This window comes from Pseudoalteromonas sp. SWN166 (genome assembly GCF_015864485.1).
GTDB lineage: Bacteria > Pseudomonadota > Gammaproteobacteria > Enterobacterales > Alteromonadaceae > Pseudoalteromonas.
This window is the reverse complement of record NZ_JADYXB010000026.1, coordinates 1-55182: the sequence shown is the minus strand read 5'-3', so window position 1 is coordinate 55182 and position 55182 is coordinate 1. Positions and strand designations below refer to the sequence as shown.

Sequence of the window (55182 nt, the reverse complement as noted above, 5' to 3'; positions counted from 1 at the left end):
GAGAACGAGTGAAACGTTATATTCTTCCAGAAAAAAGAAAACGGCCCAAAAGTAGGACCGTTCGAATTTCAAAAACTCGGTACACCATTAAGTCAAAACATGCTTAACTGAATGGTGTTAAGCTATAGGCTGGGTTTTTACGTTTAGCCATAAGGGCATTATGCTTTATCTCACGTTATTTATTAGCGCATTTATATCTGCCACATTACTGCCTAGCTCTTCTGAGGTGATAATGGTGGGGATGATTGCACAAGGTAAAGTTAATTTATGGCTTATGTGGTGCGTAGCAACGCTTGGAAATGTACTGGGAAGCTGTGTTAATTATTGGTTAGGTACACAAGTACTGCGTTTTAAAGATAAAAAATGGTTTCCGGTATCGCAAAAAGGGCTTGATAACGCACAAAAGCAATTTAATAAATACGGTGTGTATAGTTTGTTGTTTGCTTGGCTGCCAGTTGTGGGAGACCCATTAACGGTGATTGGAGGCATATTTAAAGTGCGATTTAGTACCTTTTTACTGTTAGTAACACTAGGCAAAGGCGCTCGCTATTTAGCGGTTATCGCCCTTGCCGTAGGATTCGAAAAGCTTTTTTAAATAAGTTTTTAAGACCTTATTTTGCCCAATCAAGCGTTAACGACACCGAGTCGGCAAAACGCAGTGCATGCGGTTTATCTACACGTGCTTTAGCGTAATGAACACTTGGGTGTGAGTGACAAACGGCAAGAATTTCAGCCACTAATTTTTCGAGCAATAAAAAGTGCCCTTGCTCTACTAAGCTAATTACTTCTTTAGTGATCACTTTGTAGTTAAGTGCTTGGTCTACTTCATCCGTTTTACAGGCGTCATCAGCAGGGTAATGAATTTCTAGATTGATCACTACATCTTGCTTTTTTTCACGCTCATCGGGGTTAAAGCCAATAAACGTACGCAGGCGTAAATTAGTAACGTTAATAATTGCATTAGCCATAGGTTAACCCTTAATAAGCTGCAAAAATTCGTTACGTGTTTTAGGGTCGCTTCTAAAATTACCTAACATTACTGATGTACGCATGCTTGAATTTTGTTTTTCTACACCACGCATCATCATACACATGTGTTTTGCTTCAACAATAACGCCCACACCTTTAGCGCCAGTAACTTCTTCAACCGCTTTAGCGATTTGATGCGTTAACTGTTCTTGAATTTGAAAGCGACGTGAAAACATATCAACAATACGTGCAAATTTAGATAAGCCTAATACTTTACCATTTGGAATATAAGCAATGTGGCAACGGCCAATAAATGGCAGCAAATGATGCTCACACATAGAGTAAAGCTCTATGTCTTGCACTAAAACCATATCGTCAGCATCAGACGTAAATACCGCTTTGTTGGTTATCTCATCAAGTGTTTGGCGATACCCTTGCGTTAAATATTCCATTGCTTTTGCGGCACGTTTTGGCGTATCAAGTAAACCTTCGCGGTTAGCATCTTCACCTACAGCAGTAATTATTTTTTGGTAACTTTCTTTTAATTCGTCATGCATAAGTTTCTCAGTCTAGTGTGTTCTACTTTAAATGGCGCCCGCCATCAACAGGCAAGGAGCGCCCTGTGATGTAGTGGCTCTGTAATAGTAAATCAATGCTATTGATAATTTCTTGGCATCCGGGTTCAATGCCCATTAATGATTTTTTAAGGGTTTTAGCTCGATATTGCTCATCGTCATGTTCATTAAAAATAATGAGCGACGGGGCAACCGAGTTTACCTTTATATTTGGTGCATATTTAGCGCTGAACGATTTAGTTAGGTTATCGAGTGCCGCTTTACTTGCTGCATAAGCTAAGTGTTTAGGGCTGCCTGTTTCAACTACATAATCGGTAAGATGAATTATATCAGCAGGTGCTTTGACACTTTGTTGATAGTTTAAAAGCAGCTCAGCGCACATTAAATTAATTAAATACGGTGTTTTAGCATGTATACGCATCATGTTATCAAACAGTGATGCAAAGTCAGGATTGTTAGCTTCGCAGTCCCAGCTTGATGCATTGTGAACAATAGCGCGCAGCGATGTTGTGTGCTCTTTAAGCGTATTTATAAATGCACTTATACCGTCGTCGGTACTAAAGTCGGCATAGATACACACAGCGCCTTGTTGCTCTAGTGTATCAACAGCGTTGTGGCGAGTACGATACGTAATAATAACAGCCTGCCCTTGAGCTATATAGTGCTGAGCAAGTGCTAAACCAATGCGTTGGCCTGCGCCGGTAATTAAAGTGGGCGATGTCATATAAGGCTGTGTTCTCTTTGGCGGGTCATTAATAAATATTAGCGTGTTAATTTAGTAAAATATACGCAGTTTATTAGTCTGTCGATCAAAAAAGCAATTAATCCTCAAAGGCGTTAATTGCTTTATTTTATTTACTAAACATTAATCGTAAATTGTCGGAATGGGTTGGCGCTTGTGTTGTGTACGCGTGTAAATGCTTACAAGCTTTTGTTCAACATCACTAGACACAGATTTACCTTCTAAAAAGTCATCAATTTGCTCATAGCTTAAACCAAGTGCTTCTTCATCCGTTAAGCCTGGGCGGTCACTTTCTAAATCAGCTGTGGGTGCTTTATCTACTAACAAAGCTGGGGCACCTAATGCAGTAGCAAGAGCACGAACTTGACGTTTTGATAAACCAAATAGCGGAGCTAAATCGCACGCGCCGTCACCAAATTTAGTATAAAAACCAGTAATATTTTCAGCACTATGATCGGTACCTACTACTAAGCCTTGGCAAAAACCTGCAATTTCGTATTGAGCAACCATACGTTGGCGTGCTTTAACATTACCTTTAATAAAGTCTATTTGAGCTTGCTCAGGCAGAGCCTCACCGCAGCCAACTACCGCAGCTATTGCTTGCTCATGTAATGCATCAGCGGCAGGTTGTACGTTAACGGTCATACGTTTACTTGGCTGAATAAAATCAACGGCCATTTGTGCTTCGTCTTCATCAGCTTGTACGCCATAAGGTAAGCGCACAGCAATAAATTGGTATTTGTCAGTATCGTGTTCTTTATTTAGTTCGTTTACGGCAAGTTGACATAAGCGGCCGCAAGTTGATGAGTCAACACCACCGCTAATACCCAATATTAGGGATCGCGAATGAGCTGCTACTAAACGTGCTTTAATAAAAGCAACCCGACGAGTTATCTCAGCATTTACATCAATCGTTGGCTGTACTTTCATTTCAGCCATAATTTCGGCGCGCATTGCCAGCTCCTTATAAAATTTAATATGTGATACGCAATAAACTTATTATGTGATTTAGTCTTAATTAATTAAAGTTTTAAATGAGCTTTTATTTTGCGAAGCTCTGCTTTTAATTCTTCTACTTCTGCTAATAAATCACTCAGCTCTTTATCTTTAATTACTTCGCTTGGTAGAGCAACAAAGGCATCGGCGGGATTATTTCGTTGTTCGCCAAATAAATGAATGTATCGGCTGTCGCGCTTACCTGCTTCTCGTTCTAATTTACGCGCGTACTCGCTTTCAATCAGTTTATTGAGCGCTGTTTCTACTTCATTTACGTTATTAAAATCAGCAAGCCTAGCACTGCGGGTTCTTAATTCACCTGGGGTTTGGGCGCCACGTAAAAGCAATAAACAGACAATGGCACGTTGCTGAGCAGAAAATTGCAGATTACTAAACTCAGTATTGCAAAAGCGGTGATCATATTTATTTACGCGACCAGAAAGGCCTTCATCTATGGTAACCAAACGCATTTCTATTAGTTCATCGAGTGCATTTTGCACGTCTTCATCTGTAAGGTTTAATACAGGATCGCGATTAGACTTTTGGTTACATGCATTCACTAACCCATTTAACGATAGCGGATAGTGCTCTGGGGTTGTGCTTTGTTTTTCTAATAAGCAACCAAGAATACGTTGTTGATTTGCTGATAACTGCATAAATAATCTCAAATTAGTAAGCGTATTTTATTAGCTTACACCTTTATTGAGTGCCAAGCCATTGTTGAAGCTTTGGTTGTAATGCCGCTAAATCGAGTGGCTTGCTTAAATAGTCGTTCATGCCTGCAGCTAGGCATTTTTCTTTATCACCCTGCATGGCATTGGCTGTAAGTGCAATAATAGTAATGTTTTCATTATCTTTGCCCGCATCACCTTCTCTAATGGCTTTAGTGGCTTGGTAGCCGTCCATTTCAGGCATTTGGCAATCCATTAAAATGAGCTTATATGGCTTACCTTGTTTTGCATTGAGTTTTACAATTGCCTCAAGCCCATTTTCAGCAATATCAAAAGTCACACCAGCTTGTTTTAATAGCGCCGAAGCAACCACTTGGTTTATTTTATTGTCTTCAACGAGCAGTAATTGTGGCTCTGATGAATCAAGTACCGGTGCTTTAGTTAGCTTGTTTTGCAGCTGTGCTTGTTGCTGCTGTTGCTCAATGTATTTATCGTTTGTGAGTGAGTCAAACAAGTCAGAAGGGGTCAGTGGTTTGAAAATCATACAGTCGACTTCCATACCTACTTTAGACTCCTCAGGTGAATAACTCATTGGAGCCATAATAACTAACTTGCAACTGTGCATATTTATAAAGTTTTTAAGCGCGTTCATGTCCGTTTGCGGCGCTTTTTCAAAAAAGTAGTAATCAACTAAAATAGCTTCAGGGTGGGTGGTTACATTATTTAAATAATCAGCAATCTCAAGATAGTCATGTATGCAATTAACCTTTGCACCCCATACAGTAAGTTGTTTTCTGGCTGTATTTGCATTTAATGAACACTCATCAATAATTAAAATATGTTTGTTTTTAATTAAATGACTCGGTAAATCTTGTTCTTTACTCAAGCGAGGTTGTATTTGTATTATGAACGAGAACGTACTTCCTTCACCTTGCATGCTGTTTACGCTTACTTCACCGTTCATCAGCTCACACAACTGTTTTACTATGGCAAGTCCAAGCCCTGTGCCACCAAATTGGCGTGTTGTTGAAGCATCGGCTTGTGTGAATGAGTCAAATAACGACGCTTGTTTTTTAGGGTCAATACCAATACCCGTATCAATAATCGAACATTGTAGGAACGAGCCATCCGTTGTTTCATCTACTCTGGCGGTAATAACTACTTCGCCATCAATAGTAAATTTAACCGCGTTGCCAATTAGGTTATTTAAAATTTGGCGCAAGCGGTTAGGGTCACTAATTATTTCGCTAACTGTAATTTGAGTGGCATCTAAAATAAGTTTTGTATTATTTTGCTCTACTTTTAAGGCAAACGATTCAACTACTTCTCCTAATAACCGAGGTAAGTTAAATTGCACGTTTTCAATATCGAGCTTACCAGCTTCAATTTTAGAAAAATCTAATATGTCGTTAATTATATTAAGTAAAGATTGAGCAGATGATTGAGCAAGTTCAATATGGTGCTTTTGCTGAAGATCTAATTGAGTTTGCTTAATTATATTAAGCATACCGAGAACCCCGTTCATTGGGGTACGAATTTCATGACTCATACTTGCCAAAAATTCACTTTTAGCTTCAACAGCTTGCTCTGCTGCTTCTTTAGCGGTAACGAGTTGTTGCTCGGTTTCAATACGTTTTTGGCTTGAGTACAAACTGCCAATAAGTGCTGCGACGGCAATTAAAAAGCTCTCTTCGTTACGAGACCAATTTCTAGGTGACTGACATTGCTCTGCGCATACAACACCCAAAGCTCCACTACCGGCTGGGATAACCACGCATAACATGGCTTGAATTTCTAAAGGGTTTAAATAGTGTGCTTTTAGAGGCGTTAAAACCGGGTGATTTAGTGCATCTGGAGCATTAAATACAGCTTGGTGATCAATGGTATTAAAAAAGTCTTTAGCATTTCTTCTTAGCCAAATAGGGTCTACGGTGTCGCTTGATAATTGATTGCTGTGAACTGCAAACGGATTTAGTTGACTCTTATCTTCATTAAAAAACCAAATGCTGGCACGTTTAACGTCAAATGCTTGGCAAATCGATTGTGTGATTACGTCTTTAGATTGGCTTAGTTGTCCGTTTAATATGAGTTTATTAACGGTTAGCGATGCGAGTATTTCATTGTGCAGTGCAACTTTATTGCTTTCTAATTCAATTTTTTTACGGGTATCAATATTTTGCAATGATCCAAAGATACGAATGCTACGGCCATTCTTTCGCTCCACTTCGCCATGCGCGAGTACCCATATAGTTTTATTTTCAGCGTTAATAACTTCAAGTTCAACTTCATAACTTTCACCAAACTTTATAGCTCGTTCAATTAACCCGGCTATTTTTTTTCGGCTTTCACCTTCTTTAAAATAGCCTAAATCACTTGGCCATTCAGGTTGTGTATCTAGTGAGTATTTAAATATTTTTTTGGTCATATCAGACCAATATATTTGCTTGTTTTCTAGATTAAATGACCAAGCCCCAATTTGAGCTAAGTCACTCATTGCTTCAAGCATTTTTTCGTTTTGCTGTTGGCGATCAAGCATTTTTAAAAAGAATAAAAAGGCCCAAATTAATAACCCGCAAATAATAATAATCGATAAACGAAGTTGCCATATAGCTGAGTTAGGAGGGCTCCAACCTATTTTAGGTGCAACATAAAGCTGCCAATTCCCACCTTGAAAATTTAAGGTGAATTCTAGTGGGTCTTGATCTGTTATGTTTTGATCACCATAAAAAAACTCCCCTTTTTTGCCTAGCCCATGTCTGCCTTGTAAAGCGACGTTGTATTCTTTTTCGAGCTCATAAATACCTGAATTTTTATAGACTTTATCAATATTAAGAACAACTGAGAGTAATCCCCAAAAGCGATTATCTGGCGGTACGTAAACAGGCACTCGGGCAATAAGTGCAATGTCACCTTGGATTAATTTTAATGGGCCAGCCATTACAATGGTATTTGTATCGCGTGCTCTAATTGCATCAAGGCGTTGGTTTTTTTCTTCTAAAAAGTTTAAACCGAGCGATTTTTCGTTACCTTTTAAAGGGTAAGTCATGCGAATTACCATATCGGGAGCGCCACCAATATTACGTAGCTCATTTGAGGTTTTAAATAGTGGCTTTGCAATTTGTTCGAATTGGGTTTGTTGTAAATCAGGCTGTGCTGCAACGGCAACACCTAAACCTCGAACCAATTGAATATTAGACACTAAAATAGATTCTAATTGAGCACGATAGGTACTTACTTCAGAGAGTATTTGTAAGCGGTGAGCATCTTTTACACGATTATAGTTAATACGATCAAGAACAACACCAACTAGTACCGTTAGCGTAAGCGATAACCAAAAGGTTAGCTTAAAGTTATGAACATTCGTTTTGTTGTTATTAGACGGTGGCATTAGCTACATCGTGGCGTTAATTAAGGCAAATTAACTATAGCTAATTTATTGCAAAAATGAAAATGGCGCGTTAAAAATGCGCCATTTATTTTTTATAATTAGTAGTTTAGCTATCGCTAACTTCTCGCGCCCAATGATTTTGCTTTGCTACGTGTAGCTTGCGGTAGCCATCTAGTAGCGCCGCATGCTTTTTAAAGCCTTCAAGCGATAAACCTGGGAAAGTTAAACCGTTAAACTGCTTTTTACCTTCGGCAATTTCAATAGCCAGTGCTACGTTATCAGCACCAAACATTAAGCCTAAGGCATCTTGGTAATCAGCGTATTCGCGCTCGTCATCGTATTTAATTTCTAAAATAGCTTTTAAACAGCGGAAGTGGCGCATTGCATCTTCGTTTACTTGGCCTGTATGAAGTATCCAGTCAACCCAATCAATGGCTTCTTCGCTGCCTGCGGCTAAACATAGATGCGCTTTAAGCTCACCTATACGCAGAGTGTGCCATGGTGTGTCGGCATCAGTTGCTAAACCAATAAATTCTGCGGCGCGGATAATATCGCTATGACCTGCTTCTTCTAGGCTGTCGTAAATTTCCATCCATTGCTCTGCATCGTACTGATCAAGCGATAGGAATGCTTCGCGAAATTTAGCGCCTTCGTTGTTGTTGCGCCAAATAAGCTCATCAACAGGGTAAATGTCTGACATGCCAGGTACTAAAATACGACACGCGTATACGTTTAGGTGCGTGTAATCCATGATGTAGATATCGTGATCCATGCTGTGGATTAGGTCTGTACAGAAGTTATATTCTTGCTCTGTTGTGCCGCTAAAGTCCCAATGTACAAATTCAAAGTCAGGTTTTGCACGGAAAAAATCATGCGAAATTAAACCGCTTGAATCAATAAAGTGCAGTTCAATGTTCTCTGGTGTTGCTACTTCGTTGTTATCAAAGGTTGCTGGTTGAAATACATCAAGCTGATCAAGGCGACGACCTTGTAGTAACTCGGTAACGGTACGCTCAAGCGCTACTTCAAATGAAGGATGAGCACCAAAAGAGGCAAATACAGAGCCATCAGTTGGGTTAATAAGCGTTACGCTCATTACTGGGTATTTGCCACCAAGTGATGCATCGGCAATACGTAGATGAAAACCATGGCTGCGAAGTTCTTCACAGGCTTCGTGAATTTGAGGGTATTGCTTAACAACGTCTTCAGGCACGATTGGTAAACAAATACCTTCGGCAATTATGCGGTTTTTAATAGCGCGTTCAAATACTTCTGATAAACCTTGTACGCGCGCTTCAAATTTAGTGTTACCTGCGCTCATACCGTTAGATACAAAAATATTACCAATAACGTTTACCGGAATGTATACGTCTTGGTTATCGCGTTGGCGCGTGTATGGCAGGGTACAAATACCACGGTCATCGTTACCTGAGTTAAAATCAAAAAGATGTGATGCGTTAAGTTCGCGCTCTGGGTCAAAGTAATCCCATAAACTCTCGTCCATAATGCCTTGTGGTACTTCATCGCCTTCAACTTTAAACCATTTTTCGGTTGGGTAATGAGTAAACTCGCCATTGGCAAATTCTTCACCTAGGTAAAAGTCGGCAAAAAAGTAGTTACAGCTTAAGCGTTCAAAGTATTCACCGAGTGCTGAGGCAATAGATGCTTTGTCGGTTGCGCCTTTACCATTGGTAAACATAACACCGCAGTCGCTGTCTTTTATATGAACCGAATAACAGTTAGCTACAGGGTTAAGCCAAAGCGCTTCTTCAACATTAATGTTTAGGGCTTTAAGCTTGTTTTGCATGGTAGAGATTGACGATTCTAGGTCGCGGTCTTTACCTTTGATAAATGTTTTTTCAGTCATATTGATCTCAACTAGTTCTGCACGATGTGTGGAGCCGACATTATCGTGGATTTTGATGTTTATTTCACCCTTTGCGAGCAAGAACATTATTATTTAATAAAACTGTGGTTATTATATGCCCTTAACGCTTGGTCAAAAACGTGCAAAGGAAAGGTTGATGTTTAAAGTAATCAAACGCTTGTTGTTATTAATTGTGATTTTAGGGCTAGCAAGTACCGCCGTTGTTTATGGTGTACTTACTTTAAGTTTGCCCACTCTTGATGGAAACGGACGCAGTAACGCGGTAGTAGAGCCTGTAAAAATTTCGCGCGATGCACTCGGGCAAGCAGTGATAAACGCCAATAGCCGAAACGACGCCGCCTACGGTTTAGGTTATGCGCATGGGCAAGACCGATTTTTTCAAATGGATTTACTAAGACGTAATGCCGCAGGCGAGTTAAGTGAATTATTTGGCGAAGCCGCGTTGGGGCTCGATAAAAAGATGCGTTTTCATCAATTACGTAAACGCAGCCAAATTATTTTACAAACGCTGCCTGAGACCGATAAGCAATTACTTAAAAGTTACGCTCAAGGTGTAAACGAAGGTTTAGCGCAAGTAGGGTATTCAAGCTTTGAATATTTACTAACCGGTGCAACACAAAAGCCATGGCAAAGCGAAGACAGCTTACTTGTGATATTTAGTATGTACCTTGATTTACAAAGCGCGACCTTTGAGCGCGACCAAGCACTGATACAACTTGAGCAAGCGTACGGTAAGCAAATGGTTGATTTTTTAACGCAACCGAGCAAATACCAAGCCGCACTTGATGGTAGTAAATTAACGCCTTATAACGGCGCAATACCTGCGTTGCCAACTCAAATCCAGCACACAGTTAAAAATATTGAAGCAAACCAAGAGCGCGGCAGTAATAACTGGGCAGTTACGGGAACGCTGACTAAAACAGGTGCTGGTATGGTGTCGGATGATATGCATTTATCGATGGCAGTACCTGTAATTTGGTACAGGGCACAATTAAATTACATGCACAGTGGTGAGCAGACTCAGGTGACCGGTGTATCGCTGCCCGGAGCACCTGCCATTGTTGTTGGCACTAACAACAATGTTGCATGGGGATTTACTAACGGTTATTTAGATACAGCCGATTGGATTGCATTAAACGATGATAGTAAAACATGGCAAGTTGATGAACCTATTGCATTACCCGACGGGGGAGTCGAAAACTATTCATTAATACTCAGCGAATATGGCCCTGTAAAATACATTAACGAAAAACCTTATGCATTGAGCTGGGCTGCACATCAGCCTTACGCCGTTAATATGCAACTCTTAAAGTTAGAGCAAGCCAAAACAGTAGATGATGCACTTGCCGTAGCAAGCGATGTAGGAATACCTGTGCAAAACCTAATGGTGGTAGATAGGCAAGGTAGCGCCGCGTGGAAAAACATGGGCGGCATACCTGCTCGTAAAACACCAAGTGAGTTAAGTGTAGATACAAGCGAATATTCAGCCCTTTGGCAGCAAAACGAGGTTTTACGCCCGTTTATTAAAAACCCACAAAACGGCCGCTTATGGACAGGGAACTCACGTGTTGTATCGGCTGAAGATAACGCCCGCTTTGGCAATGGTGGTTATGCACTGGGCGCGCGCTCAAGCCAAATACGCGATAGGTTATTCGAAAAACAAACATTTGCAGAGAGTGACTTTTACGCATTACAGCTTGATAACCAAGCTCGCTTTTTAATGCCTTGGCATGCTTTGCTATTAAAGCAATTAAAAGTCGATAAAACTAAAAATAAGCAATATATAGCAGCGCTTGAGAACTGGCAGCAATGTGCGTGTTCAACCTCCGTAGGGTATACCTTAGTTAAGCGTTACCGCGATGAAGTGATTAATATTTTATTTAGTCATATTGAAAACCAACTAAATAAACAACAAGGCACGCTTAAATACGTAAAACGAGATTTAGAGCCCGCAGTATGGCAGCTTATTAATAACAAACCCGATACGTGGATAAACCCGCAATTTAAAAGCTGGGATGCACAATTACACGGTGCATTTAGCCAAACTATTACTAAGCTTACTGAGCAATTTGGTAATAACGTACAAGGTTGGCAGTGGGGCAAGGTAAACGAGCTAGTAATAGAGCACCCGTTTGCAAAGCAAATCCCCTTACTTGCTAAGTTTTTAAATATGCCTACAGCACAAGGTTTTGGCGATAGTTACATGCCCGCCGTACAAGGACGTAGTTTTGGCGCATCTCAGCGTTTTATTGCTCAACCTGGTCATTTAGAACATGCGATTTTAGCTATTCCTGGTGGGCAATCGGGGCATCCGTTATCTGAATTTTATAGAGCGGGTTTTAGTGATTATATAGAGGGCAAACATACGCCTTTATTACCGCAAGAATTAATACATCAAATAGTAATAGAACCTACGCGATGAACTAAAGTATAGCTAAACACGTTCTATATAATCACTAATAAAATAACAGAGAACTAAAATGAAAAAAATAATACCCGCATTAATAACAGGTTTATTACTAAGCACTACAGCGCAAGCAGATGATGGCCCGGTAACAGCACAAAAACTAAGTGAGCATGTATACGTATTATTTGGGCAAGGCGGGAATATTGCGGCAAGCGTTGGCGATGATGGCATTTATATTATTGATGATCAGTTTGCCAAGTTATCAGACGATATTAAAAAAACCATTAGCGATTTAAAACCAGGTAGTGCAGAGTTTGTTATTAACACGCATCATCATGGCGATCACACTGGCGGCAACGAAAACTTTGCTAAAGCGGGTGCGCACGTTATAGCGCACGACAACGTACATAAACGTTTAGAGGAGCAGCATGGGGAAGGGTCAGACTTTTTACCGCGCATAAGTTTTGGTCACGATTTAAAGCTGCATTTTAACAACGAACACGCGCATGTAGTACATTACGAACATGCACATACCGATGGCGACTCGGTTGTCTTTTTTAGTAACGACAACATAGTGCACATGGGCGACATTTATTTTAATTTTGGCAGCTTACCGTTTGTTGATGTAGATAGCGGTGGCAGCGTTGATGGTATTTTAGCGGCAGTAGACGATGTAATTAAACAAATTGACGACAACACTCAAGTAATACCAGGGCACGGTAAGGTAAGTAACCGTTCAGGACTCATAGCGTATGGTAAACTTGTTCAAAACGCGAAAGACGTGATGCTAAAAGCCATGCAAAATAATGCCAGCCTAGAGCAAGTGCTTAAAGCCGATCCACTGGCTGAGCTTGGTCTTGAATACGCTGGCTGGTTACCAAAAGAGAAAGTAACCACACTCTTTTATCGCAGCTTAAAGTAGTACATCTAAAGTAAAAAACATGATACAAAGCTGAGTGTATTCTTGATTTAATCGAGCGTACATTCGGCTTTTATTTTCTTATGCCTAAAGGAGTTGTGTATGTCGGCAGAAAAAACCCATCTTGAAATTTGTAACTTAACCAGAGAGCAATATCCGCAAATTAAAACCTTGATGGATCAAGCGTATCCCGACTTAGGTGGTGCGTGGCCAAGTCATACCATTTTTAGATTAATAGACCAATTTCCTGAAGGGCAAATAGGTATTGTAGATGACGGCGTGCTGGTGGGCTTAGCGTTAAGCGTTCAAGTTGATTACACACGTTTTTCAAATCCGCATACCTACGAAGACATCGCTGATGGTCACGACCGTGTATTTAGTGATACCGACGGCGATGCTTTGTATGGCTTAGATGTTGCCATTAGCGAAACTCACAGAGGCATGCGTTTAGGTCGTCGCCTTTATGATGCCCGTAAAGAACTGTGCCGCCAATATAACCTACGCGCTATTTTAGCGGGTGGTCGTATTCCACGTTATTACAATCACAGTAGTGAAATGACGCCAATGGAATACATTGCAAAAGTAGATCAAAGAGAGCTGTACGATCCTATTTTAAGCTTTCAACTATCTAACGATTTTCAGGTAAAGCGTTTACTTAAAAAGTACTTACCAGAGGATCAAGAGTCAGTTGGTTACGCCACTTTACTTGAGTGGAATAACATAATGTACGAGCCAACCGACACGGTACTTGAGTCAACTAAATCAATCGTGCGTGTAGGTGCTGTGCAATGGCAAATGCGTTGTGTTGAATCGGTTGAAGAAATGCTAAAGCAGGTTGAATACTTTGTAGATACCGTATCTGACTACAAAAGTGACTTTATACTATTCCCTGAGTTTTTTAACGCGCCATTAATGGGCTTAGGAAATCAAAGCAACCAAACGGAAGCGATTCGTTATTTAGCCGAATACACCGAAACGTTTAAAAACGCGATGTCGCGTATGGCAATAGAATACAACGCCAATATAATTACCGGCTCTATGCCGCTTGCCGAAGATGATAAAATTTATAACGTGAGTTATTTATGTCACCGCAGCGGTAAAATAGACGAGCAACGTAAAATACACATTACTCCGCATGAGCAAAACGATTGGGTTATTCAAGGCGGCGACAAAATTGCTGTATTTGAAACCGATGCTGGGCGTGTAGGTATTCAAATTTGTTACGACGTAGAGTTTCCTGAGCTTTCACGCATATTAGCCAAACAAGGGCTCGATATTTTGTTTGTGCCATTTTGGACCGATACTAAAAATAGTTATTTACGTGTACGCCACTGTGCACAAGCACGTGCAATAGAAAACGAATGTTATGTGGTTATTGCAGGCTCGGTAGGTAACTTACCACAAGTAGAAAGCCTTGATGTGCAGTACTCACAATCGGCTGTGTTAACGCCATCGGACTTTTCGTTCCCGCACGATGCAACACTTAACGAAGCCACACCTAATACAGAAATGCTGTTATTTAGTGACCTTGATATGGATAAGCTTAAAATCCTTCATAGCGAAGGTACAGTGCGCAACTTAAAAGATCGCCGCGAAGATTTATACGACGTAATTTTGAAAAAGAGAGATGTTTAATGGCATGGGTGTACTTAATTATCGCCGGGCTACTTGAAATTGGCTGGCCGATAGGTTTAAAAATTTCGCAAAACCCAGATACTCGCTGGCAGGGTATCACAATGGCGGTGGCTTTTTTAATCGCTAGTGGCTTTATGCTGTGGCTTGCCCAAAAGCAAATATCAATGGGCACCTCATACGCCGTGTGGACAGGTATTGGCGCTGCGGGTACGTTTTTAGTCGGTATATTGTTTTATAACGATGCAGCTACATTTGGTCGTATTGCGGGAGTATTAATGATTATTAGCGGTGTGATAACACTTAAAATAAGCTCTTAGTTGGTAATTCGAATAAACGCTTAATTATGAATAGCGCAGGTATAAAAGCCTGCGCTTTTTTATGCTCTTAACTTGGCAACATGACCAAAATAGCGGCAATGGCGATGAGTATTAAGCCTGCAGTATCTTGTTTTTTAAGTGGCTGTTTTAACCAAAGTACGGCAATTAGCATGGTAAAAAATACTTCAACCTGCCCAAGCGTCTTAACGTAAGCAACATGTTGTAAGCTCATTGCACTAAACCAGCCTATTGAGCCCAAACAACTAAAAACACTAATTGCGGCTGTAGTGCCTTTGTATTTCCACAATGCACTGAGCGTTTTTGGCTCTTTCAATAATAAATAGCCCAGTAATATTAGCGTTTGTAAGCTAATTACAAACAGTAAAACCCAAGCGGCAGAGTGTGGAAATAGTAACCCTGAATTTAAACTCGCTTCACGTACCCACAGTGATGTAAGCGCAAAGCAAGTACCACATGCAAGCCCCAACAAAGCCGTTTTAACATTAAAGGTTTTTACACTGGTTATGCCGCTGAGTAGCAATACGGCAATAGCGCCAAAAAATACACCAAGCCAACCAAGTAAAGAGAGTGCTGAGCCAAAAAATAATACACCTAAAATGGCAGCCACTAACGCCTCGCTTTTAGCAAGACCAGCCCCTACAGCGTAGTTATTCATTTTAAACAACTTAACCATTAAGCCGGTGGCGAGTATTTGCATAACGCTTGCGCCAATAATAAATCCCCAAAAGGCATTATTAAACGTAGGCATGGTTGTATCTTGATATTGATACAAACCATATAAATACACCGCCGCAATGGGGCCTGCAATAATAAAGCGAGAAAGAGTTACGCCAGCAACACTCACATTGCTACTTAATTTACTTTGCAGGGCATTGCGCCAGGCTTGCATAAAGGCGGCTAAAAAAGTGAAAAAGATCCAAGTCATGGTATTTGTCGATTAAAAATAAGGTCTTTAAGTTAACAATCTTTAGTTATTAATGCGATGTAATAACTGTGATGTTGAATATTCATCATCTGCGACATTATGCCGCACTGTTTTATGAGTAAACTTAGCTATAGTAAGTGTGATGTTATTGTTTAGCCGCCAGCGTTTGTCATAAAACGTATCTGGCGGCTTTTTTTGTGTGCTTATGCTAAGTTGTCAAAAACATCAAAAGGATAAACTATGACAACATTAGTTGTATGTGCATTACTTGCTGTACTTATGCCTTACTTTGCAAAAGTGCCTGTCGCTATATCAATGGCAAAATTAGGTCGATACGATAATAAACACCCAAGGGCGCAACAAGCAAAGCTAACGGGCTTTGGTGCCCGTGCGCTAGCAGCACATCAAAATTGCTTTGAATCGCTCGCTGTATTCGCAGTAGCTACTGCAGTTGTACTAGGCACTAACTCTGTAGGCGCAATAACAGAAATGCTAGCGGTTACGCATATTGTGTCGCGTATTTTGTACTGTGTTTTTTATTACATGAACCTAGATATAATACGCTCACTAGTATGGTTTATTGGTTTGGGTACAGCTATTGCCATGATTGTGGTGAGTTTGTAGGTTTATACTTTAAAACCACAAAGCAAGCAGCCTAAAAGGGCGCTTGCTTTGTAGTCTTGAAAAATCTAATAAAGTTAGTGCGATACTTTAATTCGCTCTATTAAATCGGTATTAGAAACTTCATTGTTTATTGCAAAATCGAGCTGTACCAGTACGTTTTGATAACCCATTGATGAGGGTTTGTATTGCCACTGTCTTAGCGCCTTTTTAGCTTCACGGTCAAATATGGCTTCAGGCTTTGCACTAACAACAGAAACATTAGCGGTTTCACCATTGGGAGTTATATCGTACTTTAATACCACTGAGCCGCTGATGCCTTGTTGAGCTGCTTGTATTGGATAAAGGGGTTCAATACGCATTGTCGGTGAAATGTGATCCTCTTTAGTCATTGCCTCTGGTTGCTTTGCAATCGCTAATCCGCTTAGCATACTTGCGGCTACAAGCAATAAGCCACCTTTAGCAAACTTTGAACGCTCTGTGCTGTGTTTTATATTAGTAAGTCGTTGTAACATGGTTTTTTTATCTCCGTAGTGTGAATAAGCCATAAGTCCTGTGGGCGCATTTGCCGCGCAGTTTATTAAGGCTTTGCTGTATAAAATGTGTTGTTGTGTAGTTTTATTGCTGAGTACCCGTTCATCACAAGTCAGCTCTTGTAATCGGCGCATGCTTGCGTAACAAACCCAAGCTAGTGGGTTGAACCACAGTAAAATAGTAGGCAGTAATATAAGTGCGTTTGTTAGGTTGTCTTTGCGTTTTATGTGTACGTTTTCGTGCTCTAAAATAAGCGCTAATGTGGCTTTATCAAACTGGGTATTGTAGTTACTCGGTAACACCAGCTTGCTGTTTAAAATACCGACCACCATTGGCGTGGCTACATGTTGGCTGGTATAGGTTTTAACATCAGCGGTAAGAGTACCTTCAAATTGGATTAACTCAGTTAACTGCAGGCTTTTAACAAAACGGGTATGTGTAATAAAACTGGCTATTAATAACCCTGCGGTAATGAGTACATACATGAGCGCCCAGCTAATACCCATTTCATGTGTAAAAGGCTGGTTAGGGGTAATTAGGTAATAGCTAATATTACTGTTTTGCAGTGGTTTAATCGCGTTTGGTAAATTAGCGATAACCAATGCCGCAGGTAATAGCCATGCTAATTTATATACAAATCGCGAGCCAAGGGCTTTTAAAGCAAATCGCTCGAGTAAAATAAATCCACAAAACAAAATACTTAATAGTAGTTGCTGCTCAATCAACCAATTAAACCCAGTTTGAATAACCATGTTAATCCCTTACTTTTGGTTTTTTTCCCAGTCATCTATAACTTTTTTAAGCTCGTTTATATCTTGCTGAGAAAGCTGCTCCGATTTAGCAAAACCGCTTACCAGCGGTGCTATACGACCACTAAAAAAGCGCTCAATAAAGTTTTGGCTTTCTTTTAAGGTGTAGTCGGCGCGCTCAATACACGGCATATAAATATATTGGCGACCTTCTTTTTTAAAGGACAATGCACCTTTTTTTACTAATCGACCTAGTAGGGTTTTAATTGTTTTTTCGTGCCATTGCTTATCGTCGCTTAAGCGCTCAATTATTTGGCTCGCGGTGGCAGGGTAGTTAATCCAAAGTGCGTCTAGCACGTCAAATTCTGCTTTTGATAACTCAATCATTTTATTGCCTACAGATGTAATCTTTAAGTTGAGACTACGCTTGTAATCTATAATTGCAAGCTTATTTTTTAACTTTTTGAGATGTAGTTAAGTGACTTGGTATTAGATTTTTGAAATATCGGCTTTATTAATTTGTATATATTGGTTTTCAGGTAGGTTTAGCTTTGAAAGGGTGAGATCGCTAAATTGTGCCCGATATAAATCAATAACTTTGTAGCCGCAGTAATGCGCCATTTTACGAATTTGCCTGTTTAACCCTTGTTTTAAAATAATATTAAACTGATTACTGGCTATTTTATTTACTTCACAAGGTAGGGTTATGTGTTTATCGACGGGTACGCCTGCTGCCATTTTGTTACAAAAAGCATCGTCTAAAGGCTTATTTACGGTGACTAAATAATGTTTAGGCTGGTGGAAGTTAGGATGTATTAGTTGGTTACAAAAATCCCCATCGTTGGTCAAAATAAGTAAACCACGAGAGTCTTTATCAAGGCGGCCAATAGGGTAAACACGGGTGAGTGTAGGCAAGTGGTGAATAAGGCTAGTTGGGTCATCAATATTTAATTTGCAGTCAATGCCTACTGGTTTGTGGTACGCAAAATAAACTAAATCGGCAGCACCTTTAATTTCTTTTTCGTTCACTATTATTGTGTCTTGCTCGTCAACGTGATCAATATGATTTGCTGGGCGATTATTTACAGTCACAACACCTTCATCAATTAAACGCGATGCCTGTTTACGAGAACAAATACCCGCATGGGCAATATATTTAGCGAGTCGGATTTTTGTGCTCATAACGTGTGATGCCAGCGACTAATAAAAATTTGATCGCGATTATAGCAAAGCTGCGTATCGATACTGTTAAATTTAATTAAGGCAAAAATTATGGGTATTAAATTTTCACAGTTAAAAAAGCATGAGCCGCTACAAAAAGTCATTGTACACTCGTTAGATATGGCGCTTTATCAAGTATCGGTAATGATCAATAACGTTGAATATTATGTAACAGAAGACAGCGGTGAATTTTTAAGAGCACTAAGCCCACTGCATGTTCAAAAGCGTTTTGATAAAATAGCCTATGCGGGAATGGTACTGCGCCAAACAAGCGCTTACGACGAAATGTGCGGACAGCCCGAAAAAACCGGCAGTAATATGCTCGAAGTACCTTACGGTAAAAACAACCTGTATTGATAGAACTAGTTTGCTAGTATCTGCTCCTTTAAGGGCGGAACATGTATCAATTAAAAGCAGATAATACCGACGCGTTAAACTCAGCGCTTCGCACAAAAATGGTTGAATTTAATGCCCAGCATTTTGATGCGCAAAGAGTGCCATTAGGCTATAAATTTACAGATGAGCAAGGCGAGCTTGTTGCCGGTATTAGTGGGTGTGTATTTGGAAATTGGCTGATGATTAGTTGGCTTTGGTGTAGCGATGTAGCGCGAGGTCAAGGTCTTGCAGATAAGTTGCTAACGGCACTTGAACAATCAGCTATTGAACTAGGCGCAACAACTGCTCAGCTTGATACGCTAGATTTTCAAGCAAAACCCTTTTATGAAAAGCGCGGTTATAGTGTTAAGTATCAACTTAATAATTATCCGCGCTCTGGTACGCGCTATTTTATGGAAAAGCAGCTTTAATTTTTGCTGACTATTTTGCTTTTAGTGGCTCGCCTTCAAAGGTAATACCTAAGAATGGCGTTGCCTCTGGCGCTAACATAAAGGTGCGAATATTCATGTGATCATCGCCTTTTGGGTTTTGCAGCACGTCGTCTCGGTAAAACTTACCAAAGCAATCTAGCGTATTTTGTTTGCTTAAATCGTTTAATTTAGCAAACGCAAAAATTTTACACGAACCGTTGTTCTCACTTGCAGAGCTAAGTAATCCGTGGTTATTAAAGCCGCAGGCAGTAAATGTATAATTTGCCTCAATAACAGCAATAGTATCGGTAAATTGAATGCTTTTTGGATTTGCGGCGAGTGTTGCTAAGTAGTCATTTAATGTCATGTTTTGTTCTTATATTTGTAGTTAATCCAATTAATAAATTTTATTTAGCGCTCAACTCTAGCTCATCTGTTTGCTGATTTATATTGAATTTAAATCGCGATAAAAAGTTCATTCCTAGCAAACCTTGTCCACCTGTGTTTTCAATGCTTAGCACTTCAAAACCATAAATAATTTGCGAGCCCACTTTAAACGATTCAATTTGATAACGTTTTACAACAATTTGACCGTTAGCTGTATTAACTGTTACATCACCTAAATACAAAGGCTGCGGAGAAATTTGGTTAATAATATTGCTAGGTAGTGAGGTGATGCTTGCGCCTGTATCAATCATTAGTTCGGTCGATAGATTATTATTTATTTCAGTGTTTATTAAGTAGTGTGCGCCGCGAGGCGTTAAAGCAACGAAGTCGTCTTGCGATTGCGCTTTATTGATCATCGTTTGCAGCGTTTGTACTTGGCTTTTTAAGCTGTGCTGGCTTGGCATTCTATCAAGCGTTGCTTGTGCGCTAATTAAATCACTTTGCTGGTAGTAAGCATACGCAAGCGAATATAAAAACTGTGCATTATCGCTTTTATAATCAAGCCAAATTTGTGTTTGCTCAATAATAGCGTGCCAATTTTGTTGCTCAGTTAATGTGTGTAATTCGTTTTGGGTGAGTGAATTTAGGCGTGTATTTACGTTATTTTGTTGATGAGCAGGTAGTAATGAATTCAGCTCAAATAAAGCAATAATGGCGTTTTGTGTTTGTTCGCTATTAACTAAATATTCAACCTGCAAGTTAAGTATTTCTACGTTGTAAGGGCTGTTATTTAATAGCGCATTGATAAATGATTCGCTGAGTAATAAATCGCTATTTAACCATGCTTTAAGCTGTATCAGCCACGAAGAATAAAGGTTTATAGCACTTTCTGGATTGCTGTTTTTTAACTGTTGATAGCTACTAAGTGCGGCTTCAAATTGGTGTTGTTCAAATTGCTGCTTTGCCGTATTTAGTAACGTATTTTGTTGTTTAGGCGATATGCTTTGCTGGGCACTTTGCGTTTTTTGTGGTGTAGTTAACGCAGGCTGCGGCCATAATAAATAAGCGTTTAAGCTAAGTGAGCCAATTAATAGCAAGGTGATTAGCTTGGCATAGTGGCTCATAGTGACCTCTTACTTTTAAACGAGTTTATACCAATTTTATTAAAACATGATCATTTTATCGCATTAAATAACTCACTAACTGCGTTAAAAATTATTTATATAGAACAACTATATGTCACAATTTTCGCCTTGTTATTGTGCTATTTTCTTAGCGCTATAATAGAACACTTATTTAATGCAATTGGTATTATTTAATAAAGTGCGTTAAGGCGTGAATGTTAGCAATTTCAATATCAGCCAGTCCTTTATAGGCATAGTTAGCACCTTGATCGTTTAACCATACCGATTGGCAGCCGGCATTATTTGCGCCTTGTACGTCGGTATCTAGGCTATCGCCAATATGTAAAATATCGCTTTTAGCCACGTTTAAATGTGCGGCTGCTTTATCAAATAAAGTGGTGTGAGGTTTTGCTTTGCCGTGCATACCTGCTTGCAGTACGAGTTCAAATTTATTGTGTAAATTAAAGCGTTCAATTTCAACGTTACCGTTAGTAATTGCAACAAGCGTAAAGTGCTTTGCGAGGTTATCGAGAAGGTTAAGCACGTCATCGCTTACGACTATGTTGCTGCGCGCATCGGCAAAGGCGTTATAGGCGGCATTTGCATGGCGCTCTACTTCATCTGCGGTAAACCCAAGTTTAGAAAGCGCTAAACGTAGGGTGTGTTTGCGCCACTTAGTTACATCATCTGCAAGATCTGGGTTTTGTATTACGGCCAGTTCGCGGCATAGTTGCCAGTACTTTGGACCTTGCTCTTGATAGCCCGGTAGCGCGTTTAAATAATTTTGTTGGGCTTTAACGGCTGCTTTTATAATAGGGTGGTTGCTGTATAGCGTGTCGTCTAAATCAAAGCTCATGACAGAAAATGGCTTAATAGCACGATTAAATCGGATCATATTTTTTCCTAATCAGTTCGTTTTTTTGCGCGAGGGTGAGTGTTGTCGTACACCTTGGCTAAATGCTGAAAATCTAAATGTGTATACACTTGTGTAGCCGACAAACTGCTGTGCCCTAGTAATTCTTGCACGGCGCGTAAATCACCAGATGATTCTAAAATATGTGACGCAAACGAGTGGCGCAGCTTATGCGGGTGAACCTGCGAGCTAATGCCTTGTTTTATTCCCCACTCTTGCATGCGTAGGCGCACTTGGCGAATCGAAATACGATTTTTTTGGCTACTTAAAAATACTGCTATTTCATCGGGCTTTGCAAACTGAGGGCGTATTGTGAGCCATTTTTTTAATGCGTCTAACGCTTTTTTGCCCACCGGAATTAATCGCTCTTTATTGCCTTTACCACGCACTAAAATTTCGCCATTAGCGGCACTAATATCTTGCATGTTAGCGCCAACTAACTCACTAATGCGCAGCCCTGATGAATACATCAACTCCATCATTGCTTTATCTCTAATTGCGAGAGGCTCGTCGTCAGGTATTTCGAGTAATCGGGCCATTTGATCTACATCGAGATTTTTAGGTAACGGTTTTGCAAACTTAGGGCCTTTTATGCCCACAGCAGGGTTATGATAATGCGATTGCTCGGCAATGTTTTTTGCTTTTAAAAACTTATACAAACTGCGAATGCAGCTGAGCTTTAAGCTAATAGTACGCCCACTTAATTGTTTTGAGCGCAGTGCCATGCTGTATCGGCGAATATGCTCGCCTTGCACGCCAAACCAGTCGTCACATAATTTACTAAAATAGAGGGCTGCAAAACCAAGTTGGCTTACATATTGATTTACGGTGTGTGCTGAATATTGTTTTTCAAACTTTAAATAATCGCTAAATAGCGTTATGGGTGTGCGCCAGTTATCGCTTAATTGAGTAATATTAGGTGCGTCGTCACTCATGCAAGTTTTTGTAACCGCAGGTGTAATGCGTTTATAAAGTCGAGTACAAAAAGGTTATCTTGAGCGGGCTCAAAGTGGTTTACGTTATTACTACCAAAGCCCAAAATAGCGATAGGATGTGTAGTGTCGCCAATTAAATAAATAGCAGCAGATTGCGTATCTTCACTAAATAATTGTTCGCGTTCTTGCTGATTAATACGCCCTAAATAATGCCCAGAATGGGTAAGGCGATGTGCAATAAGTTCGTCGTATTCGGGATTGTATTTTACTAATTTGCAGTCGTTAACATCTTCACTTGAGCAAATTATATTACGCAGGTTATTTGCTAGCGTATCAAAGTCGTCATGATTCCAAAGCTGGCGATGGCACTGGCTAAACAAACGATATACAAGCTCGTTTTTCGTTGCATGTTTGCTCATCGCGTCTATTTGGCTTTTTAAAAGCGTGTTGTGCTCGCGTAATTGGCGTTGCTGAATATGTACCAGCGACGTTGCACCTTGAGCTTGTTGGTGCAGCTCAAGTTGTGCGAGTAGCTCAGGATGCTGAACTAAAAAATCGGTATGTTGCTGCAAGTAATCAATAACTTGTTCTTTACTTAGCTCGCTCATAGCGCTACTTGCCCGTCGAATACGTGCTCTGCGGGGCCTGTCATACGTACCGGGTGACCTTCGCCACTCCAACGTACTTGCAAGCTACCGCCTGGTAAATCTACTTGAACGGTTGTTGATAACTTATTTTGCATATGACCAATAACCATTGCTGCACACGCACCTGTGCCACAGGCTAGCGTTTCGTTAACGCCGCGCTCCCATACTCTTAATTTAATGTGTTCTTGCGATACAACCTGCATAAAGCCAATATTCGCTTTTTGCGGAAAGCGTTCATGGTTTTCAAGTAATGGCCCCAATATATCAACTTGCGCGGTGGTTACGTCGTCGACTTCTAGTACGCAATGCGGGTTACCCATAGATACCGCGCCACTAAATACAGTGTGTTCTTCGGTTCTAATAATATAAGTAAGCTCGCGCTTGCTCGCTTTTAAAGGGATTTTACTTGGTTCAAAGTTAGGATGACCCATGTTAACCGTTACTTGACCGTCTTTTTCTATGTAGAGCGTTAAGTTGCCCGACTTGGTCGACACAGTAATTTTGTGCTTGTTAGTAAGGCCTTTCATGCGTACAAAGCGGGCAAAACAGCGTGCGCCGTTACCGCATTGTTCTACTTCGGTACCATCGGCATTAAAAATTCGATAATGAAAGTCGAGATCAGGAGAATATGGCGCTTCAACCATCAGCAATTGGTCAAAGCCAATGCCAAAATGGCGATCTGCCAGTTTTTTGATTTGATCTCGCGACAAAAAAACATTTTGTGTAATGTTATCAATTACAACAAAGTCGTTGCCTAAGCCGTGCATTTTGGAAAAATTAACTAACATAGCGCTCTAATTCGGTTTTGCTCTGTGCTAATCATGCCACAGAGCAGCGTCGTAACAAAAACGTTTATGGTAAAATTTTCTCACCTTGATAAAGGCTTTCTATAGTTTCGCGTTCGCGAATAAGGTGATGATGCTCACCATCTACCATTATTTCTGCAACACGCGGGCGCGAGTTGTAGTTTGAACTCATGGTAAAGCCATATGCGCCAGCACTTCGTTGCGCGAGTAAATCGCCTTGTTTAAGCGCAAGCTCACGATCTTTTCCTAAAAAGTCGCCGGTTTCGCACACCGGGCCCACAATATCAAAGTTGTGAGTAGGTGTTTCGTCGTCGCGAACGGATACTGGAATAATTTTTTGCCACGCTTGATAAAGTGCAGGGCGAAGCATGTCGTTCATACCGGCATCTACAATGGCAAAAAACTTGTCTTGGTTTTGTTTAATAAATTCAACTTGAGTAACTAAAATACCTGCGTTAGCTGCAATAGCGCGCCCTGGTTCAAAAATCAGTTCAAGGTGTTTATAGTTAGCTAAGCGCTCGGTAACTTGCGCTGCATACTCACTTGGGTGTGGTGGTTGCTCGTTGTTATATGGCACGCCTAAACCGCCACCAATATCTAAGTGAGTTAGCTCAATGCCGTTAGTTTTTAGCTCATCAATAAGCGCCATGAGTTTATCAAGGGCTTCTAAAAATGGTCTAATTTCAGTTAATTGAGAGCCAATATGGCAATCAACGCCAATTATTTTTAAGCCAGGTAAAGCCGCCGCTTGTTGATAAACACTTACAGCCGTTTGTATATCAATACCAAATTTATTCTCTTTTAAGCCGGTAGAAATATACGGATGTGTTTTTGCATCTATGTCGGGGTTTACGCGAATAGAAATAGGCGCTTCTAGATTAAGCTCACAAGCAACTTCTGAAATTCGCTCAAGCTCAGAGGCTGATTCAACGTTAAAGCATTTAATACCTAGCTTTAATGCATACGCTATTTCGTCAGACGTTTTAGCCACGCCCGAAAAAACCACTTTAGAGGCATCGCCTCCTGCTTTAATTACACGTGCAAGTTCGCCTTTGGATACAATATCGAAACCCGATCCTAAGCGCGCTAATATATTAAGTACGGCTATATTTGAGTTTGCTTTAACGGCGTAACACACCAAACTTTTATGATTTTTAGTGGCGTTAGCAAACGCTAAGTAATGGCGCTCAAAGGTAGCACGCGAGTATACATAACACGGTGTACCGTATTGTTGCGCTATGCTTGCCACACTTACGTCTTCGGCAAATAATTGGTTGTTTTTGTAGTTAAAATAATCCATTTATTGCTCCTGACTTTGCGATGTTTTTGCTTGCTCAGCGGTAGTGGCTGGTTTAGCTGTATTTTGAGGTTGGTTTTGCTCTGTTTGTTGTTCTGGTAAATATAGCGGACCGCTCTGCCCACAGCCAGCTAAGGCGCTTAACAGTACAGTGCTTATTAATAGTTTTTTTAATTGTAAGGTATGTGTCGCTTTCATTAGATTAATATGGTTGCTGGCTTTATAATCGCAGAGTAACAGAATATCTAAAAAATGCAGCTATTCGCGGATGATTTTATTCCTGTTACACTAACCGTACACTTTTAAAGCTAAAACGTACCCAATATTAGGCGGCTCGCCTGCAAAGGAAATAACAATGACTGAACACGAATATCACCAATTAGCCGAAGCTCTTATGTTCACTATTGAAGAGCAAGTTGATGATTGCGAAGCAGATTTAGATTACGAATCGGCACAAGGTATTTTAGAAATTATTTTTCCTGATAAAAGTAAAATAGTAATCAATAAACAAGCGCCTCTTCATCAAGTATGGGTTGCGACTAAGTTTAACGGTCATCATTTTGAAATGCGTGATGGGTTATGGATTGATAACCGTTCGGGTGCAGAATTTTGGGCGTTTATAAATGAAGCATCAACTCGCCAAGCAGGTCAAGAAGTTAAGTGGCAATCAACACTATGAGTTTAGAGTTTGTAGAGTACCCAGCTCAAAGCGAGCATAAAGCAACGGTTATTTGGTTACATGGCTTAGGCGATTCTGGGGATGGTTTTGCGCCAGTGGCTCCGCAGCTTAATTTACCAAGTGAACTGGGTATACGGTTTGTTTTTCCACATGCACCAGTGCAACCGGTCACCATAAATGGTGGCATGGAAATGCGCTCTTGGTACGATATTAAATCTATAGAATTAGATAAGCGTGCCGATGAACAAGGCGTAAGAGATTCGGCTGCTAAAGTAGAAGAGCTAATCAACAAAGAAATTGCTAATGGCATACCCGCTAATAAAATTATTTTAGCTGGTTTTTCTCAAGGTGGTGTGGTGTCGCTACATTTAGCGCCGCGCTTTGAGCAAAAACTTGGGGGTGTTATGGCGCTTTCTACTTATATGTGTGTGCCGCAAAAATTTGCTGATGAAGCAAAACATACCGATTTAAATGTATTTATGGCGCATGGTAGTCAAGATAACGTAGTACCGCATAGTGCGGGAAGAAGTGCGTTTGAAGTATTAACAGCACATAACATGGATGTAAGCTGGCAAGAATACCCAATGGCTCATCAAGTTTGCGCAGAAGAATTGCAAGCTATTCGCCAATGGTTAATTGCTCGTTTAAGCTAATTTTGGAACCGCTGAGGTCAATATGAGTCAAAAAATAGTTATTAAAGCAAATGTTAAACGCGAACTACAAGAGAGTGTACCAACGGTAAGCTACGAGTGGAATTGGCGTCGTATTGTGAGTATTGCTATGTTGGTATTAATGACCTCTGCAGCAGTTGTATATGGCTTAACAACCTCAGCCAGTGCAGAGCAAGGTGAGCATCCAAATGAGCAGGAACAATTTTTAAGCTTTGGCGATAATACTCAAAACCAGACAAGCGTTGAGGTAACGAGTGCCGAACCTGAACCATCAGCAAACAACATTCTTAACGAGTCCGCAGAGATAACGCAAACGAGCATTGAACCGTTATTAGCTGCGCAGAATGAAGTTGAGCAAAGCATATCAAATAATGCACCTGATAAAGCGAATTTTGTAAATACTGATGCAGTTTTATTAGCTAGCAACGATATTGTGATTGATCAAAGTGAGAGTATTAATACAGAGTTAAACTCAAACCTTGATAATGATGTGCAGGAAGAAACCGAAGAAGCTGAAAATATAGCTGAGTATGCTGATCAGAGTGACTTACTTTTAGATCAAAAAAGCGATGATGGTGCATTGAGTGGTACTGAAGGTTTTTCGCCTACAGCACAAGTGGCAAGTGTGGCATTAGGCGCGCAAATAGACACAGATAAAATTAGCCGTGCGGTACTTACTCGTAAAGTAAGTAAGCGTGAGCCTACTAATGTGTTTGCGGCAGATATTAGGTTAAGTCAGTTTGATGAAGGGTTATCGTTTTTTAGCGAGATTAAAAACCTTCAAGGGCAGCAAGTTAAACATGTTTGGACGTTTGAAGATGAAACTATGGCTGAAATTACACTCAATGTTACTTCGCCTCGCTACAGAACCTACTCAACAAAAAATATTATGGACACACAAACAGGCCACTGGCGTGTTGATGTTGTAGATGAGCAAGGTAATTTAATTGCCCAAAAAGAATTTAGAATTTTAGCTGACTAAATACAGCTAAACGCAGTAATTAATTGGATACCCTTATGATAGAAAAAACAAAATTAGTACGCATCGCAACTCGTAAAAGTGCTTTAGCACTTTGGCAGGCCGAATTTGTAAAAGCTGAACTTGAGCGTTTTCATGCAGATGTACGCGTAGAATTAGTCCCAATGTCGACGCAAGGGGATATAATTTTAGATACGCCTTTGGCCAAAATTGGCGGTAAGGGTTTATTTGTTAAAGAGCTTGAGCAAGCCATGTTAGATGGCCGAGCTGATATTGCCGTACATTCTATGAAAGACGTACCAGTAGAGTTCCCAGAAGGATTAGAACTGCATACTATTTGTGAGCGTGAGGATCCACGAGATGCGTTTGTATCAAACAATTTTGCTAATTTAAACGCTCTACCACAGGGCGCTATTGTGGGCACTTCGAGTTTGCGCCGTCAGTGCCAAATTAAAGCACTTCGTCCTGATTTAGATATTCGTGATTTACGCGGTAATGTAAATACGCGTTTAGGTAAGTTAGATGATGGACAATACGATGCTATTATTTTAGCTGCAGCAGGGCTTATTCGTTTAGAAATGGAGTCGCGTATTGCCGACTACATTGATCCAGAAGTGTCATTACCGGCAAATGGTCAAGGCGCAGTAGGTATTGAGTGCCGTATTGATGATGAAGTAACAAAAGCATTACTTGCACCACTTGAGCATACTCAAACACGTATTCGCGTAAATGCAGAGCGTGCGATGAATCGCCATTTAGAAGGTGGTTGCCAAGTGCCTATTGGTGCTTATGCATTAGTTGATGGCGAGCAGGTACATTTGCGTGGTTTAGTGGGTGCTGTAGATGGCAGCGAAATTTTACGCGACGAAGTAACTGGCCATGTAAATGATGCAGAAAAACTAGGCATTGAGCTTGCTAAAAAATTACTAGCTCAAGGCGCAGACAAAATATTAGCTGAAGTTTATAGAGACGCATAAATGACACATATTCTGATAACTCGGCCCGAAGGAAAAGGCGCATCCCTTGCACAGCAATTAGAGCAAGCGGGTTATCAGGCGTCTTTGTTTCCGGTATTAAAAATAACGCATTTAACACCCTCTAGCACCGAGCTGAGCCCGCTGTTAAATGCGGACAAAATAATATTTATATCGCAAGATGCAGTCAGTGCGCTTGCGCAACTAAAACCAGATATAAATACAAAAGCGCAGTTTTATGCTGTAGGCCAACAAACAGCCGACACAATATATGAACAATTTGGAGTGCGTGCTGCATTGCCTAAATCTAAGCAATATGATTCAGAGGGCTTACTGGCTCTAAAATCACTTGCTCAGGTTGATGGTAGTAATATAGTTTTGGTTAAAGGACAAGGCGGTCGCCCAGATATAGCAAAAGTGCTTAAAGAGCGCGGTGCTTTTTTAAATAATTGCATAGTGTACAAACGTGAACCGATAAGTGAATTAGGTGGTAACTGGACTGACCACTGGAAAAGCAATAATGTACACGGTATAGTCATAACAAGTAATGCAGCAGTCGATGCCATTTTTACTCCCCTTGCTGCACCACAACTACAATGGTTACAACAGTGCCAATTTTATGTTGCCAGCGAGCGCATTGCCGCATATTTACAGCAACAACAAGTAAGTTTGGCTAATATACATATTGCAGCAGGAGCTAGCGATGACGCTATGTTTACCTGTATTAATCAGCAAGGTAGCAACATGAGCGAACAGTCAAAGTCAGTTACGGCAGAAAAAGCCACTCCAACAACAGCTAACACGGCCTCGGTTAAATCAGCGAAACAAGAGCCTGTAGCTGCTAAAAACACCGCAAATAAAAATAAACAAAAGGTTAGCAAAGTCGCAGTGCTTGCACTTCTTATTTCGCTAATTGTGGCCTCAGGTGTTGGATACGAGTTTTATCAAAAATTAAATGCGGGTAAGGCGCAAAACCTAGCCGTTAATGAGTTAAGCGAGCAAAATAAGTTACTCGCTCAAGAGCTGCAAGCACTTAAGTCAGCACAATCTAATTTGCAGCAAGCGCTATTTAATAGTGAGAAAAAAGTGGCCGCAACCCTAAGTGAAAGTGCAGCTCAAAATCAGCAAGAACTAAAAGCAGCTTTGCAAAAAGCGCAGCAACAAGGCTCGTCTTTAAACCCACAAGAAGTAACCAGCTTACAGCGTATGGCTGAATTTAAACTATGGGCTGAAAAAGATTACCAAGGCACTAGTGCTGTTTTAAAACGCTTAGATGCATTACTTAGCGAACACCCTGGAACAGTTGAAGTTCGCCAAGCTATTATGCAAGACATACAAACACTTGATAGCCTTAAACCTGTTGCAACAGAGGCTATTTATTTACAGCTAAACAGTGTGTTAACTAGTGTTGATGACTTAGTTTTTAACGCAGTTAATTTGCCTGAAGAAGTTACTGAAGTAGATGAAAATGTATTAAGTGAAGACATAAATGATTGGCAGCAGAATTTAAATAACAGCTGGGGTCGCTTTTTAGACAGCTTTTTAACACTTCACCACCGAGAAGGAGTAGTAGTTGCTCCATTTCTTGATGAACAAGAGCGTCACCTCGTTAATCAACGTATTAAGCTTTATATTACTCAGGCACAAGATGCGTTACTTAGTAAACAAGCTAGCATTTACTTTAGTACTTTAAGTGAAGCAAAACGCTTAGTTGATGAGTATTTTAAGAAAGACGATAACGCTACACAAAGGGTTTTAAAATCAATAGCTAATCTTGAAAAAGAATCACTTAACTTTAACCCTAAAGTAACACTTCAAAGTACACAGCAGGTTAAGGAGTGGGTGCAATGATAGGGCTAATAATACTGGTTATTGCGTTAGTACTTGTTATTGGTGTAGCTCCTTACGTTATAAATGAGAAAGGTTATGTCCTTTTCTCATTTAATAACTATACAGTTGAGGGCACTATGATTGCTTTTTGCGGTACAGTGATTGTTATTACTGCGATCGTATTTATTACATATAAATTAATTCGCTACTTATTATCGATTTATCATAATACTAAACATGGCTTTTTTGCACGTAGCCAAGAGCGTAAACAAGCAGCGATTGAACAGGCGTTGTGGAGTGCTATTAACGATGATTATGAGCATGTAGAACAGGCTCTATCGGGTAATAGCGTACCAGATAAGTTTGAAGATATTCGCTTAGCATTGCTTGCAAAAGCAGCGCTTGCTAATAATCAAGCAGATAAAGCACTTGAGCGTTTATTTGAAATAAGCCCAGAGCATCAATTAAAAGTAGCAAAGCTATGGTTGGCAAGTGGCGACAGTAGTGCGATTGAGTCACAAATGCGCGTAAGTGCTGAAGCTAAAAAAGCCACCAATCTTGAGTTGAAGCTTTACGCAGAAGTTTTAGTGCAGCAACAACACTTTAGTGCGCTAGAAGAGTTTTTACCGCGATTGCTTCGTAAAAAAGCACTTACTGATGCACAGTGGACACAGCTATTTAGTGCTTACTTTAACGCGTTAGATGCTGATCAACTAAGTGAAAAATATAAACAGCTACCTAAAAAGCTGCAAGCTCATGCACACACAGCCTATTTAATGCAAATGGCGCAAGCAGGTCAACTGGCTGTTATTGAAGGTGACCTAATTAAAATGGTTAAACACAATGAGCAGCATGCGCAACTGGCTAATATATTAAGTAAAGCGACGTCTGCTGATGCAGCTAAACTGCAAGTAAGCATTCAAGATCGTCTTAAAAAGGATGATTCAAATAACTCATTATTACTTGCATTGGCTTGCCTGGCTAACGCGCAAGGTGATTATGACTTAGCAGCTAGAATTTTTGATAAAGCACTGAATATGGAAAATAAAAAACAGTTTTCTGAACAAGCTGTTTTGAGTTATAAAAATAGTGCACAGGCAGAAAAGGCACTCGTTTTATATCAATAAATGACTACACTATAGCTACTTAGCATTTTTGTAGTTCAGGAGCACAAGCTTTGAGAAAGTTTTTAATATTAACCCTTAGTTTGGCTTGTGCTTATTTTTTTACTGGGTATTTTAGTAACTCACTTCTTGCTGTTGATGGCTATGCGGTCGCCTCTTGGCCGCCCTCAGGAATTGCTTTAGCGAGCTTTTTAATTTGGGGACGTAAGTCATTTATTGGCCTTATTATTGGTGCTTTTTGTACTAACTTAATTCACCTTGATAACGCAGTCGATATTCTTCACTTTAATGTTTTTTTACAAGCTATTTGCGTTACTTTAGCCTCTGTTTTACAGGCTTGGGTTGGCCGTCAAATTATAGTAAATGTTATAAAAGCGCCGCTGGATTTATCTTCTTTAAAACACAGTGTTCAAAGCTTAATAGTCGCAGGGCCAATATGCTGCGTTATTGCAGCAGGTGTAGGAACTAGCTTATTAGTGTTAAATAATGTGATTCCTACGCATGCTATTTTTGATAGCTTTATAGCATGGTGGATTGGTGACAGTATCGGTGTACTTATATTTACTCCACTCATGCTCGCAGCCTTTAATTACACGCAAGTACGCCACCGTATGTTGGTAATTTTACCTTCACTATTAATTTATATACTGATCAGCGTTAGTTTTTATGGCGCTGCCAGTGTTAAAAAAGAAAAAGACATTCAAAAGCAAGAAGCCAAAATACTTACTGTGCAAAATGCTATAAGCCAAAAGCTCGACGGTATTACTGCTCACTTAGGATTACTAGCGGCATATTTTGCTAGTAGTGATGACGTTAATTTTAAAGAGTTTAAACAATTTACTTCAAAGCAGTTGGACTATAGCCAAGAAATTTTAGCATTTGAATGGATACCTTATGTACCAGCAAATAAGCTCGCAGATTTTGAAACACATGAAAATACAGCCACAGGAAAACCTTTATACATAAAAGAAAAATCACTTGATGGAGGTTGGCAACCTGCAGGTACTCGTAGTAATTACTTTCCTGTAAAATATGTATATCCCTTAAAAGATAATGAAGGTGTTTTAGGGTTTGATTTAGCTTCTAGTAAAGTAAGAGGTGCAGCGCTTAGCAAAGCGAAAGAGCTTAATGAACTTGCGCTAAGTGAGCCAATTAATTTAGTCCAAAATACAGCCGAACAGGGTGTACTCTTTTTATATCCAGTTTTTGGCGAGTTGTCTACTGAAGATGATTTTCAAGGTTTTGTAGCAGCGATTGTCAGCCCTAAACGCTTATCGCAAACACTATTATTTGATCACAACAACTCAATTTCAGCCAGTTTTTTTGATACAACGATACCAGGGAAAAAGCAGCCAATTTATATGGCTGACATAAATAATTCGCAAACGCTTTTTAAAGAGTATCAATTATTAATTGGCAAGCGCATGTGGCAGGTCGAGTTATACGAACCAATAGTTAGAACGTCTTGGCTAGTTTATTGGCTTGCACAAATAGTGGGTATGTTATTTGTGTGGTTACTGATTACATTTTTGATTTCGGTTACTGGTACAAATATACAAATTCGCGAACAAGTGGCTAAGCAAACACGTACTTTACGTAAAGAAAAACAAAAAGCAGATGAAGCGAGTCATATTAAGGGACAGTTTTTAGCGAATATGAGCCACGAAGTGCGTACCCCTATTAACGGCATAAAGGGGCTGCATTATTTAGCGCTACAGCAAAACGATTGGCAACAAGCCAGAAGCTACATAGAGCAAGCAGATGGTGCATTAGGTGTTTTACTGCGGGTATTAAACGATGTACTCGACTTTTCAAAAATGGAAGCAGGCAAGCTAGACTTAATGCAAGAGCCTATTAATGTAGCGAGTTTAGCGGATGAAATGCTTAATTTACTTCAGTTTGAAGCTGACATTAAATCAATAAAGTTAAGTCTCGATTTTGATAAAACATCAAATTTGGTCATTGATACCGATCCAATCCGCTTAAAACAAGTGCTGCTGAATCTGCTCAATAATGCGGTTAAATTTACAGGGGAAGGTGAGATCACTCTGAAAATTTGGCAGTCGAAAAAAATGACTTACTTTAGTATTAACGATACGGGTATTGGTATTAGTAGCGAAGCACAAAAACAATTGTTTAAACCGTTTGCGCAAGCCGATAGCTCAACCTCACGTCAATATGGTGGTACAGGCTTAGGGTTAAGTATTTGCAGAAAGCTGGTTGAGTTAATGGGTGGTGCAATTGATTTAGTCAGTTATGAAGGTAAAGGTTCTACATTTACATTTAGTTTGCCGCTTATATCGCCTTTACCAAAGGCAGAGCAAATTCAACAGCAATACGACGAAATAGATGTAAGTACCTTATCATTCGCAAACTATAAGTTACTTTTAGTCGAAGATAACCCACTTAACCAGCATGTTGCCAGTGCCATTTTAAAAACAAAAGGGTGTATTGCCGACATTGCTAATGATGGTTTTGAAGCCATAGAAAAGCTAACCGAAAATAGCTACGACATTGTTCTTATGGATATTCAGATGCCAAAAATGGATGGACTCCAAGCAACAAAAGTAATTAGAAATGATTTAGGGTTAATTGATTTACCCATAATTGGCTTGTCGGCGAATGCCCATGACGATGACGTTAAAAAGGCATTAGCCTGTGGAATGAATAGTTATATTACCAAACCTATTGATGCAAATACGCTTTTTAAAACGCTTTGGCATTATTTATCAAATAAATAAGTTACGTTATTTTTTGCACAAAAAGCAGACATATGACCGCTTAAACTTACCGCAAACCATATAGACTTGAAAAATAACTATATCTGCGTATCATGCGCGCAAATTTAACTAAACTGGGTTGCTATTATGATCAATAGAAAATTACCTTTGCTAGATATTCACCGTCATTTAGATGGTAATGTACGTGCGCAAACCATATTAGAACTTGGTCGTCAGTTTAATATAGAGTTACCTGCAGATAACGTTGAGGCACTCATTCCTCATGTTCAAGTTATTGACCCTGAGCCAAATCTTATGGCTTTTTTGCAAAAGTTAGATTGGGGTGTCACTGTACTTGGCGACTACGATGCGTGTAGGCGCATAGCGATTGAAAACATTGAAGATGCACAAGCGCAAGGTCTTGATTACGTAGAGCTTCGATTTAGCCCCTACTACATGGCACAAAGCCAAGGTTTACACCCAGAAGGCGTTGTAGAGGCGGTTGTTGATGGTATTAAATCAGCAACAAAGGGCGCAAATATAAAAGCCAACTTGATTGGTATTTTATCGCGTACTTATGGCGTAAAAACGTGCCAAAAAGAGCTTGATGCATTACTTGCGTTTAAAAATGATTTAGTGGCTGTTGATTTAGCCGGTGACGAAATTGGTTTCCCGGGTGAGTTATTTGTAGATCACTTTAAGCAAGTCCGAAATGCTTATTTAGCATCGACTATTCATGCTGGAGAGGCACTCGGTGCTCCAAGTATTTGGCAAGCAATTAATGAGTTAGGTGCAAGTCGAATAGGGCATGGCGTTAAAGCAATTGAAGATCCAAAACTAATGGATTACTTACGTGATAACCGTATTGGTATTGAGTCGTGCTTAACAAGTAATATTCAAACTAGCACAGTGAACGACCTAGCTAAGCACCCACTTAAACAGTTTTTAGATCACGGTATTTTAGCGTGTATTAATACTGATGACCCTGCGGTTGAAGGCATTGAAATTGAGCATGAGTATGCTGTTGCAGCACCTAAAGCTGGTTTAACACAAGCCGATATGGAAAAAGCGCAGACAAACGCGTTAGAAATAGCATTTTTAAGCGATGGCGATAAAAAAGAACTTTCAGCACTCGTTAGCGCACGTTAATTTAAGAACATTAAAAATGCCGCTTTATATAAGCGGCATTTTTGTATCTATAACTTAAGGTTAGTGTGTTTGGCAACTTATGTAATTATCGTAAAGTGCTTTAAGTACATCAGCTCGGCTGATCATGCCGATTACTTTAACGCCCTCTACAACAGGGTAGTTTTTTGGTTTTCCAGGCTGCATTTGCTGTGCAAGTTCAGTAATGTTGGTATCGCCGCTAACGGTCACTACCTCTGTTTGCATAAGCTGCGAAACTTTAACCATCCCATCACAAAAATAACTGCTTTGCGTAAGTGGTTTTAATAGTTCTTGCTCTGATATAAATCCGACTAGGCATTTATCTTTATCAAATACAGGTGCGCCAAGTAGTTTAAATTTTTGTAGTTCTGCTATGGCTGTCGTCATTTCTGTATCGGGTGTTATATTTGGCAACTTGCGTTGCATAAAATCTTTTACTTTTGTATTTAGCATTTGGGTCTCTCCCGCTGATGTTCTATACAAAGTATGGTTTATAGATAGGAATTTAGGAAATTGTTTATATTGATGAGATTGATAGGTTTTAACTATTAAGTATTTATTGTTATATAAAATAAAAGCACCGATTAGGTGCCTTTATTCATAACTGAAAGTAAATTTCAATTATTTGATGAATGCGAATGCATCTGCGTACATGTTTTCGCGTATTGCACCATGAGTAATAAAGTCATCACGGACGATACCTATCATGTCAAAACGACCCGCCATGTAAATATCGTACGGTTCAAGCGATACAATATCTTGCATTACTGCTTTGTGTACATAACCAGTATGACCTTGCCAATTAGCAGAAGGGTTTTCTACCACAGGAATAAACTCAAAGTTTTTGTGGCTATCGGCCCATGTTTGCATTTCGGTGTGTGCGTATAAAGCAGACTCTTCTTTTACGCCCCAGTAAAACAATACAGGGCGGTCGCATTTAATCTCAGCTAAGTGATCAGCCATTGATTTTGCGTATGAAAAACCAGTACCGCCGGCAAGTAAAATAATTGGTCGCTCACATTGTAAGCGCAACTGTGAAATACCCAGTCCGGCTTCAATGTCTACTAACTGCCCATTATTATGTGCACTTCGTAAATGTTCCAGCGATTGCATTGCATACGAATCGGCACCTGACGCGCCAATATGCAGTTCTATTTCATCACACTGTGAAGGGCGGCTAGCTATAGAAAAAGCACGTTTGTCTTTTTCGCCTAACACCAGTTGCATGTATTGGCCAGCTTCAAAGGTCACAGGTTGTTGTGGCTTTAAAATTACTTTATGAACAAATTCTGTAAGTGGGCTGATAGCTACAACTTCAGCTTTTAATGTTTGCATTTTTTACCTTTTAGCAGCGCTTTTAACAGCAGATACGCAATCGAATGAGTCGATTCTAGCATATCCGCAGGGTTATTTTATAGCCTGTTATGTACTTACATATAAGTACTTAAAGAATATTAAGGCTTTCCCAAATATCATCTACGCGGTCTTTGGTGTCTTTGTCCATAACAATAGGCTCGCCCCATTCACGGGTGGTTTCGCCAGGCCATTTATTGGTAGCATCCATTCCCATTTTTGAACCAAGGCCAGAAACTGGCGATGCAAAATCGAGATAATCAATAGGTGTGTTCTCTATTAATGTTGTATCGCGGGCGGGGTCCATTCGGGTTGTTATAGCCCAAATAACATCTTCCCAATCACGGGCATTAATATCGTCATCGCACACAATTACAAACTTAGTATACATAAACTGACGTAAGAACGACCAAACGCCCATCATCACGCGCTTAGCATGACCAGGATATTGTTTTTTCATTGTTACAATCGCCATACGGTACGAGCACCCTTCAGGCGGAAGGTAAAAATCGACAATTTCAGGAAACTGCTTTTGTAATATCGGCACAAACACTTCATTAAGTGCTACACCTAAAATAGCAGGCTCATCAGGCGGACGACCAGTAAATGTGCTGTGATAAATAGGGTCTTTACGATGCGTTAAGTGAGTCACGGTCATAACTGGAAAGTCGTCGACTTCATTATAGTAACCAGTATGATCGCCATAAGGGCCTTCTGGCGCCATTTCACCCGGCATAATGTAACCTTCAAGTACTATTTCTGCACTGGCAGGGACTTGTAGGTCATTGGAAATAGATTTAACAACTTCGGTTCTGCTACCACGTAATAAACCAGCAAATGCATATTCGCTTAATGTGTCGGGTACTGGTGTTACAGCGCCTAGTATTGTTGCAGGGTCAGCACCTAATGCAACAGAAACCGGATAAGGTTGCCCTGGGTTTTCTTTACACCATTCTTGAAAATCAAGCGCGCCACCACGGTGTGATAACCAGCGCATAATTATTTTATTTTTGCCTAATAGCTGTTGGCGATAAATACCTAAATTTTGGCGCTTTTTATAAGGTCCTTTAGTTACGGTAAGGCCCCAAGTAATTAATGGTGCAGCGTCACCCGGCCAGCAATGCTGAATAGGTAATTTAGTTAAGTCTACATCATCACCTTCTAAAATGACTTGTTGGCAAGGCGCTTTTTTAACTTCTTTTGCTGGCATATTAAGCACTTGCTTAAAAATAGGTATAGCGCCTAAAGCTTCTTTAATGCCCTTTGGTGGATCTGGCTCTTTTAAAAAAGCGAGTAGCTTACCTACTTCACGTAGTTCACTAACATCGGTTTGGCCCATGCCCATAGCTACGCGTTTTGGTGTACCAAATAAATTGGTAAGCACCGGCATATCGTAGCCTTTTGGATTTTCGAATAATAACGCGGGACCTTTAGCACGCAATGTGCGATCAGATATTTCGGTCATTTCAAGATACGGGTCGATTTCTTGGGTAATACGTTTAAGTTCGCCTTTTTTTTCAAGCAAATCGATAAAATCACGTAAATCTTTGTATTTCATTGGAGGCCGCTATTAAGCTAAAGAGTTGAAGTATTATACCCAGTTCATGCAAGGCAAGTCATTATTTGCACTCAAAACTTAGAGTACCCTTAATACAGTTACAATATATATGAGTTAATTAGTTTTTAACTTGGCTTAATACGCTTTATTACTTTATTTAGTTCAGCATTGAATTGAATATATTATTTTTTACTCTGTAACGCATTGGTGTTTTTTTCCTGCAATTATTAGCATTGCGTTGTTACCCTTCCCCCAAAATAAAACATCTTCATTTATATATTTATTACCGGATGCACTTCTTTCGCTATTAAGTAAATAAGTATGATTATTGAAAGTAAGCTCAGCATTGCTCTGATTAATAACATTGAGATTTACAGTGCTTTTGTCACATAAGTAGGTGGTACTTATTTGCGGGTCGTTACATGCCGTTAAGCTAAGTAAACCGGCCACTATAGACAAATATACTTTCATCATTCCTCCATTTACTTTTAAGCCACTGCTTTTAGATGACTTATCTATTTTGTTTATATGAGAATAACAAAGCAAAATTAACCGTTGGTGAAAATTACGCTTTACGTTATGTTTATAGCAATATTTTTTGAGCTGGGAAGCTTTATGGCTGGCACTAACCTTTTAACCTTATTAGACGATATAACTACTTTACTTGACGACATTGCGACTATGAGTAAGGTAGCAACAAAAAAAACGGCGGGTGTACTAGGTGACGATTTAGCACTTAACGCACAGCAAGTTACAGGTGTTGCCGCTGAGCGTGAATTACCTGTTGTTTGGGCTGTTGCAAAAGGCTCATTTTTAAATAAAGCGATATTGGTACCCGCCGCTTTATTAATAAGTGTATGGCTGCCTTGGCTAATAACACCTTTGTTAATGATGGGTGGCTTGTTTTTATGTTTTGAGGGAGCTGAAAAAGTATTTGCTAAGTTTTTACCTCACCACAATGAAGCGGTAGATGAGGATGAAAAATTAGATTTAGTTGAGTACGAAAAACAAAAAATAAAAGGCGCAATAAGAACCGACTTTATTCTTTCTGCCGAAATTATAGTTATTACTTTAGGCACAGTGGCAGGCGCTACATTGCTTAACCAGGCTTTAGTGCTCTGCGTTATTGCAATAATAATGACGATTGGCGTTTATGGCTTGGTTGCCGGTATTGTAAAATTGGATGATGCAGGGCTTTATTTACTTAACCAATCAAAAATATCTGCTAATAAATTTAAAGAATTACTAGGTAAAGGTTTGCTTGCCGCCGCACCTAGGCTAATGCAGTTTTTAGCGTTTGCTGGCACAATCGCGATGTTTTTAGTGGGTGGCGGTATTTTGGTCCATGGTGTTGCGTTGCTGCATCATATACAGTTGGATGTAACAAGCTATGCTCAGTCTGTTGCTGGCGGCACTGGTGAAGTATTAGCACCCCTTGTATTTGATGGTTTGCTAGGCGTTATTGCCGGCTTAGTTGTTGTGCTTATACATGTAGGTTATACAAAGTTATTTAAAAAATAATTAATAGCTGGCGTATTTATTACGCCAGCTTTATAAAAACCGACTTTTAGTCAATTGATAACTTACCTAATCGACTTACCCGCATTCAGCTATTTCACAAAGAGACTCCAGTTCAAATTGTGCTTTAGTATTTTTTTGCTCAATAGCCTTTTTATACCAATAAATTGCTTGTTGATGATTTTGCTCAGCGCCTTCACCATCACGATACATCTGCGCTAAATTTAATTGCCCCCACTGAGAACCCGCTTCGGCAGCTAATTTAAAGCTATCAAATGCTTCAACAAATAATCCATCTTTAAAATAAATAATGCCCTGTTGATTGTTTTTATCGAGCTTTAAGCCTTTATATAGTGGCTTAGGTTTAGGGGGAAACATCACAAATCCGCCATAAAGGCTGTTGGCATAAGGGCGCAGTACGTCGTAAATAACGTCGTCTTTATATAAGCGTTTTATTTCATTGCGGGGGAGAGTAATTGTTTTAGTTGAAAAATAGTCATTTTGTACTAATTGGCTAGTACGCATTGCCAGCGTAATACTGTTATTTCGTTTATAGCTGTAGTTACTTACTTGAAAGGTAGTAAATTGCGCGTCAAAACTTATTACTTGAGCAATTTTTAGGTTTGTAAGAGTCCAAGGTTCATGGGTAAATTTATCAGCTTGTACTAAATAGGTATCGTATAGTTTTGGTGCGCTTAAGTAATTTCGCTTTTGAGCTTCAGTATCAAGATGCTGTTGATAAAAGAAGGTGACTATCCATAGCAATAAAAAGGTGCCAATAAAGTACTTAGGGAAGCTAAGTTTTTCGGCTAATGGCAGTTGCTTAATTTTTACAGGTTCGCTTTTTCCGCATTGATAGCACTCGCGTTTGTAATTTAATTTTAAGACGAGTATAGGCAAAATACTAAATCGTAAATAGCGGCTTTTATTTACTAAATGGTAGGCGTCACTTTGGCAGTGTGGGCAGCGTATTGTTTGTGCAAAATGTGGAAATGATTCACTAGTATTGAAAAGTAACATAAAGCACGCTCCTTGTTTGATTACCTAAAGGTAAAACAAGGAGCGCATTAATCAAAGCTGCAAACTGTAAGTAAGTATGTCTGTTATTACTTATTTTGAGCTTTAGGCTTGATTGTTGTTTTAGCATCGGCAGCCATTAAAGCAAATACGGCGTATGCTGCAGTATTTTGACGAAGCTTAGCGGGTGTTACTTTATCAAGGGTATCGTCGGCTGTATGGTGGTAATCAAAATAATCAGTTCCATCTTGAGCAAGTTCAAAAATAGGTGCTGACGTTGCATTTTTAAGTGGAATTAGATCCGGGCCACCATTCGCTTGGTTTTTACCAATGTATTCAACATTTAATGGTGCAAGCTCTTTTGCTATAGCGCGAACCACAGGAAGTGACTCTGCGCTTACGTTCGATTCAAAAGCATATACAACATCGGCGCCAAAATCAGACTCAGCGGCTGCAACAATATTGTTTAGCTCATTTTTATGCTGTGCAAAGTACGCTTTTGCTCCCCAAAGGCCTAGCTCTTCGGCTGCAAAAAGTACCACACGAATACTGCGCTTAGGACGTTTTACATCGCTAATATGCTTAGCGGCTGCCATTGTTAGTGCAACACCTGCGCCGTCATCTAATGCGCCAGTTCCTAAATCCCAAGAATCTAAATGTCCGCCAATTAATACGTATTGCTCAGGATTTTCGGTACCGTTAAATTGACCAATAACGTTGTAGCCAGTACCTTCGCCAAGGCTTTCGGTTTGCACATTAATATTTACCGATACGTCTTTATTTAAAGCGACTAAGCGTGCGATTTGATCGGCATCTGGGTTAGCAATTGTTACGTTAGGTATTTTTTTAACACCTTCTTTATAATAACTACCACCAGTGTGCGCAAAACGATGATGACCGGTACTAACCGAACGCATCATGTAGGCAACAGCGCCTTTTTTTGACGCTTCTATAGCGCCAGTTCCGCGTGCTTTTACAGCCGGTCCGTAACCATTGCCGTCTATATCGCGGTTCATACGGTAATTAATATATGCAATTTTACCTTTTAAGCTGTTATCTGGTGCAGCAATTAGCTCATCAAGTGTTTCAAACAAGACTACTGGTGCTGTGATCCCATCTTTTGGCGTGCTTATGCTGTTACCCAGCGCCGTTAAGTGCAGTGGTTGCTCGCTTGGAGTCAGTATTTTTCCGCTTTCGCTATAACGGCGCCATTCAGGAAACGTTGCCTCTTCAAGCCATACTTTATCAAAGCCCAGTTCATTAAATTTGGCTTGAGCCCATGCCACGGCTTTTTTATCGTTTTCGGTTCCAGGAAGTCGTGGGCCAACTTCAGTTGTTAATGACTCTAGTAATTTATAGCTTAAATCACTATTTAGAGCAGAGGTGCGTACTTCGTCTACTTGTTGTAATTGTTTTTGGGTGAATTCGGCATTGTTAGCGTTTGCAGTCATACTGCTAGTAAGGAGTAGTGCGGTAATGATTTTTTTCATTTGGGTAAGCCTTTTTAATAATTAACACTATTAAAGCATGTAATAAACGCTATAAAAAATAGATGAGATGAATAGCCTTTGTAATAGTTTTATGCTGCTAGGTATAAACGTTTAGATATAAAAAAGCCCGCGTAAATTTACGCGGGCTATATTTTAAAGCTGTTATTGTAAGCGTTTAATCAAAAGCTAAATTGCGCAGCCAAACGAAGATTTGTGCCCTCGCCAACAGTTACGTTACCGTTACCGCCGCCACCTAAGTAATCAGTATCAAATAAGTTTTCAACGTTAAGGCGTAGGTTAATATCGGTATTACTTAAGTTAAACTTATAAGTGGCGCCTACATCAACACGAGTGTACGCATCTTTAGTAATTGTATTGTCGCTGTCGGCAAAGCGCTCGCCTTCATAAAAAGCACCAGCGTTAAAAGCAATCGCATCATTTAGCTCATAACGAGTCCACAGAGATGCTGACCATTTAGGGGCATCAACAGGACGTTTGCCTTGCAGATCCTCATTCGCTCTTTCATAGTTAGCATCTAAATACATTGCAGATGCCATTACAAATAAACGATCTGTTGCAGCGCCTTGTGCTGCAATTTCAAAGCCTTTGTGGCGTTGTTCACCAACCTGATTTGTCTCGGTTGTAACCGAGCCAATAGGAGTCTCAAGCTGTTCGCTAACAAGAGTACCTTCTTTACTAATATCAAAAATAGCACTCGTAAGCATTAGGCGGTCATCAAATAGCTGCCATTTAATGCCAATTTCTTTTTGCTCAGATGTAATAGCATCTATTTCCATACCGAAGTTGATATCTTTATCATTAGTGATGGTTTCATTTTGTGGCTCAAAACCTTCTGTATAACTGGCATAGATAGTGGCAGATGCATTTGGATGATAAAGTACGCCGAATTTAGGTAAGAAAGATTCGTTATTTTGGCCTTCTCGTGTTTGCTTATCAAAGCGAGCACCAACAGACACCTGCCATTGTTCAGAGAAAGTAATTAAGTCTTGCGCATATACACCATAGTAGTCGTATTCAGTTTCGCTTTTAGTCAGATCGCTCTTATAGCTGACATTTGGGCGAGTGGGTTCATTATCTCCAGCTGTGAAATCAAAAGAATCAGCATTCGTTTTTAATTGGCCGTAATAATAATCAAGCGAGTTAGCACCAATTAAAAATTGATGTTGTATGCCAGCCGTTTCAAACTCACCAATAAAATCAATAAATGCAGTTTTAAATTGCCAATCATCAAAGCGATCGTATGGGTTCGAGGTGTATGTATTAGTTTGTGTGATGTAAGAATTTCGACTAGGAGATGACTCAAAACGTTGACGTTCAAACGTTTGCTCGTTGTAACCAAGTTTTACTTGCCAGTTATCGGTTAAAAATACTTCTAAGTCTACACCTACGTTTTCTACGGTTATGTCGGTAAATGCCCACGACATATCACGAATAGTTTTGTCATCGCCAATAACATTCGCATTATCATCAATCCATGCACCCGTATCTAGGCCTGCTTTGTCGTCAGTGCGGTCATAATGTACACGTACCAATGCGTTGTCGCTAATATCGTAATCTACAACTAAAGCACCTAAAAAGCGGTCACGCTCGCGGTTTTCACCGTTTTGGTATTCACGCCAGTACTCAACATCTTGTTTAACTAAAATACCACGAGCACGTAAATCTTCAGATTCAGTCAAGGCACCTGCAGCATCAACCATAAAGCGAGTTGAACCATGCTGATCTACATCGGCACTGGCATTAAATAGTGTTTGTGCTGTAGGTTTTTTAGTAACCATGTTAACCAAGCCACCAGGGCCTGATTGACCATATAAAATACTTGATGGGCCTTTAATTACTTCAACTTGTTGTAAAATTTCGATAGGTTGTTGGTAGTGCGACCAATGCTGGTGTCCGTCACGTAAATAACCAGTTGATGAGCTCAGCTCAAAGCCGCGTAAGTTAAATACTTCACGATTTCGTTGCTGTGAGCCTGCCGTTAAGCTGGCATCATTTGTTAGTACTTCGCCAAGGGTAGTGGCAAGTTGCTCACTAATAATAGTGTCAGTTATTACGGTCACAGATTGCGCGGTTTCAAGTAATGAAGCTGACGTTCTCAGTGCGCCATTGGCGTTATCTACTTTGTAATCGTTAAAGTAGCTACCTTTTACTTCTATACGTTCAAGGTCGGTAGAGTTTGCATATGCGTTTGTTGTAATGCTTGCCAATAGTGCTATGTAAAGAGAATTCAGTTTCATTGATTGCTTCCAGCGCAGTTATGTAAAAAACAATCGAGATCCTAATGCAAATCACTATCATTTTCAACACCTTTCATTAACATGCTTTATAATGTGTTTGTTAATGGTTGCCAATTGCGAATTCTGCTATTATTAGCAGCATATTTAGTGGGGCTTTCTCCCATGTTATTTTTATTGCTATGGAACTTACTGTGACTTCAACTGCTTTTTCATCTTTGGCTTTACCAGCTGGACTCGTTGATAATTTATCAACACTTGGCTATGCCCACATGACACCTGTACAAGCGCAAAGTTTACCGCCTGTACTTGCTGGTAAAGACATCATTGCTCAGGCAAAAACCGGTTCAGGTAAAACTGCTGCGTTTAGTTTGGGCGTACTCGCTAAATTAAACGTAAAACGCTTTCGTATTCAGTCGTTAGTTTTATGCCCAACCCGAGAGCTTGCTGAGCAGGTTGCGGTTGAAATGCGCAAATTAGCGCGCGGTATCCACAATATTAAAATATTAACGTTATGTGGCGGTGTATCAATTGGTCCTCAAATTGGCTCACTTGAACATGGCGCACATATTATTGTTGGCACGCCCGGGCGTGTTGATGACCATATTCGTAAAGGTACTTTACGTTTAGATGACGTTGAAACATTAGTGCTTGATGAAGCCGATCAAATGCTTGATATGGGTTTTCAAGACACACTTGATGCAATTATTGAGCGTATTCCACAGAATCGTCAAACATTGTTATTTAGTGCAACATTCCCAAGAGCGATTGAAGCAATTGCCAAGCGTGTACTTAAAAATCCAGAAATGGTTAAAGTAGAAGAAGAGCAAGCCAAAAGCACAATTAAGCAATACTTCTACAAAATGGATAACAATAAGCAGCGCTACCCAACGCTTAAATTATTACTACTTAAGTTTACGCCACAAAGCTGTGTTGTATTTTGTAATACTAAAGTAGAAACACAACAAGTGTGTGACGATTTAGCTGATGAAGGCTTTAGTGCCGTTTCGCTACATGGTGATTTAGAACAACGTGATCGTGAGCGTACGCTAATCCATTTTTCAAATAAAAGTGCTTCAATACTTGTTGCAACCGATGTTGCAGCACGTGGTTTAGATATTGATGACATGGATATGGTTATTAACTACCATTTAGCGCATGACACGCAAACACATGTGCATCGTGTTGGCCGAACTGGACGTGCTGGTAAAAAGGGCATTGCATGTTCTATTTACGGTGAAGCAGAAGCATTTAAAATTGCTCAAATAGGGGAGCATTACGAGCGCGATATTACGCCAGAGCAAATGCCGTCGTTTAATTTATTAGATAAACCGCCGTACCGCCCTGAAATGGTTACTTTGATGATTGATTCAGGTAAAAAACAAAAAGTGCGCGCTGGTGATATTTTAGGTGCTTTAACGGGTAAAGATGGGGTTGCAGGTCGTCAGGTAGGTAAAATTAATGTACTTGATAACGTAGCGTTTGTTGCTGTTGAGCGTAACTCATTAAAACCTGCGCTCCGTAAATTAACCGAAGGTAATATTAAAGGGCGTAAGATACGCGCACGTCGTCTTACTCGTTAATTTAAAAGGCTAAATTAACAAATTAGCGAGCAGCTACCTTTAGCTGCTCGTATTGTAATTTTATTTTATTAAACTTCACTTCACATCCATTTGGTTTATCTGGGTGCATTTTTAATGCTAACTGTCGCCAGCGTTTTTGAAGGTTTTTAAGCGTAAAATTTTCAGGTAACTTCCATTCTAAAGCCAACGCTTTAAATTCACTTTCGTTTAAAGTCTGTTGTGGTGACGTCGTTTTAAATTGACGCCAAAAGCTATTTAAAAGCGTATCAATCTGCTCTTCACTGGTATCGTAATTATGCCAATCTAAATAATAATCTCGCAAATTTTCACTTGTTGTTACTAAACTATTAGCTCCTTTTTCTAAAAGCTCGATATGCAGAGTTGAAATGAGTAAACTCTGAGGACGCAATTGTGCCTGAAGTTGGTACAATGCATTCATAATTAAAAAGTTACGTTTAAATAAATCACGTTCAGGGCTTTTATCGAGAGTTGTAATTGCGCTGCGGTTTGTCAGTTCTGCTGCTAAAGTATGAACTTGCCAAACCTGCTTTGTTAATATTAGCTCAAAAATCTCATCAATCAGTGGGTTAAGCATTGTTTAGGCCCTAGTAGTTGGTGTATCTTCAATAAAGATTACACTGATATAAGTAACGGTTTGAAGGATTAAAATTATGCTGGGCAAGTTTAAATGCCTCTTATTTACTATATGCTGTGTATTAATAGCTCCTAGCTATGCCCAAGATACTGATTCGCTATTTGAGCAATTCAAAAACGAAGTGCAGTGGGAGCCTAAATTACAATTAGCAAACACGCTACTCACTAATAAAAACATCTCTAAAAAAGAGCGTGTCGCTGTTTATTCAGCATTGGGTAATAGTGCGTTATCGGCTGATAATTTTAAAGAATCTTTACACTATTTTAAATTACTAGAACAACATACCTCAGATACTTTCTTTCCTGATGAGCACTTCCGTGCAATAAAAATGCAAGGTGTGGCACTTTTTTATCAAGGCTTATTTCAAAAGGCTATTACTGAATATACCCGCACCCTAGTATTAGCTGAAAAAAATGAACAATTACTTGAACAAGCAAATTTACTAAATAATATTGGCTTGGCTTATTTTAATATGAATAAGCTAGGCGATACCCTAGAGTTTTATTTAAAAGCAAAAGCTATTTACGAAGCGCACGGTAGTGAGCAAGATCAAACCGATATATTGCTTAATATAGCAGGTGTTTATATACGTTTATCACGCTACGATAGTGCGTTTAGCCTTTATCAAGATGTGCTTAAGGTTTATAAGCGATTAGATGATAAAAGCGGTATTGCGCAGGTATATAATAATATGGGTGTTGCTCATATGGAGAGTAACCAATTTGATTTAGCACTACATTATTATCAGTTAGCGCTGCGTTATTATATTTCAGCCAATGATTATAATAAGTTATCTACACAATATACTAATTTGGCAAATACTAATTTAGTATTGAAAAAAGTTGATGAGGCATACGAGCAAGCTAAATTAGGTGAGCACTATGCGCTTAAAATAGATAACCATAATTTAGAGCTCAATGCGCTACACGCGCTAGCTAAAATTCAGTTTGTTAAGGGAGATTTAGAAGAGGCTCAAATAAATTTAGATAGAGCTATTTTACTTGCTCATGAATATGGCAGTGAGCGAATAATTAGGGAGAGCTTAGGCGCTAAAGCACTTCTTGAGGCTAGTAAAGGTGATTATTCAAGCGCTATGGCTCTGCAGCAAAAGTATATTAGTGAGCAACGAAAACTTAGAAGTACGGCAATTATCAATGCATTAGCAGTTCTTCAAAACCAATTTAAAGCAACGCAATTAAACCAAGAAATAGAAAAACTTAAACAAGATCGCCGTGTGCAAAAGCTAAAAATGTCGCAGCGTTCCCAGCTTACTCTATTCTCTTTTTTACTGTTACTTTTAGTTGTTGTAACAGGTATTGCGCTTTATCGTCGTGGTGCAGAAAAACGTGCAAAGCAGCTGTTAACAGAACAAGTTACGCAGCGCACAGCCGAGTTACAGGCGATTGCACAAGAGCTCAGAGAAGCCAACGATGTTAAAAGTCAGTTTTTAGCTAATATTAGCCACGAAATTCGCACCCCTCTCACAGCTATATTAGGGCAAACAGATGCTTTAATTAATGGGTTATATGAGCCAGAATCACTTAAAGATGAGTTAAGAGTAATTCAGCGCCATAGCGATCATTTAAAAAGCTTAATAAACGACGTACTCGATTTAAGTAAAATTGAAGCCAATAGATTAGAGTTAAATATTTCATGCTTTGATATTGTAGAGCTTGTAAATGATGTGCACGCAATGTTTATCACCCAAGCAAAAGCAAAAAATCTACACCTTATTTTAGACAATCAAGTGGGTAATGAATTTTACACTAAGCTCGACTTGATTCGCGTAAAGCAGATTCTGATAAATTTATGTGCAAATGCTATTAAGTTCACTCATTCTGGGCAGGTTATCATTGCTTTAAATAAGAGTGAGCAGGGGCTAGTTATTATTGTAAAAGATACCGGTATAGGTATGAGCTCTAAACAGTTAAAGCTTATTTTTGAATGTTTCAGTCAAGCAGATAACAGTATTAGCCGCCGTTTTGGTGGTACGGGCTTAGGCCTTAGCTTATCGCAACAATTGGCCTCTATGATGGGCGGTTATATAAGCGTACAAAGCGAATATAAAAAAGGCAGTCAATTCTCGTTTTTCTTACCCTGTGCAGAAGTAAATAAATCGCAAAGCATGATTGAAAATCAAAGTGCTCCTAAGGCAAATAAGCAATTGGCTGGTCGGGTTGTACTTGCAGAGGATCATCCTGACAATCGTAGGTTAATAAGCCGCTACTTACGCTCAATGGGGCTGGAGGTTATTGCTGTAGAGAATGGTGAGCAAGCGGTAGAGAAGTGCTTACAAGAGTATCCGGATTTAGTTTTACTCGATATTCAAATGCCCGTGATGGATGGGCGTTCTGCTTTTACACTATTAAAGAAATGTGGTTTTGAACGGCCTATTTTTGCTTTAACCGCAAATGCTATGAGCCATGAAGTAGATAGTTATTTAGAGCTTGGATTTACTGGTTACTTAGGTAAACCGATCGACAAAGAGTCATTTTATAAAGCGCTTTCTAATCATCTCACTAGCGCAGAAAATCAGCCAATTACAAAACATACTGAAATTGATATAAGCGATTTGGTGATTAGCTTTAAGCAAAGCTTTGCTTTAGAGAGTGAAACAATTACTCAGCACTTTATAAGCGAGGATTTAGATGCGCTACAAAAAGATAGTCACCGCATATTAGGAGCAGCGCAAATGTTTGGCTTAGATGAAATTGCGCAATCAGCAAAAAGTTTAGATAGAGCACTTATACGTAGAACCCAAAAGAGTAGTAGGGATGACTTTAAAACGTTAGTTACTTCGCTGCAGAGCGTACTAAAAAAGTATAATGNACTTCGCTGCAGAGCGTACTAAAAAAGTATAATGATACCAATTCCAATAAATAGCTGATCTATTTTACTTGCTAAAACAACCCATTTCTTTGTTGTAAATTTCGCAAAGGGAACAACCATTTACATCAATTTACGCCTAGAACTGAATTATTTTTTCGGCGTAAAATTTAGATCACATACTTAATGGAATTGGTATGAAAGCTAAACTGTATTTAATCCAGACACAAAAAAAGCGCCTAAGGCGCTTTTTTTATTCAATTAAAACGCGTTTATTGGCGTCTCATCGAATCAAAAAATTCGTTATTGGTTTTGCTCATCGATAGTTTATCGATTAAGAATTCCATAGCATCAATTTCTGACATGTCATGAACAATTTTACGTAAAATCCAAAGCTTTTGAAGCTCATCTGGTTTTGTTAGTAATTCTTCACGACGAGTACCTGAGCGGTTAAAGTCGATAGCTGGGAATACACGTCTTTCCGCAATTTTACGGTTAAGGTGTAATTCCATATTACCAGTACCTTTAAACTCTTCGTAGATAACTTCATCCATTTTAGAGCCCGTATCGATAAGCGCTGTAGCTATGATTGTTAAGCTACCACCTTCCTCAACATTACGTGCAGCACCAAAGAAGCGCTTAGGTTTGTGTAATGCATTAGCGTCTACACCACCAGTAAGTACTTTACCTGATGAAGGAATAACGGTGTTATAAGCACGTGCTAAACGAGTGATTGAATCCAATAAGATAACAACATCTTTTTTGTGTTCAACTAAGCGTTTTGCTTTTTCAATAACCATTTCGGCAACTTGTACGTGGCGAGAAGCTGGTTCATCGAACGTTGATGCAATAACCTCACCTTTAACTAGGCGCTGCATCTCTGTTACTTCTTCCGGACGCTCATCAATCAGTAATACCATTAATGTTGCATCTGGATGGTTATGCGTAATTGATTGCGCAATATTTTGAAGTAGCATTGTTTTACCCGCTTTTGGCGGCGCTACTAACAAACCACGTTGGCCGCGGCCAATAGGAGATGCTAAATCAAGTACACGGGCTGTAATATCTTCTTTACTGCCGTTACCACGTTCCATGCGAAAACGTTCGTTAGCGTGTAACGGCGTCAAGTTTTCGAAAAGAATTTTAGTACGAGAGTTTTCAGGTTTATCAAAGTTAACTTCATTTACTTTAAGTAAAGCAAAGTAACGTTCGCCATCTTTCGGTGGACGAATAAGTCCTGAAATTGAATCGCCAGTACGCATGCTGAAACGGCGAATTTGGCTAGGTGAAACATAAATGTCATCTGGGCCAGCTAAGTAAGAGGCTTCCGATGATCTTAAAAAGCCGAAACCATCTTGTAAAATCTCTAATACACCGCCGCCGAAGATATTTTCTCCGCCTTTGGCATGGGATTTAAGAATGGCAAAAATGATATCTTGCTTTCTTAAGCGGGCTACGTTTTCGAGCCCCATGGACTCAGCTAAGTCTACAAGTTCTTTAATGGACTTGTCTTTTAATTCGCGTAAATGCATATTGGTGGGTTCTTTATTACAGTTGTCATACTCAAAATCGCTTTGATCGTTGAGTGAGGTTTGTTGAATATAACTAAGGATTAGTTGGCTTTATAAACTAGCAGTTCACTGGCAAAGCGTCCAGTCTTTATACAAAATAAATTTAAAAAAAGGGCAAAAAGCCCTTTTTTATTGTTCTAGCTTACAGTTAGATGTTGTTTTCTAAAAACTCGATAAGTTGAGTTTTTGAAAGAGCACCTACTTTCGTTGCAGCTACTTGGCCATCTTTGAAAAGAAGTAAAGTAGGGATACCACGAATACCAAATTTTGGCGGTGTGCCAGCATTTTGGTCAATGTTTAATTTAGCAACAGTCACACGGCTGTCGTATTCATCAGCAACTTCGTGAAGAATAGGGGCGATCATTTTACAAGGTCCACACCATTCAGCCCAGAAATCTACTAGTACTGGTTTGTCTGATTGTAATACGTCAGCTTCAAAGCTATCGTCAGTAATTTGGATTATTTTCTCGCTCATTGCGCTCTCCGATTTAGTTAGGCGAAATATTTAGTGCGTATTTAAACACTCTTGTTTCTTATTGCAAGTTTAAACGTTATGCTTAAACGCTATGACTAAGACACATTTAACCGATAAAAAGTTTTCAGACTTTGCTATCGCACCGGAAGTGGTTGCCGGTTTAACCGAGAATGGGTTTGAATATTGCACACCTATTCAAGCAAAATGCCTACCTTTTATTTGTGATGGACGCGATATCGCGGGCCAAGCTCAAACTGGTACAGGCAAAACGTTGGCGTTTTTAACTGCCACGTGCCATCGGTTATTACAATCTAGCAAAGCACCTAGTAAACATCCAAGAGCCCTGATCATGGCCCCTACTCGGGAGCTTGCGATTCAGATACACAAAGATGCTAAAATTTTAGCGCCGCACTGTAATCTTAACTTAGGTTTAGTATATGGTGGCGAAGATTACGAAAAACAACGTGCACAACTAGAAAAAGGCGTTGATATTTTAATTGGTACTACAGGTCGCCTAATAGATCTGTATAAGCAAGGCTGTTACACCCTTAATGAAATTGAGGTAGTCGTGCTTGACGAAGCTGATCGTATGTTCGATTTAGGTTTCATCAAAGATATTCGCTATATGTTCGATCGTATGCCAGATACATCAAAGCGTTTAAACTTATTATTTTCTGCCACATTATCGTATCGCGTACAAGAGTTAGCGTTTGAACACATGACAAACCCAGAGCATGTTCAAATTGAACCTGACGTTAAAACGGGTAAACGTATTCAAGAAGAGCTATTTCATCCTTCGCAAGAAGATAAAATTAAGCTGTTGTTAACCTTAATTGAAGAAGAATGGCCAGAGAAAGCAATCGTGTTTGCAAATACCAAGCACAGTTGTGAAACAGTTTATGCTTGGCTTAAGTCAGACGGTCATCGTGTTGGTATGCTTACTGGTGATGTTAACCAGAAAAAACGCCAAACTATATTAGCGCAGTTTAGCAAAGGCGACTTAGACTTTTTAGTTGCAACCGATGTTGCAGCACGTGGTCTTCACATCCCTGAAGTAAGTCATGTATTTAACTTTGACCTACCTGACGATTGCGAAGATTATGTTCACCGTATTGGTCGTACTGGCCGTGCTGGTGCATCAGGCCACGCAATTAGTTTTGCATGTGAGCAATATGCATATAACCTGCATGAAATTGAAGAATATATAGAGCACAGCATTCCTTTATCGCATTATGATAAAACAGCATTGCTAGATGATTTAACTCAGCCTATTATTCAAAGAAAGCGCAACTATTCAAATGGTCCACGTAATCGCAGTAATAACAGCGGACGTCGCCCAAATAATAGTTACCAAAAAGGACGGTCGTAAGCGACCGTTTGTATAAGTAGTAGTAACTAGAGGTTTTTGAACGGTGGGGCAACTTAAACCGCAAAAAAATGTATACGCAGTTATTGATTTAGGCTCAAATAGCTTTCATATGCTTATAGCCAAATCAATTGCTGGCGGTCTACAAACAATTGGACGTGTTAAACGCAAAGTCCGATTAGCCGCAGGGCTCGATAAAGATAACGTATTGAGCACTGAAGCAATGCAGCGAGGCTGGGAATGCCTTGCCCTTTTTGCTGAGCGTCTACAAGATATCCCAGATAAAAACATCACCATAGTAGCAACCGCTACCTTACGATTGGCAACTAACGCCGAAGTATTCAAAAATCATGCAGAAAAGATTCTTGGCCATAACATTAATGTTATTAGCGGAGAATTAGAAGCGCGCACAATTTATAAAGGTGTTGCTCATACTTCATCTTGTACTGGCAAACAGCTTGTTATTGACATTGGTGGTGCAAGTACCGAAGTTGTAATTGGTAAAGCATTTGATGCCTTACATTACAAAAGCCTCAATATGGGGTGTGTTACCTATCTTGAGCGCTACTTTAAAGATTGCCAATTAAGTCAGCGTAACTTTAACGCAGCCATAAAGGCAGCGCGCCTAGTTATTGATGAAATTTCTCCTGAATATAAAACTGCTGGGTGGCAAATTGCATCAGGCGCTTCTGGTACAGTACAAGCAATTCAAGAAATTATGGTCGCTCAAAATCTTGACGACTTACTCACACTTGAAAAGCTAAACACTATAAAAGAGCAAGCAATTGCATTTAGCACTATTGCAGCGCTAGACCTTCCTGGATTAAGTGAAGACCGTCGATTGGTATTTGTATCAGGACTCGCAATCTTAATTGCACTATTTGAATCTCTTGAAATAGAAAAAATGGGATTGGCGGGTGGAGCACTGCGTGAAGGTGTTTTGTATAGCATGGTTCCGGAGTTTCATAATAATGACATTCGTAAACGCACGGTTGATGGGTTTATGAGTCGTTATCACGTTGATCAAAAACAAGCGTGTCGAGTTTCGAGCTTGGCTATGCAGTTAGCGGTAAATATTGATAAAGATTGGCCAATTGAAAGTTTAAATGGGTTACCACTATTAAAAGCGGTAGCGCAGCTTCATGAGGTTGGATTACTAATAGAATATAAGCAGTACCATAAACACACCGCATATATTTTGGAAAATACCGATATGCCTGGTTTTTCACAGTCAGAGCACAAATTAATAGTAGCGGTAGCAGATGCGCATCGTTCAGATTTTCCAAAAGGCTGTTTTAATTCACTCGGCGTAAATAGTTTATTAGCGCAATATATAGTGAGATTACTACGAATAGCAGTCATCTTATCAATGCGCAGGCAAGATGATGTACTGCCTAAGTTTGAGTTAACTGCTAAAAATGAAGTGTTAGACCTTAAGTTTGAAAGTAACTGGTTAAAAGATCATCCATTAATGGCCAGCGAGCTACAACAAGAGTCTAAACAGCAAGGTAAACTTGGGTGGAAGCTCATAGTAAACTAATTAAAAAGGCCCATTAGGGCCTTTTTAGTGTTTAAAGTAACCATTTCGATGTAAATATGTGCGAACAGTACTTTATTTCAAGTTTTCTTCAAAAAAGGGTTGATCTGTTTTCGGATCTCCCTATAATGCGACCCCACTGAGACGGGAAACGCCAACGCATAGCGAGGCACGCACTACCTCAGAGAGTTAAATAAAACTTCGGTTTTGAATCTTCTAAAAAGAAAGTTTAAAACTAAGTGTTGACTCGAAAAATAAAGGGTGTATTATTCGCATCCCTTGAGACGCTAAAGCGAATCAAAACGTTCTTTAACAATATAAAGCAATCATCTGTGTGGGCA

The 55182-nt window shown here is 39.7% G+C and carries 50 protein-coding genes; 21 read left to right on the top strand and 29 right to left on the bottom strand.

The features are described 5' to 3' along the window. The first annotated feature begins 160 nt into the window (after positions 1-160). On the top strand, positions 161-595 hold the full coding sequence (locus I6F49_RS14740; protein ID WP_197181157.1) for a YqaA family protein: 435 nt from the start codon (positions 161-163) through the stop codon (positions 593-595). 16 nt (positions 596-611) lie between these two features. Here the strand turns inward: I6F49_RS14740 and folX are convergent, their stop codons facing one another. From folX to ycaO, 7 genes are all read right to left on the bottom strand, one after another. After that, on the bottom strand, positions 612-968 hold the full coding sequence (folX, locus tag I6F49_RS14735) for a dihydroneopterin triphosphate 2'-epimerase (protein WP_007377309.1): 357 nt from the start codon (positions 966-968) through the stop codon (positions 612-614). Between the two features lie 3 nt (positions 969-971). Beyond that, a complete protein-coding gene (gene folE, locus I6F49_RS14730) occupies positions 972-1526 on the bottom strand; it encodes a GTP cyclohydrolase I FolE (RefSeq protein ID WP_024598803.1) in 555 nt (184 codons plus the stop codon). A 22-nt stretch (positions 1527-1548) separates the two neighbouring features. Continuing rightward, on the bottom strand, positions 1549-2268 hold the full coding sequence (gene folM, locus I6F49_RS14725; RefSeq protein ID WP_197181156.1) for a dihydromonapterin reductase: 720 nt from the start codon (positions 2266-2268) through the stop codon (positions 1549-1551). Between the two features lie 141 nt (positions 2269-2409). Beyond that, positions 2410-3240, bottom strand: a complete 831-nt coding sequence (gene nadE / locus I6F49_RS14720) for an ammonia-dependent NAD(+) synthetase (protein WP_166419546.1) — start codon at positions 3238-3240, stop codon at positions 2410-2412. A gap of 68 nt (positions 3241-3308) precedes the next feature. Next, a complete protein-coding gene (locus tag I6F49_RS14715; protein WP_197181155.1) occupies positions 3309-3938 on the bottom strand; it encodes a YceH family protein in 630 nt (209 codons plus the stop codon). Between the two features lie 43 nt (positions 3939-3981). Further along, positions 3982-7341, bottom strand: coding sequence for an ATP-binding protein (locus I6F49_RS14710; RefSeq protein ID WP_197181154.1), 3360 nt, complete (start codon positions 7339-7341; stop codon positions 3982-3984). Between the two features lie 106 nt (positions 7342-7447). Then, positions 7448-9208 carry a 30S ribosomal protein S12 methylthiotransferase accessory factor YcaO gene (gene ycaO / locus I6F49_RS14705; RefSeq protein WP_197181153.1) on the bottom strand — a complete coding sequence of 587 codons (1761 nt, stop codon included), beginning with the start codon at positions 9206-9208 and terminating at the stop codon, positions 7448-7450. Between the two features lie 157 nt (positions 9209-9365). Here ycaO and I6F49_RS14700 point away from each other — a divergent pair, with 157 nt between their 5' ends. From I6F49_RS14700 to I6F49_RS14685, 4 genes are all read left to right on the top strand, one after another. Continuing rightward, on the top strand, positions 9366-11651 hold the full coding sequence (locus I6F49_RS14700) for a penicillin acylase family protein (RefSeq protein ID WP_197181152.1): 2286 nt from the start codon (positions 9366-9368) through the stop codon (positions 11649-11651). A 58-nt stretch (positions 11652-11709) separates the two neighbouring features. Then, positions 11710-12558 (top strand): MBL fold metallo-hydrolase, encoded by an 849-nt coding sequence (locus I6F49_RS14695; RefSeq protein WP_197181151.1) that lies wholly within the window; start codon positions 11710-11712, stop codon positions 12556-12558. Between the two features lie 99 nt (positions 12559-12657). After that, positions 12658-14190, top strand: a complete 1533-nt coding sequence (locus tag I6F49_RS14690) for a bifunctional GNAT family N-acetyltransferase/carbon-nitrogen hydrolase family protein (protein WP_166419551.1) — start codon at positions 12658-12660, stop codon at positions 14188-14190. Then, positions 14190-14507: a DMT family transporter gene (locus I6F49_RS14685; RefSeq protein WP_197181150.1), complete on the top strand. Its 318-nt coding sequence runs from the start codon at positions 14190-14192 to the stop codon at positions 14505-14507. The genes I6F49_RS14690 and I6F49_RS14685 overlap by 1 nt, the downstream gene beginning before the upstream one ends. Positions 14508-14574: 67 nt before the next feature. Here I6F49_RS14685 and I6F49_RS14680 read toward each other — a convergent pair whose 3' ends face one another. Then, on the bottom strand, positions 14575-15453 hold the full coding sequence (locus tag I6F49_RS14680) for a DMT family transporter (RefSeq protein WP_197181149.1): 879 nt from the start codon (positions 15451-15453) through the stop codon (positions 14575-14577). Positions 15454-15693: 240 nt separating this feature from the next. On the opposite strand from I6F49_RS14680, the gene I6F49_RS14675 reads away from it, so the two are divergent. Then, positions 15694-16077: an MAPEG family protein gene (locus tag I6F49_RS14675; protein ID WP_197181148.1), complete on the top strand. Its 384-nt coding sequence runs from the start codon at positions 15694-15696 to the stop codon at positions 16075-16077. Between the two features lie 74 nt (positions 16078-16151). On the opposite strand, the gene I6F49_RS14670 is transcribed toward I6F49_RS14675, so the two are convergent. The 3 genes from I6F49_RS14670 to I6F49_RS14660 form a co-directional block, all read right to left on the bottom strand. Then, positions 16152-17360 carry a M56 family metallopeptidase gene (locus I6F49_RS14670; RefSeq protein WP_197181147.1) on the bottom strand — a complete coding sequence of 403 codons (1209 nt, stop codon included), beginning with the start codon at positions 17358-17360 and terminating at the stop codon, positions 16152-16154. 9 nt (positions 17361-17369) lie between these two features. Beyond that, a complete protein-coding gene (locus I6F49_RS14665) occupies positions 17370-17744 on the bottom strand; it encodes a BlaI/MecI/CopY family transcriptional regulator (RefSeq protein ID WP_197181146.1) in 375 nt (124 codons plus the stop codon). Between the two features lie 102 nt (positions 17745-17846). Further along, entirely contained in the window at positions 17847-18539 is a 693-nt protein-coding gene (locus tag I6F49_RS14660; RefSeq protein ID WP_197181145.1) for a pseudouridine synthase, read from the bottom strand. Positions 18540-18629: 90 nt separating this feature from the next. On the opposite strand from I6F49_RS14660, the gene I6F49_RS14655 reads away from it, so the two are divergent. Beyond that, complete coding sequence (locus I6F49_RS14655) at positions 18630-18935, top strand: DUF6482 family protein (protein ID WP_024609954.1); 306 nt, start codon at positions 18630-18632, stop codon at positions 18933-18935. A gap of 41 nt (positions 18936-18976) precedes the next feature. Continuing rightward, positions 18977-19384 carry a GNAT family N-acetyltransferase gene (locus I6F49_RS14650; protein WP_197181144.1) on the top strand — a complete coding sequence of 136 codons (408 nt, stop codon included), beginning with the start codon at positions 18977-18979 and terminating at the stop codon, positions 19382-19384. Between the two features lie 10 nt (positions 19385-19394). Here I6F49_RS14650 and I6F49_RS14645 read toward each other — a convergent pair whose 3' ends face one another. The 8 genes from I6F49_RS14645 to lptM form a co-directional block, all read right to left on the bottom strand. Further along, on the bottom strand, positions 19395-19751 hold the full coding sequence (locus tag I6F49_RS14645) for a HopJ type III effector protein (protein WP_197181143.1): 357 nt from the start codon (positions 19749-19751) through the stop codon (positions 19395-19397). Positions 19752-19791: 40 nt separating this feature from the next. After that, positions 19792-20895 carry a retropepsin-like aspartic protease family protein gene (locus I6F49_RS14640; protein WP_197181142.1) on the bottom strand — a complete coding sequence of 368 codons (1104 nt, stop codon included), beginning with the start codon at positions 20893-20895 and terminating at the stop codon, positions 19792-19794. Between the two features lie 187 nt (positions 20896-21082). Beyond that, a complete protein-coding gene (locus tag I6F49_RS14635; RefSeq protein WP_197181141.1) occupies positions 21083-21790 on the bottom strand; it encodes an HAD-IA family hydrolase in 708 nt (235 codons plus the stop codon). 8 nt (positions 21791-21798) lie between these two features. Continuing rightward, complete coding sequence (locus I6F49_RS14630) at positions 21799-22743, bottom strand: tyrosine recombinase XerC (RefSeq protein WP_197181140.1); 945 nt, start codon at positions 22741-22743, stop codon at positions 21799-21801. Further along, positions 22740-23351 (bottom strand): DUF484 family protein, encoded by a 612-nt coding sequence (locus I6F49_RS14625; RefSeq protein ID WP_197181139.1) that lies wholly within the window; start codon positions 23349-23351, stop codon positions 22740-22742. Before I6F49_RS14625 ends, I6F49_RS14630 begins: the two co-directional genes overlap by 4 nt. After that, the gene (dapF, locus tag I6F49_RS14620; protein ID WP_024589649.1) at positions 23348-24178 is read right to left on the bottom strand and encodes a diaminopimelate epimerase; all 831 of its coding nucleotides are present in this window, start codon (positions 24176-24178) and stop codon (positions 23348-23350) included. The genes I6F49_RS14625 and dapF overlap by 4 nt, the downstream gene beginning before the upstream one ends. 64 nt (positions 24179-24242) lie before the next feature. Continuing rightward, positions 24243-25496: a diaminopimelate decarboxylase gene (gene lysA / locus I6F49_RS14615; protein ID WP_197181138.1), complete on the bottom strand. Its 1254-nt coding sequence runs from the start codon at positions 25494-25496 to the stop codon at positions 24243-24245. Next, positions 25497-25691 carry an LPS translocon maturation chaperone LptM gene (gene lptM / locus I6F49_RS14610; RefSeq protein ID WP_024589651.1) on the bottom strand — a complete coding sequence of 65 codons (195 nt, stop codon included), beginning with the start codon at positions 25689-25691 and terminating at the stop codon, positions 25497-25499. Positions 25692-25848: 157 nt separating this feature from the next. Between lptM and cyaY the strand changes: the two genes are divergently transcribed. The 8 genes from cyaY to add all read left to right on the top strand — a co-directional run bounded on the left by cyaY (position 25849) and on the right by add (position 35619). Continuing rightward, positions 25849-26172, top strand: a complete 324-nt coding sequence (gene cyaY, locus I6F49_RS14605; RefSeq protein ID WP_007377335.1) for an iron donor protein CyaY — start codon at positions 25849-25851, stop codon at positions 26170-26172. Then, complete coding sequence (locus I6F49_RS14600; protein ID WP_197181159.1) at positions 26169-26825, top strand: alpha/beta hydrolase; 657 nt, start codon at positions 26169-26171, stop codon at positions 26823-26825. Before cyaY ends, I6F49_RS14600 begins: the two co-directional genes overlap by 4 nt. Before the next feature lie 22 nt (positions 26826-26847). Further along, positions 26848-27825 carry a DUF2914 domain-containing protein gene (locus I6F49_RS14595; protein ID WP_197181137.1) on the top strand — a complete coding sequence of 326 codons (978 nt, stop codon included), beginning with the start codon at positions 26848-26850 and terminating at the stop codon, positions 27823-27825. Positions 27826-27860: 35 nt separating this feature from the next. After that, on the top strand, positions 27861-28799 hold the full coding sequence (gene hemC, locus I6F49_RS14590) for a hydroxymethylbilane synthase (RefSeq protein ID WP_197181136.1): 939 nt from the start codon (positions 27861-27863) through the stop codon (positions 28797-28799). Next, positions 28800-30647, top strand: a complete 1848-nt coding sequence (locus I6F49_RS14585) for a uroporphyrinogen-III synthase (RefSeq protein WP_197181135.1) — start codon at positions 28800-28802, stop codon at positions 30645-30647. Beyond that, complete coding sequence (locus I6F49_RS14580) at positions 30644-31753, top strand: heme biosynthesis HemY N-terminal domain-containing protein (RefSeq protein WP_197181134.1); 1110 nt, start codon at positions 30644-30646, stop codon at positions 31751-31753. Before I6F49_RS14585 ends, I6F49_RS14580 begins: the two co-directional genes overlap by 4 nt. 50 nt (positions 31754-31803) lie before the next feature. Continuing rightward, positions 31804-34491 (top strand): CHASE domain-containing protein, encoded by a 2688-nt coding sequence (locus I6F49_RS14575; protein ID WP_197181133.1) that lies wholly within the window; start codon positions 31804-31806, stop codon positions 34489-34491. Positions 34492-34617: 126 nt separating this feature from the next. Beyond that, the gene (gene add, locus I6F49_RS14570) at positions 34618-35619 is read left to right on the top strand and encodes an adenosine deaminase (RefSeq protein WP_197181132.1); all 1002 of its coding nucleotides are present in this window, start codon (positions 34618-34620) and stop codon (positions 35617-35619) included. Positions 35620-35679: 60 nt separating this feature from the next. Here add and I6F49_RS14565 read toward each other — a convergent pair whose 3' ends face one another. The 4 genes from I6F49_RS14565 to I6F49_RS14550 all read right to left on the bottom strand — a co-directional run bounded on the left by I6F49_RS14565 (position 35680) and on the right by I6F49_RS14550 (position 39019). Next, the gene (locus tag I6F49_RS14565; protein ID WP_197181131.1) at positions 35680-36090 is read right to left on the bottom strand and encodes a CBS domain-containing protein; all 411 of its coding nucleotides are present in this window, start codon (positions 36088-36090) and stop codon (positions 35680-35682) included. Positions 36091-36258: 168 nt separating this feature from the next. Next, the gene (gene fre / locus I6F49_RS14560; protein ID WP_197181130.1) at positions 36259-36972 is read right to left on the bottom strand and encodes an NAD(P)H-flavin reductase; all 714 of its coding nucleotides are present in this window, start codon (positions 36970-36972) and stop codon (positions 36259-36261) included. A 109-nt stretch (positions 36973-37081) separates the two neighbouring features. Next, positions 37082-38548, bottom strand: a complete 1467-nt coding sequence (gene ubiD / locus I6F49_RS14555) for a 4-hydroxy-3-polyprenylbenzoate decarboxylase (protein WP_197181129.1) — start codon at positions 38546-38548, stop codon at positions 37082-37084. A 189-nt stretch (positions 38549-38737) separates the two neighbouring features. Beyond that, positions 38738-39019, bottom strand: a complete 282-nt coding sequence (locus I6F49_RS14550) for an MliC family protein (RefSeq protein ID WP_197181158.1) — start codon at positions 39017-39019, stop codon at positions 38738-38740. Between the two features lie 144 nt (positions 39020-39163). Here I6F49_RS14550 and I6F49_RS14545 point away from each other — a divergent pair, with 144 nt between their 5' ends. Then, entirely contained in the window at positions 39164-40069 is a 906-nt protein-coding gene (locus I6F49_RS14545; protein ID WP_197181128.1) for a DUF808 domain-containing protein, read from the top strand. A 75-nt stretch (positions 40070-40144) separates the two neighbouring features. Here the strand turns inward: I6F49_RS14545 and I6F49_RS14540 are convergent, their stop codons facing one another. The 3 genes from I6F49_RS14540 to I6F49_RS14530 form a co-directional block, all read right to left on the bottom strand. After that, complete coding sequence (locus I6F49_RS14540; RefSeq protein WP_197181127.1) at positions 40145-41086, bottom strand: tetratricopeptide repeat protein; 942 nt, start codon at positions 41084-41086, stop codon at positions 40145-40147. 86 nt (positions 41087-41172) lie between these two features. Further along, positions 41173-42573, bottom strand: coding sequence for a M20/M25/M40 family metallo-hydrolase (locus I6F49_RS14535; protein WP_197181126.1), 1401 nt, complete (start codon positions 42571-42573; stop codon positions 41173-41175). 179 nt (positions 42574-42752) lie between these two features. Continuing rightward, complete coding sequence (locus tag I6F49_RS14530) at positions 42753-44831, bottom strand: TonB-dependent siderophore receptor (protein ID WP_197181125.1); 2079 nt, start codon at positions 44829-44831, stop codon at positions 42753-42755. A gap of 191 nt (positions 44832-45022) precedes the next feature. Here I6F49_RS14530 and dbpA point away from each other — a divergent pair, with 191 nt between their 5' ends. Beyond that, positions 45023-46411, top strand: a complete 1389-nt coding sequence (gene dbpA / locus I6F49_RS14525; protein ID WP_197181124.1) for an ATP-dependent RNA helicase DbpA — start codon at positions 45023-45025, stop codon at positions 46409-46411. Between the two features lie 22 nt (positions 46412-46433). On the opposite strand, the gene I6F49_RS14520 is transcribed toward dbpA, so the two are convergent. Next, positions 46434-47006, bottom strand: a complete 573-nt coding sequence (locus I6F49_RS14520) for a DNA-J related domain-containing protein (protein ID WP_197181123.1) — start codon at positions 47004-47006, stop codon at positions 46434-46436. A gap of 76 nt (positions 47007-47082) precedes the next feature. On the opposite strand from I6F49_RS14520, the gene I6F49_RS14515 reads away from it, so the two are divergent. Next, positions 47083-49917 carry an ATP-binding protein gene (locus I6F49_RS14515; protein WP_197181122.1) on the top strand — a complete coding sequence of 945 codons (2835 nt, stop codon included), beginning with the start codon at positions 47083-47085 and terminating at the stop codon, positions 49915-49917. 247 nt (positions 49918-50164) lie between these two features. On the opposite strand, the gene rho is transcribed toward I6F49_RS14515, so the two are convergent. Together rho and trxA are read right to left on the bottom strand one after the other, a co-directional pair. Then, on the bottom strand, positions 50165-51424 hold the full coding sequence (gene rho, locus I6F49_RS14510) for a transcription termination factor Rho (RefSeq protein ID WP_197181121.1): 1260 nt from the start codon (positions 51422-51424) through the stop codon (positions 50165-50167). Between the two features lie 187 nt (positions 51425-51611). Continuing rightward, positions 51612-51938: a thioredoxin TrxA gene (gene trxA / locus I6F49_RS14505; RefSeq protein WP_002960942.1), complete on the bottom strand. Its 327-nt coding sequence runs from the start codon at positions 51936-51938 to the stop codon at positions 51612-51614. Between the two features lie 91 nt (positions 51939-52029). Between trxA and rhlB the strand changes: the two genes are divergently transcribed. Beyond that, positions 52030-53307, top strand: a complete 1278-nt coding sequence (gene rhlB / locus I6F49_RS14500) for an ATP-dependent RNA helicase RhlB (RefSeq protein ID WP_024598841.1) — start codon at positions 52030-52032, stop codon at positions 53305-53307. Between the two features lie 43 nt (positions 53308-53350). Next, positions 53351-54844 carry a guanosine-5'-triphosphate,3'-diphosphate diphosphatase gene (gene gppA, locus I6F49_RS14495; RefSeq protein WP_197181120.1) on the top strand — a complete coding sequence of 498 codons (1494 nt, stop codon included), beginning with the start codon at positions 53351-53353 and terminating at the stop codon, positions 54842-54844. Positions 54845-55182: the final 338 nt, after the last annotated feature.

Coding starts and splice junctions, on each gene's coding strand:
- I6F49_RS14740 (WP_197181157.1), top strand. CDS start 161: ATGCTTTATCTCACGTTATTTATTAGCGCATTTATATCTGCCACATTA.
- folX (WP_007377309.1), bottom strand. CDS start 968: ATGGCTAATGCAATTATTAACGTTACTAATTTACGCCTGCGTACGTTT.
- folE (WP_024598803.1), bottom strand. CDS start 1,526: ATGCATGACGAATTAAAAGAAAGTTACCAAAAAATAATTACTGCTGTA.
- folM (WP_197181156.1), bottom strand. CDS start 2,268: ATGACATCGCCCACTTTAATTACCGGCGCAGGCCAACGCATTGGTTTA.
- nadE (WP_166419546.1), bottom strand. CDS start 3,240: ATGCGCGCCGAAATTATGGCTGAAATGAAAGTACAGCCAACGATTGAT.
- I6F49_RS14715 (WP_197181155.1), bottom strand. CDS start 3,938: ATGCAGTTATCAGCAAATCAACAACGTATTCTTGGTTGCTTATTAGAA.
- I6F49_RS14710 (WP_197181154.1), bottom strand. CDS start 7,341: ATGCCACCGTCTAATAACAACAAAACGAATGTTCATAACTTTAAGCTA.
- ycaO (WP_197181153.1), bottom strand. CDS start 9,208: ATGACTGAAAAAACATTTATCAAAGGTAAAGACCGCGACCTAGAATCG.
- I6F49_RS14700 (WP_197181152.1), top strand. CDS start 9,366: ATGTTTAAAGTAATCAAACGCTTGTTGTTATTAATTGTGATTTTAGGG.
- I6F49_RS14695 (WP_197181151.1), top strand. CDS start 11,710: ATGAAAAAAATAATACCCGCATTAATAACAGGTTTATTACTAAGCACT.
- I6F49_RS14690 (WP_166419551.1), top strand. CDS start 12,658: ATGTCGGCAGAAAAAACCCATCTTGAAATTTGTAACTTAACCAGAGAG.
- I6F49_RS14685 (WP_197181150.1), top strand. CDS start 14,190: ATGGCATGGGTGTACTTAATTATCGCCGGGCTACTTGAAATTGGCTGG.
- I6F49_RS14680 (WP_197181149.1), bottom strand. CDS start 15,453: ATGACTTGGATCTTTTTCACTTTTTTAGCCGCCTTTATGCAAGCCTGG.
- I6F49_RS14675 (WP_197181148.1), top strand. CDS start 15,694: ATGACAACATTAGTTGTATGTGCATTACTTGCTGTACTTATGCCTTAC.
- I6F49_RS14670 (WP_197181147.1), bottom strand. CDS start 17,360: ATGGTTATTCAAACTGGGTTTAATTGGTTGATTGAGCAGCAACTACTA.
- I6F49_RS14665 (WP_197181146.1), bottom strand. CDS start 17,744: ATGATTGAGTTATCAAAAGCAGAATTTGACGTGCTAGACGCACTTTGG.
- I6F49_RS14660 (WP_197181145.1), bottom strand. CDS start 18,539: ATGAGCACAAAAATCCGACTCGCTAAATATATTGCCCATGCGGGTATT.
- I6F49_RS14655 (WP_024609954.1), top strand. CDS start 18,630: ATGGGTATTAAATTTTCACAGTTAAAAAAGCATGAGCCGCTACAAAAA.
- I6F49_RS14650 (WP_197181144.1), top strand. CDS start 18,977: ATGTATCAATTAAAAGCAGATAATACCGACGCGTTAAACTCAGCGCTT.
- I6F49_RS14645 (WP_197181143.1), bottom strand. CDS start 19,751: ATGACATTAAATGACTACTTAGCAACACTCGCCGCAAATCCAAAAAGC.
- I6F49_RS14640 (WP_197181142.1), bottom strand. CDS start 20,895: ATGAGCCACTATGCCAAGCTAATCACCTTGCTATTAATTGGCTCACTT.
- I6F49_RS14635 (WP_197181141.1), bottom strand. CDS start 21,790: ATGATCCGATTTAATCGTGCTATTAAGCCATTTTCTGTCATGAGCTTT.
- I6F49_RS14630 (WP_197181140.1), bottom strand. CDS start 22,743: ATGAGTGACGACGCACCTAATATTACTCAATTAAGCGATAACTGGCGC.
- I6F49_RS14625 (WP_197181139.1), bottom strand. CDS start 23,351: ATGAGCGAGCTAAGTAAAGAACAAGTTATTGATTACTTGCAGCAACAT.
- dapF (WP_024589649.1), bottom strand. CDS start 24,178: ATGTTAGTTAATTTTTCCAAAATGCACGGCTTAGGCAACGACTTTGTT.
- lysA (WP_197181138.1), bottom strand. CDS start 25,496: ATGGATTATTTTAACTACAAAAACAACCAATTATTTGCCGAAGACGTA.
- lptM (WP_024589651.1), bottom strand. CDS start 25,691: ATGAAAGCGACACATACCTTACAATTAAAAAAACTATTAATAAGCACT.
- cyaY (WP_007377335.1), top strand. CDS start 25,849: ATGACTGAACACGAATATCACCAATTAGCCGAAGCTCTTATGTTCACT.
- I6F49_RS14600 (WP_197181159.1), top strand. CDS start 26,169: ATGAGTTTAGAGTTTGTAGAGTACCCAGCTCAAAGCGAGCATAAAGCA.
- I6F49_RS14595 (WP_197181137.1), top strand. CDS start 26,848: ATGAGTCAAAAAATAGTTATTAAAGCAAATGTTAAACGCGAACTACAA.
- hemC (WP_197181136.1), top strand. CDS start 27,861: ATGATAGAAAAAACAAAATTAGTACGCATCGCAACTCGTAAAAGTGCT.
- I6F49_RS14585 (WP_197181135.1), top strand. CDS start 28,800: ATGACACATATTCTGATAACTCGGCCCGAAGGAAAAGGCGCATCCCTT.
- I6F49_RS14580 (WP_197181134.1), top strand. CDS start 30,644: ATGATAGGGCTAATAATACTGGTTATTGCGTTAGTACTTGTTATTGGT.
- add (WP_197181132.1), top strand. CDS start 34,618: ATGATCAATAGAAAATTACCTTTGCTAGATATTCACCGTCATTTAGAT.
- I6F49_RS14565 (WP_197181131.1), bottom strand. CDS start 36,090: ATGCTAAATACAAAAGTAAAAGATTTTATGCAACGCAAGTTGCCAAAT.
- fre (WP_197181130.1), bottom strand. CDS start 36,972: ATGCAAACATTAAAAGCTGAAGTTGTAGCTATCAGCCCACTTACAGAA.
- ubiD (WP_197181129.1), bottom strand. CDS start 38,548: ATGAAATACAAAGATTTACGTGATTTTATCGATTTGCTTGAAAAAAAA.
- I6F49_RS14550 (WP_197181158.1), bottom strand. CDS start 39,019: ATGAAAGTATATTTGTCTATAGTGGCCGGTTTACTTAGCTTAACGGCA.
- I6F49_RS14545 (WP_197181128.1), top strand. CDS start 39,164: ATGGCTGGCACTAACCTTTTAACCTTATTAGACGATATAACTACTTTA.
- I6F49_RS14540 (WP_197181127.1), bottom strand. CDS start 41,086: ATGTTACTTTTCAATACTAGTGAATCATTTCCACATTTTGCACAAACA.
- I6F49_RS14535 (WP_197181126.1), bottom strand. CDS start 42,573: ATGAAAAAAATCATTACCGCACTACTCCTTACTAGCAGTATGACTGCA.
- I6F49_RS14530 (WP_197181125.1), bottom strand. CDS start 44,831: ATGAAACTGAATTCTCTTTACATAGCACTATTGGCAAGCATTACAACA.
- I6F49_RS14520 (WP_197181123.1), bottom strand. CDS start 47,006: ATGCTTAACCCACTGATTGATGAGATTTTTGAGCTAATATTAACAAAG.
- rho (WP_197181121.1), bottom strand. CDS start 51,424: ATGCATTTACGCGAATTAAAAGACAAGTCCATTAAAGAACTTGTAGAC.
- trxA (WP_002960942.1), bottom strand. CDS start 51,938: ATGAGCGAGAAAATAATCCAAATTACTGACGATAGCTTTGAAGCTGAC.
- rhlB (WP_024598841.1), top strand. CDS start 52,030: ATGACTAAGACACATTTAACCGATAAAAAGTTTTCAGACTTTGCTATC.